At 71.7% G+C, this 57,671-nt stretch carries 50 protein-coding genes and 2 pseudogenes (1 of these 52 only partly in view); 36 read left to right on the plus strand and 16 right to left on the minus strand.

What is annotated here, in order from left to right; all coding sequences use genetic code 11:
* Window positions 1-9: 9 nt before the first annotated feature.
* From J1M64_RS11595 to benA, 4 genes are all read right to left on the minus strand, one after another.
* Window positions 10-843 carry a 1,6-dihydroxycyclohexa-2,4-diene-1-carboxylate dehydrogenase gene (locus tag J1M64_RS11595; protein WP_206474236.1) on the minus strand — a complete coding sequence of 278 codons (834 nt, stop codon included), beginning with the start codon at window positions 841-843 and terminating at the stop codon, window positions 10-12.
* Window positions 840-2,834: a benzoate 1,2-dioxygenase electron transfer component BenC gene (gene benC / locus J1M64_RS11600; RefSeq protein ID WP_206474237.1), complete on the minus strand. Its 1,995-nt coding sequence runs from the start codon at window positions 2,832-2,834 to the stop codon at window positions 840-842. Before benC ends, J1M64_RS11595 begins: the two co-directional genes overlap by 4 nt.
* A 91-nt stretch (window positions 2,835-2,925) precedes the next feature.
* Window positions 2,926-3,435, minus strand: a complete 510-nt coding sequence (gene benB, locus J1M64_RS11605; RefSeq protein ID WP_173674771.1) for a benzoate 1,2-dioxygenase small subunit — start codon at window positions 3,433-3,435, stop codon at window positions 2,926-2,928.
* A 52-nt stretch (window positions 3,436-3,487) separates the two neighbouring features.
* On the minus strand, window positions 3,488-4,921 hold the full coding sequence (gene benA / locus J1M64_RS11610) for a benzoate 1,2-dioxygenase large subunit (protein WP_206474238.1): 1,434 nt from the start codon (window positions 4,919-4,921) through the stop codon (window positions 3,488-3,490).
* A 330-nt stretch (window positions 4,922-5,251) separates the two neighbouring features.
* Here benA and catA point away from each other — a divergent pair, with 330 nt between their 5' ends.
* The 3 genes from catA to catC all read left to right on the plus strand — a co-directional run bounded on the left by catA (window position 5,252) and on the right by catC (window position 7,657).
* A complete protein-coding gene (gene catA / locus J1M64_RS11615) occupies window positions 5,252-6,118 on the plus strand; it encodes a catechol 1,2-dioxygenase (RefSeq protein WP_159148429.1) in 867 nt (288 codons plus the stop codon).
* A 103-nt stretch (window positions 6,119-6,221) separates the two neighbouring features.
* Window positions 6,222-7,343 (plus strand): muconate/chloromuconate family cycloisomerase, encoded by a 1,122-nt coding sequence (locus J1M64_RS11620; protein WP_206474239.1) that lies wholly within the window; start codon window positions 6,222-6,224, stop codon window positions 7,341-7,343.
* Window positions 7,344-7,375: 32 nt separating this feature from the next.
* Window positions 7,376-7,657 carry a muconolactone Delta-isomerase gene (gene catC, locus J1M64_RS11625; RefSeq protein ID WP_119193192.1) on the plus strand — a complete coding sequence of 94 codons (282 nt, stop codon included), beginning with the start codon at window positions 7,376-7,378 and terminating at the stop codon, window positions 7,655-7,657.
* A 101-nt stretch (window positions 7,658-7,758) separates the two neighbouring features.
* Here the strand turns inward: catC and J1M64_RS11630 are convergent, their stop codons facing one another.
* From J1M64_RS11630 to pcaD, 3 genes are read right to left on the minus strand one after another with little or no spacing between them, the layout of a single operon-like run.
* The gene (locus J1M64_RS11630; protein WP_206474240.1) at window positions 7,759-8,970 is read right to left on the minus strand and encodes an acetyl-CoA C-acetyltransferase; all 1,212 of its coding nucleotides are present in this window, start codon (window positions 8,968-8,970) and stop codon (window positions 7,759-7,761) included.
* Between the two features lie 20 nt (window positions 8,971-8,990).
* A complete protein-coding gene (locus J1M64_RS11635) occupies window positions 8,991-9,779 on the minus strand; it encodes an IclR family transcriptional regulator (RefSeq protein WP_096907296.1) in 789 nt (262 codons plus the stop codon).
* A gap of 35 nt (window positions 9,780-9,814) precedes the next feature.
* Complete coding sequence (gene pcaD / locus J1M64_RS11640) at window positions 9,815-10,606, minus strand: 3-oxoadipate enol-lactonase (RefSeq protein ID WP_206474241.1); 792 nt, start codon at window positions 10,604-10,606, stop codon at window positions 9,815-9,817.
* 110 nt (window positions 10,607-10,716) lie between these two features.
* Here pcaD and J1M64_RS11645 point away from each other — a divergent pair, with 110 nt between their 5' ends.
* The 12 genes from J1M64_RS11645 (at window position 10,717) to proB (ending at window position 26,251) form a co-directional block, all read left to right on the plus strand.
* Window positions 10,717-11,469 (plus strand): CoA transferase subunit A, encoded by a 753-nt coding sequence (locus J1M64_RS11645; RefSeq protein WP_120286322.1) that lies wholly within the window; start codon window positions 10,717-10,719, stop codon window positions 11,467-11,469.
* Between the two features lie 3 nt (window positions 11,470-11,472).
* Complete coding sequence (locus J1M64_RS11650) at window positions 11,473-12,102, plus strand: 3-oxoacid CoA-transferase subunit B (protein ID WP_067719746.1); 630 nt, start codon at window positions 11,473-11,475, stop codon at window positions 12,100-12,102.
* 114 nt (window positions 12,103-12,216) lie between these two features.
* The gene (locus J1M64_RS11655; protein WP_206474242.1) at window positions 12,217-13,224 is read left to right on the plus strand and encodes a malate dehydrogenase; all 1,008 of its coding nucleotides are present in this window, start codon (window positions 12,217-12,219) and stop codon (window positions 13,222-13,224) included.
* Window positions 13,225-13,288: 64 nt separating this feature from the next.
* Complete coding sequence (locus tag J1M64_RS11660; RefSeq protein ID WP_206474243.1) at window positions 13,289-16,000, plus strand: valine--tRNA ligase; 2,712 nt, start codon at window positions 13,289-13,291, stop codon at window positions 15,998-16,000.
* The gene (locus J1M64_RS11665; RefSeq protein WP_206474244.1) at window positions 15,997-17,595 is read left to right on the plus strand and encodes a folylpolyglutamate synthase/dihydrofolate synthase family protein; all 1,599 of its coding nucleotides are present in this window, start codon (window positions 15,997-15,999) and stop codon (window positions 17,593-17,595) included. The genes J1M64_RS11660 and J1M64_RS11665 overlap by 4 nt, the downstream gene beginning before the upstream one ends.
* Window positions 17,592-18,005, plus strand: coding sequence for a DUF4233 domain-containing protein (locus J1M64_RS11670; RefSeq protein WP_067719739.1), 414 nt, complete (start codon window positions 17,592-17,594; stop codon window positions 18,003-18,005). The genes J1M64_RS11665 and J1M64_RS11670 overlap by 4 nt, the downstream gene beginning before the upstream one ends.
* 47 nt (window positions 18,006-18,052) lie before the next feature.
* Window positions 18,053-18,463, plus strand: a complete 411-nt coding sequence (ndk, locus tag J1M64_RS11675) for a nucleoside-diphosphate kinase (RefSeq protein ID WP_067719736.1) — start codon at window positions 18,053-18,055, stop codon at window positions 18,461-18,463.
* Between the two features lie 327 nt (window positions 18,464-18,790).
* Window positions 18,791-22,666 (plus strand): ribonuclease E/G, encoded by a 3,876-nt coding sequence (locus J1M64_RS11680; RefSeq protein WP_206474245.1) that lies wholly within the window; start codon window positions 18,791-18,793, stop codon window positions 22,664-22,666.
* Window positions 22,667-22,908: 242 nt separating this feature from the next.
* Window positions 22,909-23,214 (plus strand): 50S ribosomal protein L21, encoded by a 306-nt coding sequence (gene rplU / locus J1M64_RS11685; protein ID WP_067719729.1) that lies wholly within the window; start codon window positions 22,909-22,911, stop codon window positions 23,212-23,214.
* A gap of 69 nt (window positions 23,215-23,283) precedes the next feature.
* Window positions 23,284-23,547, plus strand: a complete 264-nt coding sequence (gene rpmA, locus J1M64_RS11690; protein ID WP_007626965.1) for a 50S ribosomal protein L27 — start codon at window positions 23,284-23,286, stop codon at window positions 23,545-23,547.
* A gap of 131 nt (window positions 23,548-23,678) precedes the next feature.
* Window positions 23,679-25,139 carry a GTPase ObgE gene (obgE, locus tag J1M64_RS11695; protein ID WP_067719726.1) on the plus strand — a complete coding sequence of 487 codons (1,461 nt, stop codon included), beginning with the start codon at window positions 23,679-23,681 and terminating at the stop codon, window positions 25,137-25,139.
* Complete coding sequence (proB, locus tag J1M64_RS11700; protein ID WP_096905781.1) at window positions 25,136-26,251, plus strand: glutamate 5-kinase; 1,116 nt, start codon at window positions 25,136-25,138, stop codon at window positions 26,249-26,251. Before obgE ends, proB begins: the two co-directional genes overlap by 4 nt.
* Window positions 26,252-26,290: 39 nt before the next feature.
* On the opposite strand, the gene J1M64_RS11705 is transcribed toward proB, so the two are convergent.
* The 3 genes from J1M64_RS11705 to J1M64_RS11715 are packed head-to-tail and all read right to left on the minus strand — an operon-like array spanning window position 26,291 to window position 28,617.
* A complete protein-coding gene (locus tag J1M64_RS11705) occupies window positions 26,291-26,914 on the minus strand; it encodes a carbonic anhydrase (protein ID WP_185951448.1) in 624 nt (207 codons plus the stop codon).
* Between the two features lie 23 nt (window positions 26,915-26,937).
* A complete protein-coding gene (locus J1M64_RS11710; RefSeq protein ID WP_206474246.1) occupies window positions 26,938-27,831 on the minus strand; it encodes a Sir2 family NAD-dependent protein deacetylase in 894 nt (297 codons plus the stop codon).
* A complete protein-coding gene (locus J1M64_RS11715) occupies window positions 27,832-28,617 on the minus strand; it encodes an MBL fold metallo-hydrolase (protein WP_206474247.1) in 786 nt (261 codons plus the stop codon). It lies immediately after the preceding gene.
* 37 nt (window positions 28,618-28,654) lie between these two features.
* On the opposite strand from J1M64_RS11715, the gene J1M64_RS11720 reads away from it, so the two are divergent.
* The 4 genes and pseudogenes from J1M64_RS11720 to J1M64_RS20400 all read left to right on the plus strand — a co-directional run bounded on the left by J1M64_RS11720 (window position 28,655) and on the right by J1M64_RS20400 (window position 32,629).
* Window positions 28,655-29,413 (plus strand): AAA family ATPase, encoded by a 759-nt coding sequence (locus J1M64_RS11720; protein ID WP_241261443.1) that lies wholly within the window; start codon window positions 28,655-28,657, stop codon window positions 29,411-29,413.
* An 18-nt stretch (window positions 29,414-29,431) separates the two neighbouring features.
* Entirely contained in the window at window positions 29,432-31,252 is a 1,821-nt protein-coding gene (locus tag J1M64_RS11725) for an FAD-binding dehydrogenase (protein WP_241261444.1), read from the plus strand.
* 104 nt (window positions 31,253-31,356) lie between these two features.
* A pseudogene (locus J1M64_RS20395) lies at window positions 31,357-31,734 on the plus strand (MFS transporter); the annotation flags it as partial.
* 103 nt (window positions 31,735-31,837) lie between these two features.
* Window positions 31,838-32,629, plus strand: a complete 792-nt coding sequence (locus tag J1M64_RS20400) for a cytochrome P450 (RefSeq protein WP_307872427.1) — start codon at window positions 31,838-31,840, stop codon at window positions 32,627-32,629.
* Between the two features lie 37 nt (window positions 32,630-32,666).
* Here J1M64_RS20400 and J1M64_RS11740 read toward each other — a convergent pair whose 3' ends face one another.
* Together J1M64_RS11740 and J1M64_RS11745 are read right to left on the minus strand one after the other, a co-directional pair.
* Window positions 32,667-33,917, minus strand: a complete 1,251-nt coding sequence (locus J1M64_RS11740; protein ID WP_206474249.1) for a calcium/sodium antiporter — start codon at window positions 33,915-33,917, stop codon at window positions 32,667-32,669.
* A 153-nt stretch (window positions 33,918-34,070) separates the two neighbouring features.
* Entirely contained in the window at window positions 34,071-36,212 is a 2,142-nt protein-coding gene (locus J1M64_RS11745; RefSeq protein WP_206474250.1) for an ATP-dependent DNA helicase RecQ, read from the minus strand.
* Between the two features lie 70 nt (window positions 36,213-36,282).
* Between J1M64_RS11745 and J1M64_RS11750 the strand changes: the two genes are divergently transcribed.
* The 12 genes from J1M64_RS11750 (at window position 36,283) to J1M64_RS11805 (ending at window position 47,865) form a co-directional block, all read left to right on the plus strand.
* Entirely contained in the window at window positions 36,283-37,305 is a 1,023-nt protein-coding gene (locus tag J1M64_RS11750; RefSeq protein WP_206474251.1) for a serine hydrolase, read from the plus strand.
* A gap of 89 nt (window positions 37,306-37,394) precedes the next feature.
* Complete coding sequence (locus J1M64_RS11755) at window positions 37,395-38,021, plus strand: class I SAM-dependent methyltransferase (protein ID WP_206474252.1); 627 nt, start codon at window positions 37,395-37,397, stop codon at window positions 38,019-38,021.
* Window positions 38,018-38,902, plus strand: a complete 885-nt coding sequence (locus J1M64_RS11760) for an SDR family NAD(P)-dependent oxidoreductase (protein ID WP_119192816.1) — start codon at window positions 38,018-38,020, stop codon at window positions 38,900-38,902. Before J1M64_RS11755 ends, J1M64_RS11760 begins: the two co-directional genes overlap by 4 nt.
* A gap of 45 nt (window positions 38,903-38,947) precedes the next feature.
* Window positions 38,948-40,249, plus strand: a complete 1,302-nt coding sequence (locus tag J1M64_RS11765; protein WP_206474253.1) for a glutamate-5-semialdehyde dehydrogenase — start codon at window positions 38,948-38,950, stop codon at window positions 40,247-40,249.
* Between the two features lie 67 nt (window positions 40,250-40,316).
* Window positions 40,317-41,198 (plus strand): MoxR family ATPase, encoded by an 882-nt coding sequence (locus J1M64_RS11770; protein ID WP_206474254.1) that lies wholly within the window; start codon window positions 40,317-40,319, stop codon window positions 41,196-41,198.
* Window positions 41,199-41,226: 28 nt separating this feature from the next.
* Entirely contained in the window at window positions 41,227-42,657 is a 1,431-nt protein-coding gene (locus J1M64_RS11775) for a VWA domain-containing protein (RefSeq protein WP_120286303.1), read from the plus strand.
* Between the two features lie 65 nt (window positions 42,658-42,722).
* Window positions 42,723-43,439: a nicotinate-nucleotide adenylyltransferase gene (gene nadD, locus J1M64_RS11780; protein WP_069389021.1), complete on the plus strand. Its 717-nt coding sequence runs from the start codon at window positions 42,723-42,725 to the stop codon at window positions 43,437-43,439.
* On the plus strand, window positions 43,436-43,879 hold the full coding sequence (gene rsfS, locus J1M64_RS11785) for a ribosome silencing factor (RefSeq protein ID WP_067719684.1): 444 nt from the start codon (window positions 43,436-43,438) through the stop codon (window positions 43,877-43,879). Before nadD ends, rsfS begins: the two co-directional genes overlap by 4 nt.
* An 8-nt stretch (window positions 43,880-43,887) precedes the next feature.
* Window positions 43,888-44,586 carry a histidine phosphatase family protein gene (locus J1M64_RS11790; RefSeq protein ID WP_206474255.1) on the plus strand — a complete coding sequence of 233 codons (699 nt, stop codon included), beginning with the start codon at window positions 43,888-43,890 and terminating at the stop codon, window positions 44,584-44,586.
* A complete protein-coding gene (locus J1M64_RS11795; protein ID WP_206474256.1) occupies window positions 44,583-45,413 on the plus strand; it encodes a DegV family protein in 831 nt (276 codons plus the stop codon). The genes J1M64_RS11790 and J1M64_RS11795 overlap by 4 nt, the downstream gene beginning before the upstream one ends.
* Before the next feature lie 50 nt (window positions 45,414-45,463).
* Window positions 45,464-46,423, plus strand: coding sequence for a ComEA family DNA-binding protein (locus tag J1M64_RS11800; RefSeq protein ID WP_206474257.1), 960 nt, complete (start codon window positions 45,464-45,466; stop codon window positions 46,421-46,423).
* On the plus strand, window positions 46,420-47,865 hold the full coding sequence (locus tag J1M64_RS11805; RefSeq protein WP_206474258.1) for a ComEC/Rec2 family competence protein: 1,446 nt from the start codon (window positions 46,420-46,422) through the stop codon (window positions 47,863-47,865). Before J1M64_RS11800 ends, J1M64_RS11805 begins: the two co-directional genes overlap by 4 nt.
* Here the strand turns inward: J1M64_RS11805 and J1M64_RS11810 are convergent.
* Window positions 47,852-49,507, minus strand: coding sequence for an ATP-dependent DNA helicase RecQ (locus tag J1M64_RS11810; protein ID WP_206474259.1), 1,656 nt, complete (start codon window positions 49,505-49,507; stop codon window positions 47,852-47,854). The genes J1M64_RS11805 and J1M64_RS11810 overlap by 14 nt on opposite strands.
* Window positions 49,508-49,652: 145 nt before the next feature.
* Between J1M64_RS11810 and J1M64_RS11815 the strand changes: the two genes are divergently transcribed.
* Genes J1M64_RS11815 through J1M64_RS11825 form a run of 3 tightly spaced genes read left to right on the plus strand, consistent with a single transcriptional unit; the run spans window position 49,653 to window position 53,310 of the window.
* Complete coding sequence (locus J1M64_RS11815) at window positions 49,653-50,186, plus strand: (2Fe-2S)-binding protein (RefSeq protein ID WP_069389686.1); 534 nt, start codon at window positions 49,653-49,655, stop codon at window positions 50,184-50,186.
* Window positions 50,183-51,211 (plus strand): xanthine dehydrogenase family protein subunit M, encoded by a 1,029-nt coding sequence (locus J1M64_RS11820; protein WP_069389687.1) that lies wholly within the window; start codon window positions 50,183-50,185, stop codon window positions 51,209-51,211. Before J1M64_RS11815 ends, J1M64_RS11820 begins: the two co-directional genes overlap by 4 nt.
* Window positions 51,208-53,310, plus strand: a complete 2,103-nt coding sequence (locus tag J1M64_RS11825) for a xanthine dehydrogenase family protein molybdopterin-binding subunit (RefSeq protein WP_206474260.1) — start codon at window positions 51,208-51,210, stop codon at window positions 53,308-53,310. The genes J1M64_RS11820 and J1M64_RS11825 overlap by 4 nt, the downstream gene beginning before the upstream one ends.
* On the opposite strand, the gene J1M64_RS11830 is transcribed toward J1M64_RS11825, so the two are convergent.
* Both J1M64_RS11830 and J1M64_RS11835 read right to left on the minus strand, forming a co-directional pair.
* On the minus strand, window positions 53,304-53,861 hold the full coding sequence (locus J1M64_RS11830) for an NTP transferase domain-containing protein (protein ID WP_069389689.1): 558 nt from the start codon (window positions 53,859-53,861) through the stop codon (window positions 53,304-53,306). The genes J1M64_RS11825 and J1M64_RS11830 overlap by 7 nt on opposite strands.
* Window positions 53,858-54,946, minus strand: coding sequence for an XdhC family protein (locus J1M64_RS11835; RefSeq protein WP_307872428.1), 1,089 nt, complete (start codon window positions 54,944-54,946; stop codon window positions 53,858-53,860). The genes J1M64_RS11830 and J1M64_RS11835 overlap by 4 nt, the downstream gene beginning before the upstream one ends.
* Window positions 54,947-55,079: 133 nt before the next feature.
* Here J1M64_RS11835 and J1M64_RS11840 point away from each other — a divergent pair, with 133 nt between their 5' ends.
* On the plus strand, window positions 55,080-56,009 hold the full coding sequence (locus J1M64_RS11840; RefSeq protein WP_069389690.1) for an SDR family oxidoreductase: 930 nt from the start codon (window positions 55,080-55,082) through the stop codon (window positions 56,007-56,009).
* Between the two features lie 18 nt (window positions 56,010-56,027).
* On the opposite strand, the pseudogene J1M64_RS11845 reads toward J1M64_RS11840, so the two are convergent.
* Window positions 56,028-56,952: pseudogene (locus J1M64_RS11845) on the minus strand (SDR family oxidoreductase).
* A 215-nt stretch (window positions 56,953-57,167) separates the two neighbouring features.
* Here J1M64_RS11845 and holA point away from each other — a divergent pair.
* Window positions 57,168-57,671 carry the 5' portion of a DNA polymerase III subunit delta gene (holA, locus tag J1M64_RS11850; RefSeq protein WP_163376835.1) on the plus strand. Its footprint extends 474 nt past the window's final position, so the window shows 504 of its 978 coding nt (coding positions 1-504); its start codon is at window positions 57,168-57,170; the stop codon falls past the right edge of the window.

Below are 57,671 nucleotides of genomic sequence, written 5' to 3' on the forward strand. Positions count from 1 at the left end.
GCAGGCGGTTCAGCCCTGGTCGCCGCCGGCGACGGGGAGGACGGATCCGGTGATGTAGGAGGCCTCGTCGGAGGCGAGGAAGCAGATCGGCGCGGCCTGCTCGTGGAGGGTGCCGTAGCGGCCCATCACGGTCGAGTCGACGGTCTGCTCGACGATCTCTGAGTACCAGGTCTTCTCCTGGTCGGTGCGGGCGTCGCCGCCACGGGAGATCCGTCGTTCGGGGGCGAGGGTGCCGCCGGGGGCGGTGGCCACCACCCGCACCCCGTGCGGCGCGGCTTCCAGCGCCAACGCCGAGGTGAGGCCGTTGACGCCGCCCTTGGAGGCGGCGTAGGGGACACGGTTGACCCCGCGGGTGGCGACGGACGAGACGTTGACGATCGTGCCCGCGCCCGCCGAGACCATGGACGGCAGGACCGCCCGGCACATCCACAGCGTGGGGAACAGGGAGCGGCGGACCTCGGCCTCGATCTGCTCGGCCGAGTACTCGTGGTACGGCCGGGCCCAGATGGTGCCACCGACGTTGTTGATGAGCACGTCGATCCGGCCGTGGGCGTCCAACGCCGCACGGGCCGACGACTCGGCACCCTCGAACGTCTCCAGGTCGGCCTCCACGGGCACGACCCGGTGGCCGTCCGGGGACACCGCGGTCAGCTCCCCGGCGACCGTGGTGATGAGGTCGGCCCGGTCCACCACGGTGACCAGCCCGCCCTCGCGGACCACCCGGTCGGCGACGGTGCGGCCGATCCCCTGGACAGCGCCGGTGATGAGCACCGACCGGCCGGCGAAGCGACCGGGGGAGACGACGGGCGGGACGGGGTCGTACTCGCCGACGGGCGCGCTCACGACGCCGCCTCCACGGCCTTCTGGTCCAGTGCGGTACGCATGGTGGCCTTGGCGTGTTCGCTGTGCCGACGGATGAGGTACCGGGCGGCGTCGCGGTCGCCCGTCTCGAAGGCCGCGACGATCTCCAGGTGCTCGGGGACGATGTCCTTGGACACCCAGCGGGCGTCGGGCAGGACGCTGTTCATCACCTGGGTCACCTCCAGCATGCGGTAGGCCTGCAGCAGCGAGTCGTTGCCGGTGCAGCGGAACAGGAACTCGTGGAACTGGGCGTTCGCGGCGGTGAACCGTCCGGGGTCGAGGAACCGATCGCCCTCGATGTACTGGTTGGCGGACTCGGCGAGCATCCGGAACTCGGCGAGGCGGGCGCCGTCGAGACGTCCCATGGTCAGCTCGATCACGCCGAGCTCGAGCGCCATGCGGGCGTCGAACTGGGCGTCGGAGTGCCGGATCGCGGGGTGCACCTCGCCACTGACGACGCCGGGGGCCGACGTGATGGTCTCGGAGCGGTTCCCGCCGGCCAGGGACACCGTGGTCGTGGTGCCCGCGGGGGGTGCGGGTGACCTGGGCGCGAGCGTGACCTGCGGCGGGACGTAGCCGACCGGGCGTGCGGCGATGGGCGCGGGGGATTCGGTCGCGCGGTCGGCGGGCGCGGCGTGCCCGCCCGGGGTCGGCGGGGTGAAACCGACCGGGCGCGCGGCGATGTTCGCCACCGGCTCGGCGGTCCGGGTGCCGGGCGCGGTGTGACCGCCGGGGGCGGGCGGGGTGTAGCCGACCGGTCGGGCCTCGATGGCCGGAACGGGGTCCCCGGGGCCGCGCGAGATGATCCGGGCCGGCCTGTGTGGTGCGGCCGGAGCCGTGGTGGCCGCGGCGGGTGCCGCGGGCTCCGTCTCCGGGGTGGAGGGGGAGGTGTCGACGACGAGGGCGGTCTCCTCCCTCGGCTCCGCCGATTCCGCGGTGGACTCGGCGGACTGGTCGGGCACCGCGGTCGCGGGAGTGAACTTCTCGTAGTAGAAATGCGTCACCTGCAGGCCCTCGTCGTCGAGGAATCCACGCACGGCCTCGACCATCGGGGGAGGCCCACACAGGTAGATGTCGGTCGTCCCGTCATGCAGGTGCTCCGGGCGGATCAGCCCCGTGACGTACCCGCTGTTCGGGTGGGTCGTGGCCGGGTCGGCGACGACCAGATCCCAGGTCATGCCCGGGATCCGGGTGGTGAACTCGTCCAGCAGGTCCGTGTAGACCACGTCGGTGTCGAACGAGGTGCCGTAGATGAGGTGGACCGGCCGGTCGGCGGTGCGGGCGGCGGCGAGGGTCTCCAGGATCGACAGCACGGGCGCCAGGCCGGTGCCGCCCGCCAGCAGGAGCAGGGGGCGGCTGGACTCGCGGAGGAAGAAGCTGCCCATCGGACCGGTCAGCTCGAGGCGGTCGCCCACGGCGCAGCGCTGGGCCAGGTACTCCGACATCGCCCCGCCGGAGGCGTACTTGATGAGGAACGACAGGTGCCGCGAGTCCGCTCCGGTGGAGAACGAGTACGACCGCGTCTGGTCGGTACCCGGAACCGAGATGTTGACGTACTGGCCAGGCAGGAACGCCAGGGCGTCGCGGTCGTCCAACTCGACCGACAGTGCGAAAGCACCCTCGGCCAGGCGCTCGACGGCGGTGACCGTCGCCGGGTGCGCCGCAGCGGCCGTCTTGGCCACGTCGGAGGTGGTGGGGATCTGCACGACCAGGTCGGATCGCGGGACCATCTGGCAGGGCAGGCAGTATCCGGCCGCGGCCTCGTCCTCGGTGAGGGCGTCGTCGATGTAGTCGCCGCCGTCGAACTCACCGGACTCGCACAGGGACTTGCACGTCCCGCACGCTCCGTCGCGGCAGTCGAGGGGGATGTTGATCCGGGCCTTGTACGAGGCGTCGGCGACGGTCTCCATCGGACCGCAGTTGACGAAGCGCGTCACGCCGTCCTCGAAGGCCAGGGCCACTGAATAGCTCATGGGGTCTCACTCCAGGTCGCTGGCGATGTCGGCCGCGCACGCGACCGGGTGGGTGCCGGCGCCCTGGGCGGGCGCCGGCGCGGGTGTGGGATCACACCATGTAGACGTCCACGATGTGGTGGATGTAGTCGTTCTTCAGGACCACCTTCTTGTAGGTGATCAGCGGGGACTCACCGGTGACGTCGAGGGTGTAGAAGGACGTGCCGAAGTACTGGTCGGTGGTGTTGTACCGGAAGTACGACGACAACCAGTTGAAGCGGATGTCGACCTCTCCGGGCCGGCGGTCGAGCACCTCGATGTTGCTGATGAGGTGGTTCGTCCGCGGTTCCGGCAGTGACGTCGAGGAGGAGCGCTCGGTCCGGATGCGGAACACCCGGTCCTCGATACCGGCCCGGTTCGGGTAGAAGATCAACGAGATCTCCGAGTACGGGTCGGTCGTGAGCTCACCGTCGTCGTCCCAGGCGGGCATCCAGTACATCGCGTCCTCGCGGTAGCACTCGATCCACTGCTCGAACTGGCGGTCGTCGAGCAGTCGTGCCTCGCGGAACAGGAAGGCGGAGATCTCGTCGACGGAGATCGACGCCACGGCGGGTGCGGTCATGGTCAGGCCTTTCGTGGGGCGGGGGTGGGGCGTGCGGTCGACTCGGGCCGGGTCAGGCGTCTGCCGGGACGGTCGTGCGCTGCCGGGCCCGACGCTCGTCGTCCTCGCGGGCGCGGGCCTCGGCGGCATCACGGGCGGCGGTCTCGGCCTCGAGCGCGCGCTGCATGGTCTCGAGCCAGTAGGCGTGCTGGATCGGGTATAGTCCCTCGTCCTCGGTCTTGGCCCCGGAGGACAGCACGTTCTCCATGCCCAGGCCGCGGGCGGTCTCGTCCGGGCCCGTGATCTGGTGGGTGCTGCCGCGGGTCATGTCGTTCCACGGCGCGACGTCCGCCAGGTAGGTCTTCTGGCAGGACCGGAACTCCTCCAGGTCATCCGGGGTCGCCATCCCGGTGGCGTTGAAGAAGTCCTCGTACTGACGGATCCGGGCCGCGCGGTTCTCGGCGCTCTCACCCTTGGGGGCGATGCAGTAGATCGTCACCTCGGTCTTGTCCACCGAGACGGGCTTGAAGTGCCGGATCTGACTCGAGAACTGGTCCATCAGGTACACGTTCGGGTACAGGCACAGGTTGCGGGAGGCTCCCACCATGAACTCGGCTTTCTTGGTGCCGATCTGGTCGGCGAGCTCCTGGCGGCGGTCCCACAGCGGCCGGTCCTCGGGGTTGCCCCACCACATCCACAGGAGCAGGTGGCCGTGCTCGAACGACCAGTAGCCGCCGCCCTGCTTGCCCCAGGTGCCGGCGTCCATCGCCTTGGTCTCGTTCTTGGACTCACCCGACGAGCGGCGCGCGGTGGTCGCCGCGTAGTTCCAGTGGGTGGCCGACACGTGGTAACCGTCGGCCCCGTTCTCGGCCTGGAGCTTCCAGTTGCCGTCGAAGGTGTAGGTGGACGAGCCGCGCAGGACCTCCAGTCCCTCGGGGGACTGGTCGACCAGCATGTCGATGATGGTGCGACTGTCACCGAGGTGCTCCTCCAGCGGGAGCACGTCCGGGTTGAGGCTGCCGAACAGGAACCCGCGGTAGCTCTCGAAGCGTGCCACGCGACGCAGGTCGTGCGAGCCGTCGGTGTTGAACTGCTCGGGGTACCCGGCGTCCCGCGGGTCCTTGACCTTCAGCAGCTCCCCGGAGTTGGAGAACGTCCAGCCGTGGAACGGGCAGGTCAGGGTGGTGCGGTTGTCGGTCTTGCGCCGGCAGAGCATCGCGCCGCGGTGGGAGCAGGCGTTGATGAGGCAGTTGAGCTGCCCGTCCTTGCCGCGGGTGATCACGACGGGCTGGCGGCCGATGTCGGTGGTGAAGTAGTCGCCGACCTCCGGAATCTGGCTCTCGTGCGCCAGATAGACCCAGTTGCCCTCGAAGATGTGCTTCATCTCGAGTTCGAAGATCTCCTCGTCGGTGAAGATGCGACGGTTGGCGCGGATGATGCCGTCCGCGGGCCGGTCCTCGAGTGCGGTCTCGAGGGTGGCCTGGACGTGGTCGAGTCGATCTGACATCGAGGGCTCCTAGCGTGGGGTCGGTTCCGGCCGCGACGATGCGGCCTGCTGCCGGTGTTCCTCCACGGTGCCCTACTGTGGGTTCGATCACACTAGGGCACCTCCTAGTCATACCTAGGTGTGCCGCGTTCGCAATGCGAACACTGTGGAGGCTCCAGGCACGAGACCTGCACCATTGCCCGAAAAACGTTCGCTCCGCGCACGATATGCCCTCTACATGTGTAGTGGGCGGTGATTGACGACACATCGAATCCGGCGCACAGTAGGGACATCGACCGGGCCCCACCGGTCCGATCCGACCCCCACCCCGACCCCACCAGAGGGAGCGTCATGACCAGCACCGCAGTGCCCACCGCCGCCGGCTCCGGCTCCGCCGCGACGGACAAGTTCAAGGGCAGCCGCTTCACGTCCGACACGAGCACCGAGCGTGCGGCCGCCATCTACAAGGACGTGCTCACCAAGCTGTCCGAGGTGATCTTCGAGCACGAGGTCACCTACGACGAGTACCGCGTCCTCAAGCAGTGGCTCATCGAGGTCGGCGAGGGTGGCGAGTGGCCGCTCTGGCTGGACGTCTTCCTGGAGCACTTCATCGAGGACTCCAACAGCCGCATCTTCAACGGGACCAAGGGTTCCATCGAGGGCCCCTACTACGTGCCGAACGCCCCGGAGCTCGGAGCCAAGGGCGTCATGCCGATGCGCGAGGACGAGAAGGGCACGCAGTTCGTGTTCAAGGGCCAGGTCCGCGACCTGGACGGCACGGGCATCGAGGGCGCGTCCGTCGAGCTGTGGCACGCCGACGCCGACGGTTACTACTCGCAGTTCGACGACGGCATGGGTATCCCGGAGTGGAACCTGCGCGGCACCTTCACCACGGACGCCGAGGGCAGCTTCCACATCACCACGGTCCAGCCGGCCCCGTACCAGATCCCGCACGACGGCCCGACCGGCGAGTTCATCGCCAGCTACGGCGGCCACCCGTGGCGTCCGGCGCACCTGCACCTGAAGGTCACCGCCCCGGGCAAGCGCCTCATCACCACCCAGCTGTACTTCCAGGGTGGAAAGTGGGTCGAGGACGACGTGGCCGGGGCCGTCAAGCCCGAGCTGATCCTGGACCCGAAGCCCAACGCCGACGGGATCGACGAGGTCACCTACGACTTCGTCCTGGACCCCGTCTCCGAGAAGCGTTTCGTGGCCTGACCGGCGACGACCTCGTCTGCAATCCCCGCCCGCCCCGGCCGCCACGAGCGGCCGGGGCGTCGGCGGTCGATCCGGCCGGACCACCAACACGAAGGGCTCGACGATGTCTGACCTGACCATCCGTTCCGTGGAGACACGGATCCTCGACGTGCCGCTCATCAGGCCGCACAAGTTCGCCACCACCACCGCCACCGCCCAGTCGATCCTCCTCGTGGCGGTGACCACCGAGTCCGGGGTCGTGGGCTACGGCGAAGGCGTCACACCGGGCGGCCCCTGGTGGGGAGGCGAGTCCGCCGAGACCATGCAGGTCCTGGTGGAGAAGTACCTGGCCCCCGTGGCCGTCGGTAGGCGGGTCGACGAGATCCCCGCCGTCCTCGAGGCGATGGAGGGCGTGGTGGCCCGCGGCCGTTTCGCCAAGGCCTCCCTCGAGATCGCCATGTTCGACGCGTGGGCCCGGTCGCTGGACGTACCCGTGCGCTCGCTGCTCGGCGGAGCGGTCCGCGACTCGATCGAGTGCACGTGGGCCCTGGGCGCGATGCCGCTCGAGGAGATGGTCGAGGAGATCGACGAACTCCTCGCCGCGGACCGTCACCGCACGTTCAAGCTGAAGATGGGCGCCCTGGACCCGGCCGAGGACGTCGCCCGCATCGCGGCGCTGGCCGAGCGCCTCGACGGCCGGGCGGGCCTTCGGGTGGACATCAACGCACGCTGGGACCGGTTCACCGCCAACGTGCACCTGCCCGCGCTGGTGGAGGCCGGTATCGAGCTGATCGAGCAGCCGACCCCCACCGAGCAGATCGAGGTGCTGGCCGAGCTCAACCGCTCCCTGCCGGTGCAGATCATGGCCGACGAGTCGGTCCAGTCCCCGCACGACGCCCTCGAGGTGGCGCGCCGCGATGCCGCCGGCGTGATCGCCGTCAAGACCACCAAGCTCGGTGGACTGACCCGGGGCAAGGAGGTCGTGGCGATCGCGCGCACCGCCGGTATCGCCTGCCACGCCGCCACGTCGCTCGAGGGGCCGATCGGGACCGTCGCCTCACTGCATCTCGCGTGCGCCGAGCCCGGCTTCAACTACGGCTCGGAGCTCTTCGGGCCGCTGCTGCTCGCCGAGACCTACGTGACCACCCCGATCCGTTACGAGGCCGGCCGGGTCCACCTGCCGTCCGGGCCCGGGCTGGGCGTCGAGCTCGACCACGACGCCGTCGACAAGTTCACCCGCCGCTGACCGCGGCACCACACGAGAAGGAGCGCCCGACGATGGCACTGTTCCACGTCCGCATGGACGTCAACATCCCCAATGACCTGGACCCCGAGGTCCGCGCCGACACCCTGGCCCGTGAGAAGGCCTACAGCCAGGAGCTGCAGCGCTCCGGCACGTGGCGGGAGCTGTGGCGCATCGTGGGCCGGTACTCGAACATCAGCATCTTCGATGTCGAGTCCGGCGACGAACTGCACGAGATCCTCCAGGGGCTGCCGCTGTTCCCGTACATGGACATCGAGGTCATGGCCCTGACACGGCACCCGTCGCGAATCGAGTGATCGCGTCGGGCTGACCTCCCGGGCACTCCCGTCCCGCGGGAGACCACGAGACCGCCCGCCCCGAAAGGGGCGGGCGGTCTCGTGGCGCGGCTGGTGGCCGGTCAGACGCGCTCGAACACCGCCGCGAGCCCCTGGCCGCCTCCGATGCACATGGTCTCCAGGCCCCAGTGCGCATCGCGGCGCACCATCTCGCGCGACAGGGTGGCGAGCATGCGCGCCCCGGTGGCGCCGACGGGGTGGCCCAGGGAGATGCCGGAGCCGTGCGGGTTGAGGTGCTCGGAGGTGGGGTCGATGTCCCACTCGCGCATCACGGACAGGGCCTGCGCGGCGAACGCCTCGTTGAGCTCGATGACATCCATGTCGGCGAGCGTGAGGCCGAGTCGGTCGAGCGCCTTGGCGGTGGCGGGGACCGGCCCGATGCCCATCGTCTCCGGTGCCACGCCCGCGACGGCCCACGAGGCGAGGCGGACCAGCGGGGTCAGTCCGAGGGCGGCGGCCCTGTCCGCGGTGGTGACGACGCACATCGCGGCACCGTCGTTCTGGCCGGAGGCGTTCCCGGCGGTCACGGTGGCCTCCGGGTCGGTGCGGCCCATGATGGGCCGCAGGCGTGCCAGCGCCTCGACGGAACTGTCGGCACGGGGATGCTCGTCGGTGTCGACGACGAGGTCCTCACCCTTGCGCTGCGGAACGGTCACCGGGACGATCTCCTCGGCGAACGCCCCGGACTCCTGCGCCGCCACGGCCCGCTGGTGGGACTGCACGGCCAACCGGTCCTGCTCGTCCCGGCTGATGCCGTACTCACGACGGAGGTTCTCGGCGGTCTCGATCATCCCGCCGTCGATGATGTGCGAGCGTCCGCCGACGGTGGTGCGGGCCCGGCCGAGACGGTCGACCAGCGAGATCCCGTCCCCGCGGATGCCCCAGCGGGGGCTCGGGGAGGCGTAGAACTCCACCTGGCTCATCGACTCGACGCCGCCGGCGACCACGAGGTCCATGCCGCCGGAGGCGACCTGGAGTGCGCCGGTGATGATCGCCTGGAGTCCGGAGCCGCAACGCCGGTCGAGTTGCAGGCCCGGCACGTCGATCCCCAGGGGGGAGTCGAGTGCGGCGATGCGGCCGATGGCGGGTCCCTCGCCGTTCGGGGAGCCCTGTCCCAGCACCACGTCGTCGACGTCGGCTCCGGTCAGGCCGGTGCGTTCGACGAGGGCGGTGAGCAGGCCGGTGGCCAGGGTGTTCGCGTCCAGGTCGCGGAACACCCCGCCGAAGCGTCCCACGGGGGTGCGCAGGGGTTGGCAGATGACGACGTCACGCATGGATTTTCCTCAGTTCGGGTTCAGCGGTTGACGATGGCGAGGTCGGCCGACAGTGCGCGGGCGGTGGCCAGCAGTTCGGGGATGACCTCGCCTGTGAGCTGGTCGGGGGAGTAGCGGGCGGCGTGGGTGGAGACGTTGAGGGCCGCGCTGACCGCGCCGTGGCGGTCGTGGACCGGTGCGGCCACCGAGCGCAGGCCGGGCTCGAGTTCCTGGTCGACGACGCACCACCCGCGCTCGGCCACCCGCGCCAGCTCCGCGCGGAGCGCTGACTCGTCGGCGAGGCCGTGGGGGGTGAGCGCCCGCAGGTCCGTCGCGGCGAGGTAGGCGTCGAGGTCCTCGGCGGGGAGCGAGGCGAGCAGGACCCGCCCCATCGACGTGGCGTAGGCGGGGAACCGGGTTCCGATGGTGATGCCGATGGTCATGATGCGACGCACCTGGACGCGCCCCACGTAGACGATGTCGGGGCCGTCGAGCACCGCCACGGACGAGGATTCGCCGAGTCGCGAGCTGAGCTTCTCCAGGTGCGGTTGGGCGAGATCGGTCAGCGGGAGCGCCGACAGGTAGCTGTACCCGAGGTCGAGGACCCGGGGGGTGAGCCAGAAGACCGAGTCGGCCGTGTCCACGTAGCCCAGTTCGACGAGGGTGTGGAGGAAGCGGCGGGCGGTCGCCCGGGTCAGTCCGGTGTTGCGCGCGACGTCACTGAGGGTCTGGCGTGGCTGGCGGGCGTCGAATGCCCGGATGACCGCCAGGCCGCGCGCGAGCGACTGGACGAAGTCGGGGGAGGCCGGGCGGTCGCCGCCGTCGTCCACGGACCCGGCCGGGGTCGACACCACGTCGGGGCGGGTCACGCCGCGCCCGTGTTTCGTGCGGCGTCGAGGTGTCGGCGGAGCACGTCGGTGATGCGGTCAGGGATCTCGACGGTGGGCACGTGGGCCGCCGGGGAGACGACGACGAAGTCCGCTCCGGGCACCCCGTCGGCGATCTCGCGCAGTACCTCCGGGGGAGTGGAGGGGTCCTCGTCCCCCGCGAGCACGAGGGTGGGGCAGGAGATCCGACCCAGCTCGGCGCGGATGTCCCAGCCGGCCAGCGCGTCGCAGCAGGAGGCGTATCCCTCGGCCGGGGTGCCCAGGACCATCTCGCGGAGCCCGGCGACCAGCTCGGGCTCGGCCTCGGCCCGCGCGGCGGTGATCCACCGTGCGACGACGGCGTCGGCGACCGCGGCCGTCCCGCCCTCGCGGACCGCGGTGGCGCGATCGGCCCAGCCGGACGGTTCACCGAACTTCGCGGCGGTGCACAGGAGGGCGGTGGAGAGCACGCGGGTGGGCTCGTGGACGGCGAGCCACTGGGCCACCGCGCCACCGAGCGAGAGTCCGGCCACGTGGAACCGGTCCACGTCGATCGAGTCGAGCAGGGCCAGAACGTCGGCGGCCAGGTCGGCGATCGTGCAGGGGCCGGGGACGACCTCGGACGTGCCGTGGCCCCGGTGGTCCACCGCGACCACGGTGTGGTCGCGGGACAGGTCCCGGACCTGCGCGTCCCACATCGAACGGTCGGACCCGAGTGATCCGAGGAGGACGAGGACGGGGGTGTCGGCGGACCGGGGTCCGCTGACCTCGTGGGACAGGGTGGCGGGCATGGTGTCGGTCCTCTCGTGCGTCTGGTTTCCGGTTCGGGACCACGATACGCGGAGATCGTGCGAAGGGCGAACAGTTGTACAAGATGCGAACACGGGCTATGGTGTGTGACATGACCAACAAGATCTTCTCGTCGGCCGCGGACGCGGTCGCGGACATCCCCGACGGTGCCTCCCTGGCCGTGGGCGGGTTCGGTCTGGTCGGCATCCCCGCCGTCCTCATCGACGCGCTCCTCGAGCAGGGCGCCACCGACCTGAGCACGGTGAGCAACAACTGCGGCACCGACGGTTTCGGCCTGGGCAAGCTTCTGGAATCGCACCGGATCACCCGGACCACGGCCTCGTATGTCGGCGCCAACAAGGAGTTCGCCCGCCAGTACCTCTCCGGCGAGCTCGAGGTGGAGCTCACGCCGCAGGGCACGCTCGCCGAGCGCATGCGGGCCGGAGGCGCCGGCATCCCCGCCTTCTACACCCCGGCCGGCGTCGGCACGATGGTCGCCGACGGGGGCCTGCCGCTGCGCTACGACGGCGAGGGGGGCGTCGCCAAGGCGTCCGAGCCCAAGGAGGTCCGGGTCTTCGACGGCGAACAGTACGTCCTCGAGCGCGGGATCGTCACCGACTTCGCCCTGGTCCACGCCCACAGGGCCGACACCATGGGCAACCTGCAGTTCCGTGGGACGGCCCGCAACTTCAACCCGGACGTGGCCATGGCCGGTCGGATCACGATCGTGCAGGCCGAGGAGGTCGTCGAGCCGGGCGGGATCGACCCGGCCAACGTCCACATCCCCGGCATCTTCGTCCAACGGATCGTCGAGGTCGGCCGCCAGGAGACCGGCGTCGAGATCCGCACCACCAGGGAGGCCTGAGCCATGAGCTGGACCCACGAGCAGATGGCGGCCCGCATCGCCGCGGATTTCACCGACGGCCAGTACGTCAACCTCGGTATCGGTATGCCCACCCTCATCCCCGGCTATCTTCCCGAGAGTGTGCAGGTGACCCTCCACTCGGAGAACGGCATCCTCGGCGTCGGGCCGTACCCGACGGACGACGAGCTCGACCCCGAGATGATCAACGCCGGCAAGGAGACCATCACCGCCGAGGCGGGGGCGGCGTTCTTCTCGTCGTCGGAGTCCTTCGCCATGATCCGCGGCGGCCACGTCGACGTCGCCGTCCTCGGCGCTATGCAGGTCTCGCAGTCCGGCGACCTGTCCAACTGGATGGTCCCCGGCGCCATGGTCAAGGGCATGGGCGGTGCGATGGACCTCGTCCACGGCGCCGACCGCGTGATCGTGATGATGGACCACGTCACCCGCAAGGGCGACCTCAAGCTCATGCAGGAGAACACGCTCCCGTACACGGGCAAGGGCTGCGTCCAGCGGGTCGTCACCGACCTCTGCGTCCTCGACATCGCGCCGGAGGGGTTCCGGCTCGTCGAACTGGCGCCGGACGTGACGATCGACGAGGTCCGCCGGAAGACGGGCGCCGAGATCCACGCCTGAGTCGACCCTCGGGTGGACGTCAGGTGTACACCGCCCGCGGAGGCGGGAGGCGGGGTCGGTTTCTCACTACTGTGGGAACCGACCCCGTCGTCGTCCCCGGAAGGTCCGCCCCACATGAGCACCTCCACCCCGGTCACCGCCACCCCGGCCACCGTGACCGTCACCGGCGCCGCCGGAAAGATCGCCTACTCGTTGCTGTTCCGTCTCGCCTCCGGGTTGGTGTTCGGGCCCGGGACCCCGGTCCGCCTGCGTCTGCTCGACATCCCGTCGGCCGTGGTCGCGGCGGAGGGCGTCGCGATGGAGATCGAGGACTGCGCGCTCCCGCTGGTCGAGTCGATCGAGATCACCGACGACGTGGACACCGCGTTCGACGGCGCCAACGCGGCATTCCTGGTGGGCGCCAGGCCGCGCGGCAAGGGGATGGAGCGCGCCGACCTGCTCACCGCCAACGGGGCGATCTTCCGGGAACAGGGCCGCGCCATCAACGCCCACGCCGCCGACGACGTGCGGGTGGTGGTGGTGGGCAACCCCGCCAACACCAACGCCTACATCGCCCACCGACACGCGCACGACGTCCCCGCCGGTCGCTTCACCGCCCTGATGCGGCTCGACCACAACCGCGCGCTCAGCCAACTCGCCACCCGGCTGGGAGCGCCGGTCGCCGACCTGGACGGGGTGGTGGTATGGGGCAACCACTCGGCCACCCAATTCCCCGACGTGTCGTACCTGACGCGACGAGGCGAGCTGGTCACCTCCGGGCTCGACGAGGAGTGGTTGGCCGACACGTTCATCCCACGGGTCGCGAACCGGGGAGCCGAGATCATCTCGGTGCGCGGATCGTCGTCGGCCGCCTCGGCCGCCGGCGCGGCGGTCGACCAGATGCGCGACTGGGTGCACGGCACCAGTGGGGAGAGCTGGACCACGGTCGCACTGCCGTCGGAGGGGCAGTACGGCACCGTGCCGGGTGTGGTGACGGGGTTGCCCTGCCGCAGCCGCGGCGCGGAGTGGGAGGTCGTCGAAGGACTGGCGATCGGGGACTTCCAACGAGCCCGCATCGACGCGTCGGTGGCGGAGCTGGTCTCGGAGCGTGACGCCGTTCACGGACTGGGACTGGCCGACTGACCTCGGGTGCACCGGGGCTGACGGCGTGTGCCGGGCCCCGGCGTCCACGGCCTAGGATGGTCGGGTGACGACTCCAGCTTCTGCCTCCCCGAACACCGACCGCGCGGACGCCCTGCCCGCCTCCTGGAACCCAGGTGAGGTGGAAGGCGGGCTGTACCAGCGCTGGGTGGAGGCCGGCTACTTCGAGGCCGATCCGTCCAGCGACAAGCCCGCCTACTCGGTGGTGTTGCCGCCGCCCAACGTCACGGGCAGCCTGCACATGGGCCACGCGCTCGACCACACCCTCATGGACGTGCTCACGCGGCGCAAGCGCATGCAGGGCTTCGAGGTCCTGTGGCTGCCCGGCATGGACCATGCCGGGATCGCCACGCAGACCCTCGTGGACCGCAAGCTCCGCGACGAGGGGATCGACCGCCACGAGATCGGCCGCGACGCGTTCATCGAGAAGGTCTGGGAATGGAAGCGCGAGTCCGGTGGGACCATCGGGGAGCAGATGCGTCGCCTCGGCGACGGTGTCGACTGGTCGCGTGAGCGGTTCACCCTCGACGACGGACTGTCGCGCGCGGTGCAGACCATCTTCAAGGAGCTCTACGACAGCGGTCTGATCTACCGCGCCGAGCGACTGGTCAACTGGTCGCCCACCCTGCAGACCGCGATCTCGGACATCGAGGTCAAGTACGCGGACGTCGAGGGCGAGCTGGTGAGCTTCCGCTACGGCTCGATGGACGATTCCGAGCCGCACCTGGTCGTGGCCACGACCCGGCTCGAGACGATGCTCGGTGACACCGCGATCGCCGTCCATCCCTCCGACGAGCGCTACGCGCACCTGGTGGGCACCGAGATCCCGCACCCGTTCCGGGACGGGTGGACCATGCGAGTGGTCGCGGACGACTATGTCGATCCCGAGTTCGGGACCGGCGCGGTGAAGGTCACGCCCGCGCACGACCCCAACGACTTCGCGATCGGCCAGCGTCACGGCCTCGAGATGCCCACGATCATGGACGCCACCGGCCACATCACCGGGACCGGGACCCGCTACGACGGCATGGACCGTTTCGACGCCCGCAAGGCCGTCCGGGAGGACCTCGCCGAGCAGGGGCGCATCGTCAAGGAGGTGCGTCCGTACCTGCACTCGGTGGGCCACTCCGAACGGTCCGGCGAGCCGATCGAGCCGCGGCTGTCGCTCCAGTGGTGGGTGCGGGTCGAGGAACTGGCGAGGATGGCCGGGGACGCCGTGCGCGACGGTGACACGGTGATCCACCCGACGAGCCAGGAACCGCGCTGGTTCGACTGGGTCGACGACATGCACGACTGGTGCATCTCCCGCCAACTGTGGTGGGGGCACCGCATCCCGATCTGGTACGGCCCCGACGGCGACGTGGTCTGCGTGGGACCCGGCGAGGAGCCGCCCGCCGGATACACCCAGGACACCGACGTGCTCGACACGTGGTTCTCCTCCGGACTGTGGCCGTTCTCCACCATGGGCTGGCCCGATCGCACCGCCGACCTCGAGCGGTTCTACCCCACGTCCGTCCTGGTCACCGGGTACGACATCCTCTTCTTCTGGGTGGCACGGATGATGATGTTCGGCACCTTCGTGGGCCGGACACTCACCGGCGACAAGGCCGCTCCGGGGAAGGTTCCGTTCACCGACGTCTTCCTCCACGGCCTCGTGCGCGACGAGCACGGCCAGAAGATGTCCAAGTCCAAGGGCAACGGCATCGACCCGCTCGACTGGGTGGACCGCTTCGGCGCCGACGCCCTGCGCTTCACCCTGGCCCGCGGGGCCAACCCGGGCGGCGACCTGTCGGTCGGGGACGACGCCGCCCAGGCGTCCCGCAATTTCGCCACCAAGCTGTTCAACGCCACCCGCTTCGCGCTGATGAACGGGGCGAAGGTGGGCGAACTGCCCGCCGCGTCCGCGCTCACCGACGCCGACCGGTGGATCCTGCACCGCCTCGGGGAGGTGCGGGTGGGCGTCGACGACGCGCTGGACCGCTACGAGTTCTCCAAGGCGTGCGAGGCCCTCTACCACTTCGCCTGGGACGAGGTGTGCGACTGGTACCTCGAGCTCGCGAAGGTCCAGTTCGGTTCGGACGACGCCGCGCGCGCCTCCGAGCGGGCGGAGAACACGAGACTCGTCCTCGGACACGTGTTGGACGTCCTCATGCGGATGCTGCACCCGGTCATCCCGTTCGTCACGGAGACGCTGTGGACGGCACTGACCGGGCGGGAGTCCGTGGTGGTCGCGGACTGGCCCACCGACGTGGCGCCGGCCGATGACGCCACGGAGCCGGTCCGCCGCGTGGCCGACGCCCAGACCCTCGTCACGGAGATCCGGCGGTTCCGCTCCGACCAGGGCCTCAAGCCCGGTCAGCGGGTGCCGGCACGGATCTCCGGCGTCGACGCCGCCGACCTGCCGGCGGACCTGCTCGCCCAGGTGTGCGCACTCGCCCGGCTGACCCCGGCCGCCGAGGACTTCACCGCGACGGCCTCGCTCGAGGTCCGGCTCGGGTTGTCGACGGTGGACGTGGAGATCGACACCTCCGGGACGATCGACCTCGCCGCCGAGCGACGCAGGTTGGAGAAGGATCTCGCCGCCGCACGCAAGGAACTCGAGACCACCGGTGCCAAACTCGGCAACGAGGCGTTCCTGGGCAAGGCGCCCGACCACGTCGTCGACAAGATCCGCGGTCGCCGCGACCTCGCCGAGGCCGAGGTCTCCCGGATCACCGCCCGGCTCGAGTCGATGTCGGCAGGAAGTGACCCCGCGTGAGCGATCGACAGTGGCTCCCACCGCACGACCCGAGCGAGGGGTGGGACACCCCGACCGAGGAGGACGTCGCCGAGATGCTCGGCGAGGACGGCCTCGTCTCGGGCGTCCCGCTCGGTGGTCCGATCCCGGGTGACGAGGACGGTGACGGCGACGATCACCTGCCGCCGCGCCCGGTCCCCGAGGTCGGCAGCCCCGAATGGCAGGCCGACGCGGCCGACCTGGCCGCGGTCGAGGAGGAACTGACGACCCGCTGGCCGGAGTCCCGCCTCGAGCCGAGCCTGGACCGGATCGCCGAGCTGATGTCCGTGCTCGGCGATCCGCAGCACGCGTACCCCGTGGTCCACGTGGCGGGCACCAACGGCAAGACATCGGTCACGCGGATGGTCGACGCGCTGCTGCGGGCCCTGCACCAGCGCACCGGACGCAACTCCAGCCCCCACCTGCAGAGCGTCACCGAGCGCATCGCGCTCGACGGGGAGCCGGTCACCGCCCGCACCTTCGTGGACACCTACCGCGAACTCCAGCCCTATCTCGAGCTCGTCGACCAACGGTCCGAGGAGGCCGGCGGCCCACGGATGAGCTACTTCGAGGTGCTGACCGCGATGGCGTTCGCCGCGTTCGCCGACGCACCGGTCGAGGTGGCGGTCGTGGAGACGGGGATGGGCGGGACGTGGGACGCCACGAACATGGTCCGGCCCGCCGTCGCCGTGATCACCCCCGTCGGCCTGGACCACACCGACTACCTGGGCGAGGACCTCGCGACGATCGCGGGGGAGAAGGCCGGGATCATCCAGCCGGGCCCGGAGGACGATCTGCTGCCGCGGGACCCGATCGCCGTGATCGGGCGCCAGGAGCCCGAGGCCATGGACGTCCTGTTGCGTCGCGCCGTGGAGGTGGGCGCGGTCGTCGCCCGCCTCGGTTCGGAGTTCGACGTGGTCGAGCGGCGGGTCGCCGTCGGTGGGCAGCAGCTCACCCTGCGAGGCCTCGGGGGCGAGTACCCCGAGGTGTTCCTCCCGCTGTTCGGGGAGCACCAGGCCGAGAACGCCGCGACCGCGCTCGCGGCCGTCGAGGCGTTCTTCGGCGCGGGCCCGGACAGGGCCCTGGACCCGGAACTCATCCGTGCCGGCTTCGCGGCGGTCGACAATCCCGGGCGCCTCGAGCGGCTCAGCTCCAGCCCCACCGTCCTGGTGGACGCCGCCCACAACGGACACGGCGGACGCGCACTCGCCGAGGCTGTCACCTCGGAGTTCGACTTCAAGCGGCTGGTCGCCGTGGTCGCGATGCTCGACGGCAAAGATGCCGACGCGTTTCTCGCCGCACTCGAGCCGGTGGTGGAGGAGGTCGTCGTCACCCGGGCCGCCTCATCGCGCGCGATGGACCCGGGCGACCTCGCACGCATCGCCGAGGAACGGTTCACCGCCCAGCGCGTCCACGTGGTGGACACCCTGCCCGACGCGGTCAGCGCGGCCCTCGACCTGGTCGGGGTCCCGGATCCGACCGCGGACGACGACGTCTCGGGCGTCGGCGTGCTCATCACGGGTTCCGTGGTGACCGCCGGGGCCGCCCGCAGCCTGTTCGGAAAGGACGCACAGTGACCGACCCGACCCCCGGCCCCCGGGGCGCCGCGCACGAGCCCTCGGTGGACCCGTGGAAGGGGCTGCGGGGCATCATGGCCGGCACCCTCGTGCTCGAGGCGATCGTGATCGGTCTGGTGCTGACGGTCATCGCCCGGCTCGACGGCGGCGCCCACTTCCAGCCGTGGAAGGTGTGGTTCGTCAGCCTCCTCGCGGTCGCGATGCTCGTGGCCAGTGGACTCCAGCGCAAGCCCTGGGCGATCCCGCTGAACCTCACGCTCGCGGGTCTGGCCGTCGCCGGCTGGGCCGTGCACTGGTCGATGGGGGTCTGCGGCCTGATGTTCGCCGCGGTCTGGGCGTACATCCTGTACCTGCGCCGGGACCTGACCCGCCGGATGGCCGGTGGCTATCTGCCCAGCCAGCACGACTGACGGCTCCGGACGGTCGGCGTGGACACCGGGCTTGTAGGATCGCCCTCGTGACCGAGAGAACTTTCTTCCTCATCAAGCCCGACGGTGTCGAGCGCGCGCTGACCGGGACCATCCTGGCCCGTATCGAGGCCAAGGGCCTCAAGATCGTCGCCATGGACATGCGTCAGGTGTCCCGGGAGACGGCGGCCGAGCACTACGCCGAGCACTCCGAGCGTCCGTTCTACGGGGACCTGCTCGAGTTCATCACCTCCGGTCCGGTCGTCGCCGGCGTGCTCGAGGGCCCCCGGGCGATCGCCGCGTGGCGTCAGCTCGCCGGGGGCACCGACCCTGTGGAGAAGGCCGCGCCCGGCTCCATCCGTGGCGACTTCGGTCTCGAGACCCAGTTCAACCTCGTCCACGGCTCGGACTCCGAGGAGTCCGCCGCCAGTGAGATCGCGCTCTGGTTCCCCGGTCTGTAGATCCCCGTCCTCCCGCAGTGATCGAGCTGCGCGCGCCCGTCGGCCCCGAGGCCCGGCGGGCGCGTTTGCGTTCGGTGGTGCCGGGCGACGACGTTTCGGCGGCGGGTGTGGGAGAATGGTCGAAGCCCATCCTGGCGAGTGGACCACCAGTCCGCCCCGGAACGGGCGCCCGCCACCCGTGGCCCGGTTCGTCCCGGTGCCGCGGACCACAAGACGTCGTCCCACCCAGGTGGGGCCCAGACAAGAAGACGCCCGACCCCGTGCGGCGGCGTGGGTCACCGGTATCCGGTGACGTGATCGCGCCCGGAGTCCGGCCGGAGGAGACACGTGTCGGATCCGAACCTGACAATCGACGACATCAACGCGCTTCCCGAGAGGATGCGCGCGCACGCGGCCGCCAGGGCCGTGGGCATGAGCAGCAGGGAATTCTTGACCGCCATGGCCGGGATCGGCGTGGAGATCAAGAGCGCCCAGTCCGGGGTGACCAGGCAGGTGCTGCTCGACTGGTTCACCAGCCGCGGGCAGGACACGGGGACGGCGCCCGGTGCCGCGCCGGCAGGGGACACCGGTGCCCAGGCGCCGGCGGCCGAGGCGTCCGCGAACGACGCCCCCGCACGGAAGGCCCCGGCGGACAAGGCGCCTGTGGAAAAGGCCCCCGCGAAGAAGGCTGCCGCCAAGAGGGCGGCCAAGGCTCCCGCCGGTAAGACCGCCGAGAAGACCCCCACCGCAGAGATGCCCGCCGACCCGGCGTCGGCTGAGGCGACCGACGCTGAGACGACGCCGGCCGAGACTCCGGCCGAGACGCCTGCTGCAGAGTCGGCGACGGGCGGGACGGCGGCGACGGAGACCGCTCCCGCGAAGAAGGCGTCCGGCAGGAAGAGCCCGGCGCGCAAGACCACAGCCGAGAAGACCGCCGAGAAGGCCACGGATGCGGAGAAGTCCGCCTCCAGGTCCGCGGAGAAGTCCGGCACGAGGACCGGCAAGAAGTCCGTGCAGGGCTCCGCGGACGACTCCGCAGGGACCGGGGGAGCCGGGACGAGCGGCCGGAACCGCCCGGCGCTGCCCGAGATCGCGATCGTCACCGGCGAGGTGGGGTCGGAGGAGTCGGGCAACCGTCGGCGTCGGTCCACCGCGACCCCGTCGTTCTCTCCGCTGTTCCTCTCACCCGACGAGGCTCCCGCGCAGACGCAGGCGGACACCCGCTCGGGCGACGAGCCCCGCGGCCGCCGGGGCCAGGGCCAGACCCAGGGCCGGGCTCGCACCGAGACCGCTCCCGACGCCGCCCCCACCCCTCCCGCCGAGGACGCGCGGGTCGAGCAGGACGGGGTCGAGCAGGACGGGCAGGAGCAGGGATCCGACGACGGCCGCGCCACGGACCAGTCCGACTCCGGTGACGGCGGGACCCGTCGTCGCCGTCGGGGCCGTCGCGGACGTGGGCGCGGGCGCGGCGAGGCCGGCGACGACCAGAACGGTGAGAACACCGGGACCGAGTCGTCGGACGACGGAGACCAGCGCGGCGACGACCAGCGCGACAGCGACCCGCGCGGCGACGACCAGCGCGGCGACGACCAGCGCGGCAGCGACCCGCGCGACAGCGACCCGGACGAGACCTCCGGCAGCGATGACGGGAGCTCCGACGCTCGTTCCGATTCCGCCGGCGAGACCGACGACCGGTCCGCCGACGACTCCGACGGGCAGTCCGGTCCGGGTGACGCCGACGGTGATGATTCGGACGACTCAGGGAACGGTCCGTCGGGTTCGAGGCGCCGTCGCCGTCGTCGTCGTCGCAGTGGGGGCTCCGGCTCCGACGACACCCAGACGTCCAACGATGACCCGCCCCAGACCGAGGTCCACGAACGCGAGGCCCGCCGTCGCTCCGGACGCGGGGGACAGGGCTCGGGTACGTCGTCCGACGAGGTCCAGGGCATCACCGGCTCCACGCGGCTCGAGGCCAAGCGCCAGCGCCGCCGCGACGGCCGCGAGGCCGGTCGTCGTCGCCAGCCGATCCTCTCCGAGTCCGAGTTCCTCGCCCGCCGCGAGGCCGTGGACCGCGTCATGGTGGTCCGCGAGAAGCAGCGCGGCGACGGCAAGGGCGTCATGACCCAGGTCGGCGTGCTCGAGGACAAGGTCCTCGTGGAGCACTTCGTCACCACCGAATCGGCGCGTTCGATGGTCGGTAACGTCTACCTCGGCCGTGTGCAGAACGTGCTGCCCAGCATGGAGGCGGCGTTCGTCGACATCGGGCGCGGCCGCAACGGCGTCCTGTACGCCGGCGAGGTCAACTGGGAGGCCGCCGGGCTCGGCGGCAAGGCCCGGCGGATCGAGCAGGCACTCAAGTCCGGCGACATGGTGCTGGTGCAGGTCACCAAGGACCCGATCGGGCAGAAGGGTGCCCGCCTGTCCACGCAGATCTCGCTGGCCGGGCGCTTTCTCGTGTACGTACCGGACGGCAACTCCACCGGCATCTCGCGCAAGTTGCCCGACACCGAGCGTCGCCGCCTCAAGGCGATCCTCAAGGAGGTCGTGCCGGAGGGCTCCGGCGTCATCATCCGCACCGCCGCCGAGGGCGTCAGCGCGGAGGAGATCGGCCGCGACGTCGAGCGCCTGGCCGCCCAGTGGACCGAGATCTCGGAGGCGGCCGCCAAGCGCACCGACTCCGGGGCCGGCACGCCCGTGTCCCTGTACGAGGAGCCGGACCTGCTGGTCAAGGTCGTCCGCGACCTGTTCAACGAGGACTTCTCCAAGCTCGTCATCCAGGGCGAGACCTCCTGGGACACGGTGCACGACTACGTCTCGCGGGTCGCGCCCGAGATGACGGAGCGCGTGGAGCGGTACGACAACCCGGATGTGGACGTGTTCGCCACCTATCGCGTGGACGAGCAGCTGGCCAAGGCGCTCGACCGCAAGGTGTGGCTGCCCTCCGGCGGCTCCCTGGTGATCGACCGCACCGAGGCGATGACCGTCATCGACGTCAACACCGGCAAGTACACCGGCTCCGGCGGCAACCTCGAGGAGACCGTCACCAAGAACAACCTCGAGGCCGCCGAGGAGATCGTCCGCCAGCTGCGCCTGCGCGACGTCGGCGGGATGGTGATCATCGACTTCATCGACATGGTGCTCGAGTCCAACCGCGACCTCGTGCTGCGGCGCCTCACCGAGGCGCTGGGGCGCGATCGCACCCGCCACCAGGTCTCCGAGGTCACGTCACTGGGGCTGGTGCAGCTCACCCGCAAGAAGCTCGGTACCGGTCTGGTCGAGGCGTTCTCCACCCCGTGCGAGCACTGCCAGGGCCGCGGGCTGATCGTGCACGCGGACCCGCTGCACACCGAGTCGCACAACGCCGATGAGCCCGGTGGCCGCCGCGGCCGTCGCAAGGGTGGCAACGGCAAGGGCTCAGGGGAGTCCGAGGCGCCCGCGCCCAAGCAGGCCCCGCGCAAGGACGGCCCCGCGCCGGCCGCGCACCCGGCCGCGCTCGCGATCTCACGGCAGAACGGCGAGGCCGACGCCGACGCGGACAGCGCGGCCGGGTCGCACGCCGAGGGTGGCACCCGCACCGACGGGGGCCGTGACACCGACCAGGGCCGTGACGCGGCGCCCGAGACCCGGGCAGCCGGGAGAGCGGACGCCGGCGCCCGGGGGGCCACCGCCCCCGAGGTCGTGACCGCGCCCGCGGCGGAGGCACCGGCCGCTCCCGCCGCGGAGCAGACCGCCGAGCCGACGCCGGGGACCGCCGAGCCCGACTCGGCGGACGCCGCCGGGACCACGCGGCCGGCGCGTCGCCGCCGGGCAGCGAGGCGGGCCACGAGCAGTGCTCCGGCGCCGACGACCGCGGCCGAGGACGCAGCCGCGGCCGAGGTGACCGACTCCCCGCAGTCCGAGGCCGCCGTGGTCGCCGAGGCGGAGACCGTCGTGGAGCAGGTCTCCACCCCGGATCCCGACACTGCGGGTCCGGACACGGCGGGTCCGGATACCGGGCCCACGGGTCAGGCCCCGGGCGGGCGCCGCCCCCGCCGGCGGTCCACCCGCCGCGAGGCTGGCGCCGCCGGGACCGACACCGCGCCGCAGGCCGCACCGGCCGATCCGGTGGCGAAGGTCGAGGCCGCGCCCCTGGCGGAAGCGCCCACCTCGGTGGTCGCCGAGCCGCGCACGCGGCCCGCGAGGCGACGTGCCACCAGGACGACGACCGCCCCCGCGGGCGACTGACGCACCCGGCCGCGGGCCGGCGGCACGGTCGGTTTGACCTGCTGTGCCGCCGGACCGTAACCTTGACAGGTCGCTCGTCGCGGCGCTATGTCGTGGCGCGAGGAGTCGCGCGACGGGACCGGGAACGGTTCCGGGGCCCGCGACCCTCGACCGACGCGAGTCGGCGAGCAAGAGAGAACACCGCACACCAGGTGTGGTCGCCCCAGGCGGCCGCACACCCGAGAAGCAAGGGGAAGCCCTCGATGTACGCGATCGTCAAGACCGGCGGCAAGCAGTACAAGGTCGCCGAAGGGGACCATGTCAAGGTCGAGAAGATCGAGGGCGAGGCCGGAACCTCCGTGTCGCTGTCCCCGATCCTCGTGGTCGACGGTTCGGCCGTCACCTCCGACGCCGACGCCCTGGCCAAGGTCACCGTCTCCGGCGAGATCGTCGAGCAGACCAAGGGACCGAAGATCCGGATCCACAAGTTCAAGAACAAGACCGGGTACCACAAGCGTCAGGGCCACCGTCAGAAGCTGACGGTCGTCAAGATCACCGGTATCAAGTAATCCATCTCCGGCCGCTCAGGCCACCAGCTCAGCGCCCTCGGGCGTGCTCCCTGAAGGAGGGACTCGGACATGGCAAGTAAGAAGGGCGCATCCAGCACCCGTAACGGTCGTGACTCCAACGCACAGCGCCTCGGCGTCAAGCGGTTCGGCGGCCAGGAGGTCAACGCCGGTGAGATCCTGGTGCGCCAGCGCGGCACCAAGTTCCACCCGGGCGTCAACGTCGGCCGTGGTGGCGACGACACCCTGTTCGCCCTCTCCGCCGGTGCGGTGGAGTTCGGCACCAAGCGCGGTCGCAAGACCGTGAACATCGTGCCGGCCGGCGCCGAGGCCTGAGCCTCCCAGCCGACCACTTTCATGAACAGCCCTCGGGGGCCGGGCGGGGTCGTCAAGACCTCACACCCGGCCCCCGAGAGTATTTGCACCACCCCGCCCGTCACCACCCGTCACCCGGAGGAGTCCCCACCATGTCGAGATTCATCGACCGCGTAGTGCTCCACCTCGCAGCGGGGGACGGCGGCCGCGGCTGCACCTCGGTGCACCGCGAGAAGTTCAAGCCCCTCGGCGGCCCCGACGGCGGCAACGGCGGGCACGGCGGCGACGTCGTCCTCGTCGTGGACCCCCAGGTCCACACCCTGCTCGACTTCCACTTCCGGCCCCACGCCCGCGCGGGCCGGGGCCAGCCGGGTATGGGCGCCAACCGCAACGGTGCCCAGGGCGCCGACCTCGTGTTGTCGGTGCCGCCCGGCACCGTCGTGCTCGACGAGGACGGCGAGGTGCTGGCCGACCTCACCGGCGTCGGCACCCGCTTCGTCGCCGCCGAGGGTGGCAAGGGCGGTCTGGGCAACGCCGCCCTGGCCTCCCGGGCCCGCAAGGCCCCCGGCTTCGCGCTGCTCGGCGAGCCCGGCGAGGTCCGCGATCTCACGCTCGAGCTCAAGTCCATGGCCGACGTCGGACTGGTGGGCTTCCCGTCCGCCGGGAAGTCCTCCCTGGTCTCGGTTCTGTCGGCGGCCAAGCCCAAGATCGCCGACTACCCCTTCACCACCCTGGCACCCAACCTCGGCGTGGTCTCGGTCGGCGACGACACCTTCACCATCGCCGACGTCCCCGGCCTCATCCCCGGGGCCAGCGAGGGCCGGGGCCTGGGTCTGGACTTCCTGCGTCACATCGAGCGCACCGCCGTGCTGGCCCACGTGGTGGACTGCGCGAACCTCGAGTCCGACCGGGACCCGATCTCCGACGTGGACGCCCTCGAGGCCGAGCTCGCCGCCTACCGGTCCGAACTCACCGACGCCGGGATCGGCGACCTGGCAGACCGCCCCCGCGTGGTCGTGCTCAACAAGATCGACGTGCCGGACGCCGCCGACATGGCGGAGATGGTGCGCGAGCACTTCGAGGCCAAGGGGTGGCCGGTCTATGCGATCTCCGCGGTGGCCCACAAGGGGTTGGACGAGCTGCGGTACGGCCTGTACGAGTTGATCAAGGCGCACCGTAAGGCCAACCCGCCCGCCGCGCCCGAGCGGATCGTCATCCGCCCCAAGGCGGTGGACGTCGAGGAGTTCCGCGTCCGCCCGGATCCCGCCGACCGCGGCGCGTTCATCGTCACCGGGGCCAAGCCCGAGCGGTGGATCCGTCAGACCGAGTTCGACAACGACGAGGCCGTGGGCTTCCTCGCCGACCGGCTGGCCCGGATCGGGGTCGAGGAGGCGCTCATCAAGGCCGGCGCCACGGAGGGCTGCACCGTCACCATCGGTGACGTCTCGTTCGAGTGGGAGCCGCAGACCCCGGCCGGCGTCGACCTCATGCGCACCGGGCGTGGCACCGACATCCGGCTCGAGTCCGACGAGCGGATCGGCGCCACCGAGCGCAAGTACCGCAAGCGGGTGCGCCGCGGCCTGATCGACCCGGACGAGGAGATCCTGGAGTGACCACGGAGCGGGAGTTGCGCCGTCGTATCGGCGCGGCCCGCCGCGTGGTGGTCAAGATCGGCTCGTCGGCCATCACCAGTTTCCACGGCGGGATCCGGCGGGCCGAACTCGACGCACTCGCCGACGTCTGCCAGTCGCGGATGGCCGCGGGGTCGGACGTCTTCGTCGTCTCCTCCGGTGCAATCGGCGCCGGCATGGCGCCACTGGGGATGACCACCCGCCCCGGCACCCTGTCCGCGAAGCAGGCCGCGGCCAGCGTCGGACAGCTCGAGCTGGCGCGCGCGTGGGGCGACTCGTTCGCCCGCTTCGACCGGGTGGTGGGCCAGGTGCTGCTCACGGCCGCCGACATCGGGCGGCGGGACAGCGCCGCCAACGCCCAGCGGACCCTCGACCGCCTGCGCACCCTGCACGCGGTGCCGGTGATCAACGAGAACGACACCGTGGCCACCAACGAGATCCGGTTCGGTGACAACGACCGGCTCGCCGCGTTGGTCGCGCACCTCATCAGCGCCGACGCCCTCATCCTGCTCTCGGACGTCGACGCCCTGTACGACTCCGACCCGCGCAAGGGCGGGGCCAGCGCGGTGACCATGGTCGGCGGCGAGGGCGACCTCGACGGCGTGATCGCCGGTGCCGGCGGTGCCCTGGGGACCGGCGGCATGGCCTCCAAGCTCGCCGCCGCCCGTCTGGCCGCGGACGCGGGCATCCCGGTCCTGCTCACGGCCGCGGAGCTGGCGCCGCAGGCCCTCGCCGCCGACCCGACGGTGGGCACGGTCTTCGCGGCCCGGCCCGAGCGGATGACCGCCCGGCGCTTCTGGGTCCGGCACGCCGCGGACGCCCGCGGGGCGGTCCTGCTGGACGACGGAGCGGTCCGAGCGGTGACCGGCTCGCGACGCTCCCTGCTACTGGCCGGGGTGACCGGGGTGGACGGGCTGTTCCACTTCGGCGACGTCATCGAGATGCACGACGTCGACGGCCGGGTGGTCGCCCGCGGGATCGCGCAGTACGACTCAGTCGAGGTCCGCGCCCGGCTGGTCGACCGGGCGGCGGGCGGCACCGGCTCCGGTCAGGGGCGCCCGTTGGTGCACGCCGACGACCTCGTCCCGGTCTGACCAGCGCTGGTCCGACCACCGACCCCGGTCGGCCCGCGCTCAGCCTTCCGTGACGGTCCCCTCGGTGTGGACCGGGGTGACGGTCCCCTCCTCGAGGTTGTAGATCGCGCCGACGATCGCGGTGCGGCCCTCGGTGATCGCGCGGTCGACGACGGCCGACTTCTGCCGGATCGCGGTGACGGTGTGGCGGACGTTCTCCACCACCACGTCGTCGTACCCGGCGTCCGGGTCGCGCCGCGCCTCGAACACGGCCGGCGAGATCCGCTCGACCACGTCGCGCAGGTACCCGGACGGGGTGGAGTGCGTGTCGATGGCGGTGATCGTGGCGCCCACCGCGCCGCACGAGGTGTGTCCCAGGACCAGGGTCAGCGGGATGTTCAGGGCCTCGATCCCGAACTCGATCGACCCGAGCACCGACGAGTCCACGATGTGGCCGGCGTTGCGGATCACGAACAGGTCGCCGAGCCCCTGGTCGAAGACGACCTCGGCGGGGACGCGGGAGTCCGCGCAGCCGAACACCTGCGCGAACGGATTCTGCTGGCCGGCGAGCTCGGTGCGCCGAGAGGGGTCTTTGTGCTCGTTGAGGTTCTCCCCGGCCACGTAGCGGGCGTTGCCGCGGAGTAGTCGGGCCAGTGCGGTCTCCGGTGTCTTTGCGATCTGCATGGCCCTATTTTGCTCCTCGACGCTCACCCGTGGTGCGGCAGGGCCGCATCTGTCAGCTCGAGGACCTCCACGCAGTCGCCGTCGATCGTCAGGGTGGCCTCGTCGTGCGCGCGGGTGCGGCCGCGGTTGACCACCGCGACGGGCGTGCCGGTGGTCACCGCACGCCGTACGAACCGGTATCCGGAGCGGACGGTCAGGGAGGAGCCGACGACGACGACGAGGTCCGACCCGTCGACGAGCGCGTTGGCCTCCTGCACGCGATGCGCGGGGACGTTCTCGCCGAAGTAGACGATGTCCGGTTTGAGGACTCCCGAACAGGCCCGACAGTCGACCATGCGGAAGTCCGAGGTCTCGGCCAGGACGGCGTCGGCATCCGGCGCCACCTCGATCGCGCCGCGGGAGGTCACGCGTTCGATGAAGCCGGGGTTGAGGCGTTCGAGCTGTTCGTGCAGCGCCCACCGGCTCTGCCGCAGGCCGCAGCCCAGGCAGATGACCACGGCGTAGGTCCCGTGCAGGTCCACGAGCCGGCGGTTGCCCGCCTTGAGGTGCAACAGGTCCACGTTCTGGGTGATCACCCCGGTGACCAGGCCGCGACGCTCCCAGTCGGCGAGCAGGAGGTGCGCGGCGTTGGGTCGTGCGGCCTCCATGTGCCGCCAACCGAGGTGGTTGCGCGCCCAGTAGTGCCGACGGAACGCGGGGTCGCCCACGAACTGTTGGAACGTCATCGGGGTCCGGCCGGGCGAATCGGGGCCGCGATAGTCGGGGATGCCCGACGGGGTCGAGATGCCGGCGCCGGTGAGCACCACCGCCCGCCGGCCCCGGAGGAGTTCGGCGAGTGCGGCCGCGCGGTCGGGCAGGTCCGGGTCCGCCTCCGTGCGCTCGGCCGGCGTCCAGGCGGTTTCGCGGATCCTGACCATCTAGAGGCCCCCGGGCCCCGAGGGGTCGTGCGCGCACACCACGTCGAGGGTGTCGTGGCGACGCCGGGCCAACCCGGCGAGCCTGGCGTGCGTCAGGGACACCGCGCCCGGTTCCAGGGCCAGGGCGCGTTCCAGGACGGGGATCGGCCGGGGTACCCGACCCGTCGGACTGATCTGCCCCCGGTGGTAGAAGGCGTCCCCGGCGTGGAGGAGGTCCTTGTCGTCGTCGTCGTCGTCGTCGTCACCGCCACCGGGCACGAACACCCCGGCGTGACCCACCGCGTGGCCCGGCAGGTCCACCAGCATCATCCCCTCGGCGACGTGGTCCAGGGGGTGCGCCCGGAAGCCCTCCCACCGGTCGGTCCCGTAGGAGTACTCGACGAACCGCGGCCCGTGCGACCACTGGGGGCGGCGGTACCGGCGGCGCTCGACGAACCGCGGCGTGCGCACCGCCCACGTCAGCGCCTGGGCGGCGACGTGCACCTGCGCGTCCGGGAAGTCGGCGAGCCCACCGATGTGGTCGGCGTCCATGTGGGTCAGCACGATGTGCCGCACGTCCCGCGGATCCAGGCCCAGCGTCTCGATGCGGCGGACCGCGGTCTCGCCGGTGCGCAGCGCCGGGCGCAGCGCGTGACGCATCGCACCGAGGCGGCCGGCCGGATCGGCGATGTCCTGCAACCCGATCCCGGAATCCACCAGCACGAGCCCGTCCGGGGCCTCCACGAGCAGCACGCGCGTCGGAACGAGGCCCCCCATCGTGCCGCAGTTGAGCTGGTGGATCCGCATGGGAGAAACGGTACCGACCGACGGTAGGGTGCGTGGCATGGCCGCAGGTGGAGTGCTCGATCCACGACCGGTGGTACGCGTCGAGCGGCAGCGCGACGGGGGCGTGGACGAGCGGGTCGATCCCGTGTCGGCCGGGGCGGGGCGGTGGCCGTACTCGATCCCGGCGGTGGCCCAGCTGTTGCGCGAGGGACTCGAACTCGACGACCTCACCGTGCTCGTGGGGGAGAACGGCGCCGGCAAGTCGACGATCGTCGAGGCCGTCGCCATGGCGTACGGGCTCGGCGCCGAGGGCGGGTCGGTCAACGGCCGTGACGTCACCTGGGAGTCGGAGTCCCCGCTGCACGACTCACTGCGGCTGGTCCGGGGCGGGGGCGCGCCGAAGTGGGGCTACTTCCTGCGCGCCGAGACCATGCACGGCATGTTCACCTACCTGCAGTCCTCCGGCCCGGAGCAGGACTTCCACTCCCGCAGCCACGGTGAGGCGTTCTGGGACATCGTCACCACCTCGCGGTTCTCCGGCGGCGGGTTGTTCGTGCTGGACGAGCCCGAGGCCGGACTGTCCTTCGACGCCCAACTCCGACTGGTCGCCCTGCTGCTCGAGCTGGCCGACCGGCGCGGGGCGCAGGTGCTCATGGCCACCCACTCGCCGATCCTCGCTTCGGTGCCCGGCGCCGCGGTGTACGAGCTCTCCGACGCCGGGATGCACCGCACCCGGTGGGAGGATCTGGCGATGGTCGACCACCACCGGCGCTATCTCGACGCGCCGGAACGGTATCTGCGCCACCTGCTGGAGTGACCGGGCACACTGGGGCGCATGAGCCGCTCTGAGTCCCGATCGCACCGCACCACCGGCGAGGCCCGGCCCGTCCACCCCGTCTACCCGGAGTGGCAGCCGCCGTCGGCGTCACGGGCGGCCAACACCGGACCGCTTCCCGCGCCGGAGCCGGGCTTCACCCCGGACGTGATCGTCGTGGGGCACGGTCTGTCCGGACTGGTCGCCACCCACGAGGCGACCCGCGCGGGCAAGAAGGTGCTCGTGGTGGACCAGGAGAACGAGAAGAACCTCGGCGGTCAGGCGTTCTGGTCGCTGGGCGGCCTCTTCCTGGTCGACACACCCGAGCAGAAGCGGATCGGGATTTCCGATTCGCTCGAGTTGGCGTGGCGGGACTGGCTCGGCTCCGCCGGCTTCGACCGGCCGGAGGACCACTGGCCGCGGCAGTGGGCGCGTGCCTATGTCGAGTTCGCCGCGGGGGAGAAGCGGCGGTACCTCCACGACCTGGGCCTGCGGATCATCCCCACCGTCGGCTGGGCCGAGCGCGGCGGCGGCGATGTGGCCGGGCACGGCAACTCCGTCCCGCGCTTCCACGTGACCTGGGGGACCGGGCCCGAGGTGGTGCGGGTGTTCGAGGAACCCGTCCTGGAGGCCGCCCGGGCCGGGCTCGTGCGCTTCGCCGTACGTCACCGGGTCGACGAGATCGTGGTCGAGGACGGTCGCGCCGTCGGCGTGCGAGGAGCGACCCTCGTGCCCTGCGACCACGACCGGGGTGTGGCCTCCCCGCGCGAGGAGACCGGCGCGTTCGAGTTCCGGGCCGGGGCGGTGCTCCTCGCCTCCGGCGGTATCGGCGGCAACCCCGACCTCGTTCGTCGGTACTGGCCCGCGGACCGGCTCGGCGACGCTCCCGAGCGCCTGATCCTGGGGGTGCCCGAGCATGTGGACGGCCGGATCCTGGAGATCTCCGCGGTGGCCGGGGCCAACCTCATCAACCGGGACAGGATGTGGCACTACACCGAGGGCGTCGAGCACTACGCGCCCGTGTGGCCCTCGCACGCGATCCGCATCATCCCCGGGCCGTCCACCCTGTGGCTGGACGCGAACGGCGACCGGATGCCGGTACCGCTGTTCCCGGGGTTCCACACCACGGCGTCCATCGAGGCCATCCGCCGCACCGGCCGGGACTACTCCTGGTTCATCCTCGACTCCGCCATCGCCGGCAAGGAGTTCATCCTCTCCGGGTCCGAGCAGAACCCGGAGCTCACGGACAAGAGCATCAAGAAGTTCGCCTCCAAGGCCGGAAGCGGACTGCCGCCGTCGATCGCCGAGTTCGCCGAGAAGGGCGTCGACTGGGTGGTCGCGGACACCCTCGAGGAGATGGTCGCCGGCATGAACTCGCTGCTGCGTGACGGGGAGCCGGAGCTCGACGTGGAGCGGGTGCGCGAGTTCGTCCTGGCGATGGACGGGCAGATGGACAACCCGTTCGCCAAGGACGCCCAGGTGCAGGCCATCCACAACGCCCGGCGCGTCCTCACCGACAAGCTCACCCGGATGGCCAAGCCACACCGGCTGCTCAGGGACTCGGGGCAGGGCACGGGCTCGGCGGCCGGCTCCGGCGGCCCGCTCATCGCGGTCAAGGTGCACCTCATGACCCGCAAGACGCTCGGCGGCATCGAGACGACCCTCGACTCCCAGTGCCTGACCCCCGGCGGCGAGCCCTTCCCGGGCCTGTACGCGGCGGGCGAGGTCGCCGGCTTCGGCGGCGGCGGCGTGCACGGGTACAACTCGCTGGAGGGGACGTTCCTCGGCGGGTGCATCTTCTCGGGGCTCAAGGCGGGCCGGGCGATGGCGCGGGAGGCCTGATCGGCGCGGGAGGCCTGATCGGCGCGGGCGGCCGCGAGGAGCGCACGCTCTCCGCGGCGAGGATCGGTATCGCCGGCGCGGCGGTCGTCGGCGTCGCCTTCGGCATGGCGCGGTACGTCTACGGGCTCACCCTGCCCGACATCCGCCGGGACCTCGGTCTGCCGGAGCTGGTGCTCGGGCTCGTCGCCAGCGCCACGTTCGTCGGCTACCTGGCCGGCCTGCTGCTCGCGGGCCCCCTGGCGGCCCGGCGTGGACCGCGCGCACCGACCACCGTGGGCGGGGTCTGCGGCGCGCTCGGTGCCGCCATCGTGGTGACCGCGCAGTCGCCGTGGCTGCTCGCGGTGGGCGCGGTGCTGGCCGGCAGCGCGGGTGGCTGGGTCTGGGCGCCGTACTCGGACATCGTCACCCGGACGGTGACCGCCCGCCACCAGCCCAGGGCCCTGGCGATGATCACCACCGGCACGGGCGTCGGGCTGATCGCCCTGGGCGGGCTGGCCGTCCTCGCCGTCCAGGGATCCTGGCGTCTGGTGTGGGCGATTGCGAGAACTGTGGGCGGACGGCTGGCGAGACGGCGGGATCGACTGGGTGAGGGACATCGCCGAGCGTCTCCCGCCCGCCGTCGTCGCGAAGCTCATGGGGCTGCCGCCACAGGATGCCGACCGACTGTGGGAATGGGCGTTCGCCAGTACCAGGATGTTGGACGGGATGGTCACGGCCGACGAGTTCGACGACTCGCTCCGGTCGGCCGGGGAGCTGGTCGACTACCTCTCGGCCGCGGTGACCGGGGCGGAGGCCGGACAGGGCGCCTCGGTGCTGGGGGCACTCGCCCGTGAGCTGGAGCGTGGCGAGATCTCCCACGACGCCGCGGTGCAGGTCCTGGTCCAGCTCGTGGCGGCGGGTATCGAATCCACCGTGGGCCACCTGGGCACGCTGGTGTGGCGCCTGGGGCAGCACCCCGAGCACCTCGACACACTCCGGTCGGACCCGGGGCGCCGCTCGCCGTTCATCGAGGAGACACTGAGAACGGATGCGCCCTTCCGGGGGCATTACCGCCACGTCACCACGGACACCGAACTCGGCGGGACCGCTCTCCCCGCGGGCACCCACCTCTTCCTCCTGTGGGGTAGCTCCAACCGGGACCCCCACCGGTTCGGGGATCCGGACCGGTTCGGACCGGACCGCGATGAGGGCTCGCACCTGTCGTTCGGGCGCGGCATCCACTTCTGCCTGGGTGCGGCCCTGGCGCGCATGGAATCCCGCGCCGCACTCGACTTCCTCCTCGATCTCGGAGGGGACCTCGAGATCGACGTCTCGCAGACACAATGGCACCAGAGTCTTCTGGTCCGTCGCCTCCGAAGCCTCCGACTCACCGTCTGAACCGGCGGTCCTCGGCGAACGGGCCACGCGAGGGCGCTCAGCCGTCGCGGGCCACCCCTTCCGTGGAGCCAACCTCGTCCGCCCCGCGCGCCCCCGCCTCGACTCGCCGCTCCCGCGCCTGTCTGCGCCCCCGCAGCACACCGAGTTCATAGGTGGCCAGGACGATCAGCCACAGGGCCGTGATGGGGATGACGAACCAGAGCATGGCGGCGCTGAACGGATCCAACGCGTCGTGGTCGGCCGCCTGCAGCACCACGTAGACGACATACGCGGCGTAGAAGCCGGTGAAGAGCAGTCCCTCCCACCGCTTGATCGCCATACCGGTGAAGGCGATCGGGAGCAGGGCCAGCGAGACGGCGAGCATGATCGGCAGGTCGAAGCGGACGGCCCCGGGGGCGACGTCGATGGGCGTGATGAGCGAGGTCATCCCGAGAACGGCACCGATGTTGAACATGTTGCTACCGACGATGTTGCCGATGGCCAGGTCCCGTTCACCGCGGATCGCCGCCACCACGCTCGTGGCGAGCTCCGGCAGCGACGTCCCGACCGCCACCACCGTGAGACCGATGACCAGGTCACTCATTCCCCATGCCGACGCGAGATCACTCGCCGCCGCGACGAGTAGTCGCGCGCCGACCACCAGCAGAGCCACACCGACGACCACGAAGACGCTGCTGACCAGAACCGGGTGTGACGACGCGACGCCGGACGACCGCGTCTCGCCCGCGCTGGCGCCACCCGCGTCGCCATCACCCGCGCCGTCGACGGCGGCGTCGCCACCACCGGGGCCGTCAGCGACCGGGTCCTCCGGTGCCGCGGCGACCCGGCCTCCATCCTGCTTGCGCGAGATGACGATCGTCGCCACCACATACGCCACGAGGCCGGCGAACAACAGCAGACCGTCGAGGAAGCTGATCGTGCCGTCGAGTGCCACCAGCAGCGCGACCACCGAGAACAGCACCATGATGGGGATGTCGACCCGCACGATGCGGGACGTCGCCACCAGCGGGGCAACGATCGCTGTCAGACCCAGGATGAGCAGGATGTTCGCGATGTTGCTGCCCACCACGTTGCCGACGGCCAACCCCGGGTATCCGCTCAGCGCGGCGTCGACGCTCACCGCGAACTCCGGCGCGGAGGTGGCGAAGGCGACGACGGTGAGTCCCACCACCAGCGGGGAGATCCCGAGGGTCGTGGCCAGACCGCCGGCGCCTCGCACCAGCACTTCGCCGCCGCCGATGAGCAGGACGAATCCCACCGCGAGGGCGAGTACCGTGAGGGCGCTCATGACGGGTCCGACCGGATCGTGGTGAACCCCGGCCCGGCCGACGGTGACGGTCTCGTTGCGTTACCCATGGGTCGATGATCCCGTGCCGGACTCCGGTATGTCGATGCGCGGGCGGCGACCTCCCTGGACATCACACCCAGCCGCACATCACACCTAGCCGGCTGCGGCCACGGCCAGGGGCAGGACGGCGGGGACCCCGGAGGAGCGGAGATGCCTGGCCGCCTCGGTGATCGTCCACCCCGTCCCGAGCAGGTCGGTGACCAGGAGGACGGGGCCCTCGGACGGCGTCGACGGGCCGGAGAACGTGCCCCACAACTGAGCCACGCGGTACGCGGAGTTCTGGGCCGTCACCGCGGGCAGGGCCGGATCGCGGGAGATCTCCCCGAGGTGTTCCATGCGACCCATCTGAGCCAGGGCATGCGCGAGGGTGGTGACCAGCTGCGGGTGCTCGCCGGTGAGGAGGGCGGCGACGCCGGTGGGCCGGTCCGCCCAGCCCCACTCGCGGAGGACGGGAATACACGCGCGGGCGAGCCATTCCGGGGCGTCCTGATCGGGCTCGGCGAGCAGGGCGCGCAGCTTCTGGCCCAGGCCGAGATCGGTCAGGCGGGCCAGAGCCCGGCCCTCGGCGGGGCCGTCGGCGATCTTGCCCTTGAGCGGGACGTCGAGCTTGGCGAGGCCGGTGGGCCACTGGCGGCGGGGCGGCAGGACCACGCCGGGCCGTTCGAGGGCGTCGCGGGCGCGGGTCAGGGAGCCGGAGTCGACGTCCGTGGTGCGGCGCTGGCCCGTGCAGTTGTCGCAGCGACCGCAACCGCCGGAGGCCGGGTCGAGGGTGGGGTCGTCGAGCTGGCCGCGGAGGAACTCCATGCGGCAGGACACGGTGCGCTGGTATTCCAACATCGCCTGCTGCTCGGACTGCCGTGCCTCCGCCAGCCCCGCGTACCGCTCGGCGTCGTAGTGCCACGGCCGCCCGGTGGCCACCCAGCCACCCCGGACGCGCTGGACCGCGCCGTCGACGTCGAGGACCTTGAGCACCATCTCGAGCCGATTGCGGCCGAGGTCGACGGCGGGTTCGAGCGCCTGCGTGCTCTGCGGTCGATCGGGCTCCAGCGCGTCGAGGACCCGCCGCACCACGTCCTCGGGCGGGAACGCCAGGGAGGCGAAGTGGTTCCAGATCGCGCGGTCCTCGGGCCCGGGAAGCAGGACCACCTCGGCGCGGTCGGCGGCACGTCCGGCGCGGCCGATCTGCTGGTAGTACGAGATGGGGGAGGGCGGGGCACCCAGGTGGACCACGAAGCCCAGGTCCGGCTTGTCGAAGCCCATGCCCAGCGCGGAGGTGGCGACCAGGGCCTTGACCTCGTTGTCGAGCAGCGCGCGCTCCAGCTCCTCCCGTTCACCCCCGTCGGTGCGGCCGGTGTAGGAGCTGACCCGGTGCCCGGCCGAGGTGAGTAGTTCGGCCATGTCCTCGGCCGCCGCGACGGTGAGGCTGTAGATGATGCCGCTGCCCGGCAGCGACTCGAGGTTCTCGACGAGCCAGGCGGCGCGCTTCTCCGAGTCGTCGATAGCCACCACCGACAGCCGCAGCGACTCGCGGTCCAGTCCGCCTCGCAGGACGAGGGTGTCCTCCGAGGCGGACTCACCGACCCCGAGCTGCTGCGCGACATCGCGGACCACCCGGTCGTTGGCCGTGGCCGTGGTGGCCAGGACCGGCACGCCGTGGGGCAGATCGGCGAGCAGGGTGCGGATACGCCGGTAGTCCGGCCGGAAGTCGTGACCCCAGTCCGAGACGCAGTGGGCCTCGTCCACCACCACGAGGCCGGCTTCCGCAGCGAGCGCGGGCAGGACCGTGTCCCGGAAATCGGGGTTGTTGAGACGCTCCGGGCTCACCAGCAGCACGTCGACCTCACCGGCCCGGACCGCCGAGCGGACCTCGTCCCACTCGGTCATGTTGGCCGAGTTGATGGTGGCCGCCCGCACCCCGGCCCGGGCGGCGGCCTCGACCTGGTTCCGCATGAGCGCGAGCAACGGCGAGACGATCACGGTGGGGCCCGACCCCAGCTCGCGGAGCAACCGGGCGGCGATGAAGTACACCGCCGACTTGCCCCAGCCGGTGCGCTGGACCACCAGCGCGCGTCGCCGGTCCGCCACCAGGGCCTCGATGGCGACCCACTGGTCCTCGCGCAGGACGGCGCCCGGGCCGGCGAGGGCGCTGAGCAGTTCGTCGGCGCGGGCCCGGAGGGCGGCCCGGTCCCCGGTGGCCAGGTCGTCGGATGTGGGACGGTCCGCTGTCGAGGTCATGGGCCCATCGTGCCCCACCGCTCCGACAGCTCACCTGCGGAGCGGAGCCCGGGAGCGTTTACTCGGTCCCGTGACCAGTGGTGGGCAGGGAATCGCGGGGCAGGTCGAGCGGGCGACGGACCGACTGTCGCGGCGGCGGGTCGGGGTCGTGATGGCTGCCGGGCCACCGGGCGGTGTCCACACCGCCACCCGCGGGGACACCGGTCGGGGCGCCACCCCGGACGCCCACACGCTCTTCGAGATCGGCTCCATCACGAAGGTGTTCACCGCCCTTCTGCTGGCCGACGGTGTCGTCCGGGGGCAGTGGCGGCTGGACACCCCGGTCCGGGACCTGCTCCCCACCGGCACGGACCTGCCGGGTGGTGACGACGACCCGATCACGCTGCAGCACCTCGCGACCCACACCTCCGGGCTCCCCAGGACGCCCGGCCGGCTGGGGCTCCGGGAGAACCTCGCCTACGTGCGCACGGGTGCGGATCCCTATGCGGACCTCACGGAATCGGACGTCCTCGCCGGACTCCGTGGCCTCCGCCCGCGTCGGCACCCGGGGCAGGGCACGCCGAAGTACTCGAATCTCGGCTTCGGCCTTCTCGGCATCGCGATGACCAGCGCGACCGGGGCCGACTTCGGAGCGCTCGTCCGCGACCGGATCTGCGGACCACTGGGCATTCCCGACACCGTGACCGAGGATGAGATGACCGACGAGCAGCGGCGCCGAACGGCCCTCGGGCACCGCAGCCGCCACCGCGGCGCCGAACCGTGGCCGCTGCACGGAATGCCGGGCGCGGGAGCGCTGCGCTCCACGGCGACCGACATGACGCGATTCCTCGCCGCGCACCTCGACCCGTCGACCACCGACCTCGAGGCCGCCGTCCGACTCACGCAGGCCACGCCGCCGTCGGGTCCGGGACGGATGGGGCTCGGGTGGCATCGCGCCGGCCCGGGCACCCTGTGGCACAACGGCGGCACCGGCGGGTTCCGGTCGATCGCCGTCGTCGACACCGTCGGCGGGACCCTCGCGGTCACCCTCGTCAACCAGACCAGGGGAGCCGATCTGCCCACCTTCCGACTCCTCCGCGCCATCGGCCCGTGACCACCGCGTTCCGCCGGCCCGGCGGCGGCCGACCTCGTCGTCGTCGTCCTCCGCGACGCATGTCGCTCCCTGCGGCCATACTGGGCCGCATGGCTCAGACATGGAAGCAGATCGTGGAGGCCGACCCCGAGCACTCCCGGCGGTACGCCCGGCGGTGGGACGACATGGTGGCCGAGGGAGTGGACATCGACGGCGAGGCGCGGCTGATCGACGCGATGGTCCCGCGCGGTGCCCGGATCCTCGACGTGGGCTGTGGTCAGGGGCGCACCGGCGCCTACCTGCACTCGCGTGGTCACCGTGTCACCGGCGTCGACCTCGACCCCCACCTGATCGAGCGGGCGCGAGAGCTGTGCCCGGAGGCGTCGTGGGAGGTCGCGGACCTGGCCGACGAGGGCTGGCCCCGCGGGCCGTTCGATCTCGCCGTGTCGGCGGGCAACGTCCTGGCCTTCGTCGACCCCGCCGACCGCGGCACCGTGCTGACCAACCTCGCCGCGCGCCTCGCCACGGCGGACGAGGGCACCGAGGGGAGGGCCGGCCGCCTGGTCGTGGGCTTCGGGCTCGACCGGGGCTGGACCCGGGAGGAGTTCGACCGCGACGCCGACCGCGCCGGGCTGCGGGTGCAGCAGCGCTGGTCGACGTGGGACCTGCTGCCGTTCGACGGCGACAGCGGCTTCATGGTCACCGTCCTCGTGCGCAGCGACGGGGCCGCCTCGTGAGCTCCGCGGCGTGGACCGTCGACGACCTGCCCGACCTGACCGGGAAGACCATCGTGGTCACGGGCGGCACCAGCGGCATCGGGAAGGAAGCCGCGCGTGAACTCGCGCGCCGGGGCGCCCACGTCGTGCTCCCGTCCATTACCCGCGCCGAGGGGGAGGCGGCGGCCGCGGAGATCGGCGGCTCCACCGAGGTCCACGAGCTGGACCTGAGTGACCTGCACGCCGTGCGGGAGTTCGCGAGCTCGTACACGGACCCCGTCGACATCTTGTTGGACAACGCCGGTCTGATGAGCAAGACCCGGCGGGAGACCGCCGACGGCTTCGAGCTGCACCTGGGGGTCAACGTCCTCGCGCCGTTCCTGCTCACCGAACTCCTGCTGCCCCGAATCCGGGAGCGGGTGGTGATCACGGCCTCCATGGCCCACGCCAAGGGGCGGATCGACTTCGCCGACCCCCACTTCCGACAACGCCCCTACTCGATGGCGGCGGCGTACGCCCAGTCGAAGCTGGCGTGCATGCTCTGGGGCCTCGACCTGCAGAACCGGCTCGCCGCCGCGGGCTCCGCGGTGGACGTGCAGCTCGCGCACCCCGGTTTCGCCGCCACCTCGATCCTCGACCCGACCCCGTTCCCACCGGTCAACGCCGTGCTCAATCTGCTCGGCCGGCGGATCGTGCCCACGGCCGCCGATGGGGCACGCCCGCTGCTGTACGCGGCGACGGAGGATCTGCCGCCGGCGTCGTACATCGGACCGACGGGTTTCCGACAGATCGCGGGCCCGCCCGGACCCGGCGAGCGATCGGGCCCGGCCGGGGATCCCGATCTGGCCCGCCGATTCCGGGAGTTCGCCGTGCGCGAGACCGGGGCCGTCCCGACGGTCTGACTCGTCGGAAGTGGCCCCGCCGGCCGCATCGGTAAGCTGGAACGCATGACAGCCAGCCACCTCGACGCTTCCGACCTCACTGGCCAGACGGACGCCGGGCCGACTGCGGACCCGACCCGCGACGCCGTTCACGACGCCGCCCGCCGGGCCCGGTCCGCCTCGCGCGAACTGGCCCTGCTCACCGCGGACCGCAAGAACGCACTGCTGCAGGCGGCCGCCGACGCCCTCGTGGTGGCGGAGTCGACGATCCTCGAGGCCAACGCCCGGGACCTCGCCGAGCAGTCCGAGGCCGGTATGGGCGAGGCCATGCTCGACCGGCTGAGGCTCACCGCCGAGCGGATCGAGGGCATCGCCGGCGGCCTGCGTCAGGTGGCCGGTCTGGCGGACCCCGTCGGCACTGTCACGCGTGGCTCGACCCGCCCCAACGGGCTGCAGTTGCGACAGGTCCGGGTCCCGCTCGGGGTGGTCGGGATGATCTACGAAGGTCGCCCCAACGTCACCGTCGACGCGTTCGGGCTCGCCTTCAAATCGGGCAACGCAGCACTGCTGCGGGGGTCGCGCTCGGCCCGCAACTCCAATGAGGCGTTGGTCGAGGTGCTGCGCGGTGTCCTCGCGGAGCACGGCCTGCCCGTGGACGCGGCCCAGCTCCTGCCGTCCGGTGACCGGTCGTCGGTCACCCACCTCATCCAGGCGCGCGGTCTGGTGGACGTCGTCATCCCCCGCGGCGGCGCTGGTCTGATCCAGACCGTGGTGGAGAACGCCAAGGTCCCGGCCATCGAGACCGGCACCGGCAACTGTCACCTCTACATCCATGGAGACGCGGACCTGGACGAGGCCATCAGCCTGCTGCTCAACGGGAAGACCCGTCGCTGCAGCGTCTGCAACGCCACCGAGACGGTGTTGCTCGATTCCGCCCTCGGCGACGCGGCCGTGGACCGCGTCGTGGGGGCGTTGAGGACGGCCGGCGTCACCGTCCACGGCGACCGCGAGGGCCTCGTCCCCGCCGACGACGTCGACTGGGGCGAGGAATACCTCAGCATGGACATCGCGCTCAAGGTGGTCGACGGGGTGGACGAGGCGATCGAGCACATCGACCGCTGGTCCTCCGGACACACCGAGGCCATCTCCACCCGCAGCATCGACGTGGCAGACCGGTTCTGCGCCCGCGTCGACGCGGCGGCGGTGATGGTCAACGCCTCCACCGCCTGGACCGACGGGGAGATGTTCGGCTTCGGCGCCGAGATCGGTATCTCCACCCAGAAACTCCACGCCCGCGGCCCGATGGGGCTCGAGGAACTGACCAGCACGAAGTGGATCGCCCACGGCAAGGGGCACGTGCGGCCGTAGAGGCACTTGCGCCCGCGCCGCCCGCCGGCCCGCCACCGACGACCCCGAACCGAAAAGGACCCACCCGATGGACCGAGCCCGCACCGCCCAGCGACCCGCATTCGAGAGCATCGACCACGTCATCGAGGCCCTCGGTGGACAGGGGTACCTGGCCGACCGATCGACCGCGGCGGTGGTCTACCTCGCCGACCGGCTGGGCAAGCCGCTGCTCATCGAGGGCCCGGCCGGTGTCGGCAAGACGGAGTTGTCGAAGGCCGTCGCCGCCGCCACGGAGGCCGAACTCATCCGCCTGCAGTGCTACGAGGGCGTGGACGAGGCCCGTGCGCTCTACGAGTGGAACCACGCCAAACAGATCCTGCGGATCCAGGCCGGGCAGGGCGAGGGGTGGGACTCCACGCGTGATGATGTGTTCGCCGAGGAGTTCCTGCTGTCCCGGCCGTTGCTCACCGCCATCCGGCGCAGTGAGCCCACCGTCCTGCTCGTCGACGAGGTGGACAAGGCCGACATCGAGATCGAGGGGCTGCTGCTGGAGGTCCTCAGCGACTTCGCGGTGACCATCCCCGAGCTCGGCACCATCGAGGCCTCCCGACGCCCGTTCGTGGTGCTGACCTCCAACGCGGCCCGCGAGCTGTCCGAGGCGCTCAAGCGGCGGTGTCTCTACCTGCACCTGGACTTCCCGACGCCCGAGCTGGAGCGCAAGATCCTGGCCTCGAGGGTGCCCGAGCTGGACGACCGGCTGGCCGAGCAGCTCGTGCGCGTGGTGGGCGTCCTGCGCGCGATGGCGCTGAAGAAGGTGCCGAGCGTGTCGGAGACGATCGACTGGGGTCGCACCCTCGTGGCGCTGGGCCTGGACACCATCGACGACGAGGTCGTCCTGCAGACGCTCGGCGTGGTGCTCAAGCACCAGTCCGACCAGCTGCGCGCGGCCGCCGAGCTCCGGCTCAACTAGGGCCGTGGGTGACAGGGAGGTGGGTGGAATGACCGACAGGGCCCCGGGCGGGATGTCCGGTCACCTCGTCGACTTCGTCGACGCACTGCGCCGCAAGGGCATCCCCGTCGGCCCGAGCGAGGCCGTGGACGCCGCCGCGGCGATGGTGCACGTCGACCTGCTCGACCGCGCCGCGCTGCGCGAGGCGCTGGCCTCGACGATCCTGCACAAGTCCACGCACCGTGGGGTGTTCGACCAGCTCTTCGACCTGTGGTTCCCGGCCGCCGTGGGGTCCCACACCGCGGGCGACGCGGTGACGCTCGAGGTGGAGATCCCGACCGACGACGACGGCAAGGTGGATCCGGACGCACTGAACGAGCTCATCGCGTCGCTCCTGCTCGAGGACACCGAGGAGTCGCGGGCCAAGGCCCGGGCGTTGGCGGAACTCCTGGTCGAGCAGCTCGGGTCATACGACTCGGTGAACGGACCGCGCTACTCCGCCTACCAGGCACTGAGCCCGCTCGACACCAACTCGATCATGCAGCGGATCCTGGACGGGCTGCTCGGCGCCGACCCCTTCGACCCGGACGGTTCCCAGCGGCACGCCGAGAAGACCGCGGCCGCCAACTCGGCCGCCGACCTGGTCCGCGGCTTCCTGCGGGAGGTCGCCGACGAGACCCGCCGCCGTACCGCCGAGACCGTGGGCCGCGACCGCGTCGCACAGTACGCGGTGGGACCCGCGGCCGAACAGGTCGACTTCCTGCGGGCCAACGACCAGGACCTGCAGGCACTGCGCCGCAGGGTGGGGCCACTGGCCAGGCAGCTGGGCAGCCGCCTGGCGGCCCGCCGGCGTCGTCACCGGCACGGTGCGATCGACATGCGCAAGACCATGCGTCGGTCCATGTCCACCGGCGGCGTGCCCGTCGAGTTGGTGCTGCGCAAGCCCCGCCCGGCCCGGCCGGAGCTGGTCGTGCTGTGCGACGTGTCCGGCTCGGTGGCCGGGTTCAGCCACTTCACCCTCCAGTTGGTGCACTCGCTCCGTGAGCAGTTCTCCCGGGTGCGGGTGTTCGCGTTCGTCGACACCACCGACGAGGTGACCTCGTTCTTCGAGACCGGGTCGGACCTCGGCTCCGCGATGAGCCGGATGGTCCGCGAGGCCGAGATCGTCACCTATGACGGTCACTCCGACTACGGTCACGCGCTGGCTGGCTTCGCGGACCGGTACGCCCACACCCTGACCAGGACGGGGTCGCTGCTCATCCTGGGGGACGGCCGCAACAACTACCGGGATCCGTCCGTCGAGGCACTCGAGTTCGTCAGCGAGCGGGTGGGACACACCCACTGGCTCAACCCGGAGCCCAAGCGGCAGTGGGGGACCGGCGATTCGGCGGCCAGGCTGTACTCCCAGTACGTGCCCATGCACGAGTGCCGCAACGTCGAACAGCTCACGACGGTCGTCGCGAGCCTGCTCCCCGTGTGAGTGATAGCGACGGCGGGGCGCGGCAGACGGCCGGGCGTCACCCCCGACCGATAGACTCACCGACCATGACCACGACGGGGACCACCGACGGCGCTCGGCGCCGCATCGGAGTGATGGGCGGGACCTTCGACCCCATCCATCACGGTCACCTCGTCGCGGCCAGCGAGGTCGCGCACCGGTTCGGTCTCGACGACGTGGTGTTCGTCCCCACGGGCGAGCCGTGGCAGAAGCGGGGCCGGGAGGTGTCCCCGGCCGAGGACCGCTATCTGATGACGGTCATCGCCACGGCCTCCAACCCGCGCTTCTCGGTCAGTCGCGTCGACATCGACCGCGACGGGCCGACCTACACGCTCGACACGCTCAAGGACCTGCTGCGCCAGCACCCGGACACCGATCTGTACTTCATCACGGGCGCCGACGCACTGGAGAAGATCCTCACGTGGCGCGGGTGGGAGGAGATGTTCGACTTCGCCACCTTCGTCGGGGTCTCCCGGCCCGGGTTCGAACTGTCCGACACGCACCTCACCGAGATCAGGGACGGGCGTGTCTACCTGCTCGAGATCCCCGCACTCGCCATCTCGTCCACGGAGTGCCGCCGCCGGGCGGCCGAGGACGCGCCCGTGTGGTACCTCGTGCCGGACGGTGTCGTGCAGTACATCGCCAAACGCAACCTCTACCGACCCGAGGGCTCGACCCGCCTGGACGGCACCCTCGCAGCGACGGCCCCGGTACACCGGGTGCCCGTCCCCACCGAACCCCACCCCGAGGAGAATCCCCAGTGACCGCAAGCCCCGAGGCCCTTGAGATGGCCGCCATCGCGGCCCGCGCCGCCGACGACAAGCTGGCGACCGACATCGTCGTCATCGACGTCTCCGGCCAACTCATCATCACCGACTGTTTCGTCCTGGCGTCCGCCGACACGGAGCGGCAGGTCAACTCCGTCGTCGACGAGATCGAGGACAAGCTGCGCGAGGCCGGTCACAAGCCGCTGCGTCGCGAGGGCACCCGCGAGGGCCGGTGGGCGCTGCTCGACTACAACGAGTTGGTCGTGCACGTCCAGCACGTCGACGAGCGTGACTACTACTCGCTCGACCGCCTGTGGAAGGACTGCCCGGTCGTCGAGATCGAGGGCGTCGAGACGTCGCGACGGCCCGCTGACGACGCCGGCAACGCCGACGACTCGCTCGCGCCGGAGGAGCCACAGCGGGATCAGGAGCTCTGAACCACCCGGTGACCCGACGTCTCATCCTCCTGCGTCACGGCCAGACGCACTACAACGCCTCGTTGCGGATGCAGGGACAGCTGGACACCGAGCTCAGTGAGCTGGGTATCCGGCAGGCCCATGCCGTCGGCCGCGTGCTGGCACCCCGTCGCCCGTGGACGATCCTGTCCTCGGACCTGCAGCGGGCGCACGAGACGGCGAAGGCGTTGGCCACCGAGGTGGGATTGGACGTCCGCACCGACCCCAGGCTGCGGGAGACGCACCTGGGGAGCTGGCAGGGCATGAGCCACTCCGAGGTCGACGGGCAGTGGCCCGACGCCCGGGTCCGGTGGCGCAGCAGCCCCCGGTGGTCGCCGCCGGAGGGGGAGAGCCGTCTGGACGTGGCGCGACGGACCCGAGAGGTCGTCGACGAGTTGGTCGAGTCGTCGCCCGACTGGAGCGAGCACCCCGCCGTGATCGTGGCCCACGGCGGCGCGATCGCGGCCCTCACCGCGTCGCTGCTCGAGTTGCCGGTGGAGCAGTACTCGGTGTTCAACGGGTTGGGCAACACGTGCTGGGTGCAGCTGTCGGCGCATGTCCGCCCCGAGGGCACGGCCGCGCAGCCTCCCGAGCCCGAGGTCGGCCCCACCACCGAGGCCGCCCGAGGTGTGCTGTGGCGCCTGGACCAGTGGAACGCCGGCATCACGCCCCCGGTGGGCTCGTCATGACGATCCGCCTGGTCACCGACTCGAGCGCCGACCTGCCGGCCGAGTGGGTCCGCGGGTTCGGCATCACGGTGGTGGGTCTGCACGTCGTGGAGGAGAACGACCGGGCGGTGTCCACGGCCGCGGTCACGCCCGACGAACTGGCGGAGATCTACGAGGAACTGCTCGCGGATCCCGACTGCACCGGCGTGGTGTCGGTGCACCTGTCCCGCGAGCTCTCGCGTACCTGGCAGTCGGCGGCCGATGCCGCGACCAGATTCGGGGGCCGGGTGCTGGTCTCGGACTCCCGCGGGGCGGGCATGGCGTTCGGGGCCGCCGTCGCCCAGTGCGCGTGGGCGGCGGGAAGCGGGCTCGGTCTGTCCGCGACCTACGAACTCGCCGAGCGGCTCTGCCGGGGCGCCTCGACGTACGCCGCCCTGGAGTCACTCGAGAGCCTGCGCAGAGGCGGCCGGATCAGTGCGCTCGCCGCGCTCTTCGGAAGCGCCCTGGCAATGCGCCCGGTGATCGTGTTGCGTAACGGATCGGTGGACCTGGCGGCCAAGGCCCGCACCACCACCAAGGCGCATGCGCGGCTGCGGTCCCTGCTGCGCGACGACGTGGCGCGCGGTGACGTGCTGGTGGTGGTCCACCACCACCAGGCGCGCGAGCGGGCCGAGGAAATGGCCACCGAGATCCGCAAGGAGACCCAGTTCCCGGAGCGGGTCATGATCGTCGAATTCGACGAGGTCCTCGCCTGGCACCTGGGGCCGGGAACAGTGGGTGTCTCTGTGACGGACCTGGTCGACACCGAATTCCCCATCCTTCCCCCCTCTCCACAGCCGGCGGACTAACGACCGCGATCAGGGCCGCCGCGGGGGTTCTGGCGGGCTAGCTTCGCGCCATGCGAACCGAGACCCCGGCACGATCCGGCGGCCCCGTCGACTCCCACCGGGACCCTGCGCGGGCGGCCGCCCTGCACCGACTCGCCAGCGCCCTCTCGCCGCCGGTTCCCGACCGGCCGACCTCGGTGCCGTGGGCCGACCTCGACCCCGCGGGTGACCGACCGGAGCGGATCCCGCCGCAGCATCCGGATGTGGACGCCTGGGCCGATCCGCCGTGGTGGGGTCGCATCCGGTGGGCGCCCGACCGGCTCGCCGGGATCGCCCTGGTGGTACTCGTGCTGGGTCTCGGCGCGTTCTCCGTGCACCGACTGATCTCCTCCGTCCCCGAAGGGCCTGCGGTGCCCGACCTCCCGTTGGCGGAGGTGGGGGAGACCGTTACCGAGGCCGCTGACGAGACCGGCGCCTCGCACCGGCCCGCCCCGCCGTCCCCGGGGTCGGTACCCGGGGAGGCGGTTCCCGCCGGGGAGCCGGTCGTCGTCTCCGTCGTCGGGCTGGTCGGCCGCAGTGGACTGGTCACCCTCGCGCCCGGCGCCCGGGTCGCCGACGCGCTCGACAGTGCGGGAGGTGTCCTGGAGGGCGGGGACCGGGACGGGCTCAACCTGGCGCGCAAGGTCACCGACGGCGAACAGATCCTCGTCGGGTCAGCCCCCGGCCCGGACGGGTCGGGAGGTCCGCGCAGCGACATCATCGGACCGGGCCCCGGCCCGGGGCAGGAAGGACCGGGGGCCGGCGCGCCCCCGCCTCCACCGGGTCCGGGTGGAGGCGGGGGGTTGATCGACCTCAACACCGCCGACGCCGCGGCGCTCGAGTCGTTGCCCGGTGTCGGGCCGGTGACCGCGTCGTCGATCCTGGCGTGGCGGGCCGCGAACGGGTCGTTCTCCGGCGTCGACCAGCTCGTAGAGGTCGACGGGATCGGGCCGGCGACCCTGGCACGGCTCCGGCCGCTGGTCACGGTGTGAGCGACCCGGTCGACACGTCACGGCGCCGGATTCCGGCGGCGCGCGATCTGCGGCTGGTCGTGCCGACGCTCGCGGTGTTCGCGGCCACGGCTGCGACGGGCGAGGCCCGACCGGCTCTCGCCGCCGCCGTCGCGGTGGTGTTGGCGGCGGCCGCGGTGGTCGCCGCACTGTGGTCCGTCGGCGGGTCGACCGGTTCCACGCAGGGGGTGCGCGAGCGTCTCGACCGCACCGCACTGGGCGTCCTCGCGCTGGCGTGCGCGACGGGTGCGGTCGCGGCGGGGGTGCAGGCCGCCCGGGTGCACGCCCTGGCCGCGCACCCGCTGAACGATCTGGTGGGAGCGCGCACAGGCGTACAGGCGGTGGTGACCGGGTTCGACCGGCCGATCCGCGGCGGTGGGGTGGTGGTGCCGGTCCGGGTGGAGTCCACCGGGTCGGGGAACTCGATGCGCGAGGCCGAACTCGACGTGGTGGTGCTCGCCCGCGACGGCTGGAGGGGGCTCCCGCCGGGGACCCGGGTGGAGACTTCGGTGGCGGTGGTGGAGCCGCGGTCGGCGGGGGAGCCGCCCGCGCTCCGCGCGCTGGTGCCGCCCCGCGTGACGGGCCCACCCGGATGGTCCGGACGGGTCCCGGCGGCGGTGAGGGAGCGGCTCCGGCAGGTGTCCGGCCGCGCGCTCGAGGGAGAGGCCGCAGGGCTGCTCCCGTCCTTCGTCCTGGGCGACGAGGGCGGGGTGTCCACCCGGACCCGGGAGGAGTTCCGGGCGGCCGGGCTGGCGCACCTCGCCGCGGTCTCGGGTGCTAACACCACCTACGTCGTGGGTGCGGTCCTGCTCGCCGCGGCGGCTCTCGGGGTCGGGCGGCGTGGGCGGATCCTGGCCGCGGGACTCGCGCTGGCCGGATTCGTGGCCGTGGTCGGCCCGGAACCGGCCGTCCTGCGCGCCGCCGGCACCGGGGCCATCGGTCTGGCGGCACTCGGCGCCCACCGCACCGGCCGCCCGCTGGCCGCGCTGGCGGCGGTGGTGCTCGTCGTCGCCCTGCTCGATCCCGCCACGGCCACCGGCACCGGCTTCGTCCTGTCCGTCACCGCGACCGCCGCCCTGGTCCTGGCGGCGAGGCCGGTGGCCCAGCGGATCCGTCGACCGTGGATGCCCGGGCCGGCCGCCGACATCCTGGCGGTGTGCGTCGTCGCCCACCTGGCGACGTTGCCGGTGCTCGTGGCCTCGGGCCTGGGTCAGGGGCCGTGGGCCCTGCCCGCGAACATCGCCGTCGCCCCGGCCGTCCCGCTGGTCACCGTGCTCGGCACCGCGGCGGCCGCGCTCGGCCCGGTGTGGGAGAGCGGTGCGGTCCTGCTGGCCGCGGCCTGCGCCCCCGCATTGTGGTGGCTCGAGACCGTCGCCGGCATCGCTGCCGGGCTGCCGGGCTCGCCACCCGTCATGCCCGGGTGAGCAGTTCCTGGTCGCGCACCAGGTCGAGTGACAGCGTCCGATAGCCCTGTTCCTCGAAGAACACGGTGAGCCGGTCGTCGTCGACGCTCATGACGATCCCCGAGCCCCACTCACGGTGCACGACCGCGGACTGCAGGGGGAAATCCGCCGCGTCGTGGGTGAGGTCGACCGCGGTGCCGGCGTCGCAGGTGTCGCAGTTCCCGCACGGGTCCGCGAGCTCCTCACCGAAATACCCCAGAAGGAACTGGCGACGGCACCCGTCGGTCTCGGCGTATCCGCGCATCATCTCGATCCGCGAGCGATCGATCCGCTCGAACGTCTCCGACGTCTCCTCGGCCCGCCGGACCGCCTCCTTGGGCCGCACGTCCTCCACGAGTCGCAGGCCCTCCCGCCCGGACTCGACGACCGCCGCCGCCTCGAGGAGATTGACCGCCCCCGTGACGCGCTTTCCGCCGAAGTCCAGCGACTTCCTCAACCGGGTCAGCCGCACCGGGCCGTCGGCCCGGCGGAGGTGCGTGATGACCACCCGGATGACCTCCTCGTCGGCGCTGTGCGACGAGAAGAAACTCCGCAGGCCCAGGTCCTCGCTGCGGTAGTGGAGTTCGATCGTCGCCGGCTCGCGGTCGCGGCCGGCCCGTCCCGCCTCCTGGTAGTACGTGTCGAGTGAGTCGGGGATGTCGGCGTGCAGGACGAACCGCACGTCCTCCTTGTCGATCCCCATCCCGAACGCACTCGTCGCCACCACCACGTCGAGGTCACCATCGAGGAAGGCGCCCAGCGTCTCCTCGCGGTCGGCCGACTTCTGGCCGGCGTGGTAGGCACGCACCCTCATCGGCCGATCCGAGTCGGCCGCTCGTGCGGCGATGCGCTCGGCGTACTCCTCGGTGGACCGGCGGGTGGCGGTGTAGACCAGTCCGGGGCCGCCGAGTTCGACGGCCCGCTCCACGACCGCGTCCTGTTTGCCGTCGTCCTCGACGTGCCGTCTCACCGCGAGGTGCAGTTCCGACCGGTCGAATCCTCCGGCCAGCACCAGGGCGTCGGACATGGCGAGCCTGTCGACGATCTCCTCGCGGACCGGGGTCGAGGCGGTGGCGGTGAGCGCGATGACGGTCGGCGACCCCATCCGGTGGCGGGCGGCGTCCAACCGCAGGTAGTCGGGGCGGAAGTCGTGGCCCCAGGCGGAGACGCAGTGCGCCTCGTCGACCACGAGGAAGCTCGGCTCGGCGGCACGGAGCCGGTCGAGCACCTCTCGTTTGGCCAGTTGCTCAGGGGTGAGGAACACGAAGTGGACGCGCCCCGCGACGACCTCGTCCCAGGCCTCCGCCTGCTGTCGCACGCCCATCGAGGAGTTGATCGCCAGCGACCGGGTGGGCGCGGAATCCGCGAGCGAGTTCAGACCCTCGCACTGGTCGCTCTGCAACGCGATGAGCGGTGAGACCACCACACACGGGCCGTCCGCCATGATCCCGGCGAGCTGGTAGATCGCCGATTTGCCGTAGCCGGTGGGCAGCACCGCCAGCACGTCGCGGCCTCCCACCGCCGCCTCGATCGCCTCGGCCTGCATCGGGCGCAGGTCGTCCCAGCCGAACACGCGGCGCGCCACCTCGTGGGGATCGGTGGCCTCGGCCTGGGTCGTCGTCACCAGTGCGTCCTCTCTATCCGCGGTCGGGCTGCCCGCGGTGGGATGGTCCCGGACCGTCGAGCGTATGCGCACTGGGCGGTGTGCTCCCACCGCACGCGCCCCCGACCGGTCGCGGGGCACCTGCCGCCGCGCCTACAGTCGGAATATGGAGATGGACATCACTCTCAGGGTTGATGGCGAGCAGCATGTCGTCACCGTGGACACACGCACGACCCTCCTCGACGCACTGCGCGACCGGCTCGGTAACTACTCGGCCAAGAAGGGCTGCGACCACGGACAGTGTGGGTCCTGCACCGTGTTGGTCGACGACCGCAGGGTCACCTCGTGCCTGTCGCTGGCGGTGGCGCAGGAGGGGAAGGACGTGGTCACCGCGGCGGGCCTGTCCGAGAACGGCCTCCATCCGCTCCAACAGGCGTTCATCGACACCGACGCGTTCCAGTGCGGCTACTGCACACCCGGTCAGGTGTGCAGCGCCGTCGGGATGATCGACGAGGCCCGGGCCGGCGCGCCGAGCCTCGTCACAGAGGATCCGGGTGCGGAGATCGCCCTGACCGACGAGGAGATCCGGGAACGGATGAGCGGCAACCTGTGCAGATGCGCCGCCTACCCCAACATCGTCGCCGCCATCCGACAGGTCGTCGATTCCGCGGGCGACGAGGCGGAAGGGGCCGAGCGATGAGACCGTTCCGGTACGAACGTCCCACGGACACCGACTCGGCCGTCGCCTTCCTGCAGGAGCACGCCGGTGCCAGACCACTGGCGGGCGGTACCAATCTCATCGATCTGATGAAGCTGGGAGTGGCCACCCCGGACGTCGTCGTGGACGTGTCCCGGCTCCCGCTGGACTCCGTCGACCGGTCGGGCGACGGCGGCGTGCGGATCGGCACCAACGTGCGCAACGCCGACCTGGCGGCCCACCCTCTCATCCGGGCCGACTACCCGGTGCTGAGCCGCGCACTGCTGTCCGCCGCGTCACCGCAACTGCGCAACCTCGCCACGACGGGGGGCAATCTGCTCCAACGGACCCGCTGTGTGTACTTCCAGGACGTCACCACCCCGTGCAACAAGCGCGAGCCCGGAACCGGCTGCTCCGCCATAGGTGGTTACACGCGCTATCACGCGGTCTTCGGCCACTCTTCCGACTGCATCGCCACCCATCCCTCCGACATGGCGGTCGCCCTGGCGGTACTCGACGCGACTGTGATCGTCGTGGGTCCCGGCGGGGAACGTCGGATCCCGGTCACACGGTTCCACCGTCTCCCAGGTGACCAACCCCAGCGGGACACTGTCCTGGAGAGTGACGAGCTGGTGGTGGCGGTCGAGTTGCCCCCTCCCGTGCGCGGCGCCGTCGCCACCTACCGCAAGGTCCGTGACCGGGCGTCCTTCGCATTCGCGATCGTCTCCGTGGCCGCGCATCTGAGCGTCGACGACGGAGTCGTCACCGACGCCCGGATCGCCTGCGGTGGAGTCGCCCACGCGCCGTGGCGCGCCACCCGGGCCGAGGAGACGCTCACGGGTCGGGCCGCCACCGCCGCGTCGTTCGCCGAGGCGGCCGACGCCGAGCTGGCCGCGGCCGAGCCCGTCGACGGCACCGAGTTCAAGGTGCCGTTGCTGCGGCGGACGATGATCGCCGTCTTGCGCGACCTGACGGCCGGGTCTACGAGCGGTCGCGCCGGTGCGGCCGGACAGGAGGATGCTCGATGAGCGCCATGGGCACGTCCGTCCCCCGTCTCGACGGCCCCGCCAAGGTGACCGGGACGGCACCGTACGCCTTCGAGCACACCGGGCCGGGCGAGACGGTGCATCTTCATCCGATCACCGCCACCATCGCGCGGGGCACCGTCACCGCGATGGACACCGCGGCGGCCGAGGCCGAGCCGGGGGTTCTCGCCGTGCTCACCCCGTGGAACGCGCCGCGGCTGGCCGACACCTCGGAGCGCGAGTACGCCATCTGTCAGGACGCGGAGGTGCTCTATCGCGGTCAGCCGATCGGACTGGTGTTGGCCGAGACCGCCGAGGTGGCGCGGTGGGCCCAGTCGCTGGTGCGGGTGGCGTACGACCAGGCGCCCCACGACGTCGCCTTTCGCCCCGACCATGCCGACGCCTACGAGCCCGAGGTCGTCAACGGCGGCTACGGGCCCACGTCCGCGACCGGTGAGATGGGCCCCGCCCTCGCACAGGCGGGCGTCGACGGCCACGTCGTGGACCACAGCTACTCCACTCCCGAGGAACACAACAATCCCATGGAGCCGCACGCCGTCTCCGCCCACTGGGACCCCGACGAGCCCCTGCTGACGATGTATGACTCCACCCAGTCCCCGCACGGCGTGGCCACGACGCTGGCACCGGTGTTGGGCCTGGAGGCCGGGCAGATCCGGGTCATCGCGCCACACGTCGGCGGCGGCTTCGGCTCCAAGGGCGCACCGCACGCCCACGACGTGCTGGCCGCCCTGGGCGCGATGCACCTGCCGCGCAGGCTGATCAAGTACGCGGTCACCCGGCAGCAGATGTTCGTCTTCGTCGGGTACCGCCCGCGGACGGTGTCCCGGATCCGGCTGGCCGCCGACGCTGACGGGCACCTGACCGCGATCGGCCACGAGGCCTGGTCGCAGAGTTCGCGGGTCAAGGAGTTCGTGGAGCAGTCCGCGGTCCCGTCCCGGTCGATGTACGCCGCGCCCAACCGCAGGACGACTCACCGTGCCGTGCCTCTGGATGTGCCCGCGCCGTACTGGATGCGTGCGCCGGGGGAGGCCCCGGGCGCGTTCGCGGCGGAGGTCGCGATGGACGAGCTGGCCGAGACGTGCGGGCTCGACCCCATCGACCTACGGGTGCGCAACGACCCGGAGACCGACCCGGAGTCGGGCAAACCCTGGACGTCGCGGCGCCTGGTCGACTGCCTGCGCGAGGGTGCGCAGCGATTCGGGTGGTCCCGGCGCCCGACCACTCCGGCCTCCCGTCGGGACGGCTGCTGGCTGGTCGGCTACGGCGTGGCGGGTGCGGCGTACCCGCACATGGTGCAACCCGGGTCGCGCGCTACGATCCGTGCCGAGGGCGACGGCCGATACCGCGTCCGGGTGGGGGCCGTGGACATCGGCACCGGCACGTGGACCGCGCTCACCGCGGTCGCCGCCGACGCGCTCGGCCGACCCGCCGAGTCGATCACCCTGGAGATCGGCGACTCGGCCCTGCCCTACGCCACGGTCGCCGGCGGTTCGTCCGGCATCTCATCCTGGGGTTCGGCCATCTTCGCCGCGGCCGGACGGTTCCGGACCAGGTACGGCGACGATCCGCCCCGCGGCGCGGAGACCACCGCCGCGGCCGGCGACTATCCCGAGCTCGAGCGCTACCGTGCGATCTCCTTCGGCGCCCACTTCGTCGAGGTCCGCGTGGACGCCGACACCGGGGAGATCCGGGTGCCCCGGATGTTGGGCGTGTTCTCCATCGGCCGGGTCGTCAATCCCCGCACCGTGCGGTCGCAGTTCATCGGCGGCATGACGTTCGGGCTGTCAATGGCGCTGCACGAACAGAGCGTGCGGGACACCCGTTTCGGCCACGTCGTCACGCAGAACCTCGCGGACTACCACGTCCCGACCCACGCCGACGCCACGGATATCGACGCGGTGTGGCTGGACGAGGTCGACGAGCACGCGACCCCGATGGGCACGCGCGGTGCGGGCGAGATCGGCAACGTCGGCAGCGCGGCGGCCGTCGCCAACGCCGTCTACAACGCGACCGGTGCCCGCATCCGCGACCTACCGGTCCACGCCGACGCGCTCCTGGAACACCTGCCCGTCGATCAGTGACCGCCGGTCGGACCGCCGTCGTCCCCGAGATCGGCGGGATGGTCGATGTCGCGCGGGGACCCCGTGCCGTCGCACGGCACTTCCCGCACCTCGTGCGAGTGCTCCCGTAGATGGTGGCGAGCTCCGGCGTCACCGACCGCCGAGGCGATGATCGCGGCATGGTGCGATGCGCCGAGGAGGACCGGGTGTGCACGGACCCCGCCGTAGGTCGCGACCGCCAGTGGCGCATCGGCGGCCATGACCCGGCGGACCGATTCCGCGCCCAGCCACGGCATGTCGACGGGGACGACCACCGCGTCCTCGGCCCCGACGGCCGTGAGCCCGGCGCGCAGCGAGGACCCCATCCCCGTCTGCCAGAGCGGATTGTGCACCACCTCGGCGCCGGGCACGTCCAGCTCGACCGCGCCACTGACCACCACGACCCGCTCACATCCGCCCGCGTGGAGCAGCGCCACGGCGTGGTCGACCAGCCGTGCTCCGCGGAAGTCGACCACGGCCTTGGGCCGGCCGAACCGGCGACCCGCGCCCGCGGCCAGCACCAGGCCGGTCATCGGTGGATGGCCACGTCGAGGCCCGTGAGCGGCGCGCCGGTGCCGCCGCGGCGATGGGCGACCAGTTCGGCGGCGACGGACACGGCGGTCTCCTCCGCTGTGCGCGCACCGAGGTCCAGTCCGAGGGGGGAACGCAGGCGGGCGAGTTCGGAGTCGGTGAGTCCCTCCGCTCTGAGCAGATCGAGTCGTTCGGCGTGGACGCGGCGGCTACCCATCGCGCCGACGTACCCCGCCGGACTGCGCAGGGCCGACCGCAGGAGCGGTATGTCGAACTTGTGGTCGTGGGTGAGCACGCAGATCGCGGTGGATTCGGCGACCGTCACGGAGTCCAGGTAGTCGTGCGGCCAGCAGGTGATCACCTCGTGTGCCTCCGGGAAGCGCTCTCGTCGGTTGAGGGCGGGGCGGGCGTCGCAGACCACCACCCGGTAGCCGAGCAGGGCGCCGGCCCGGCTGAGCGCCTCGCCGAACGCGCTCGCGCCGAAGATGAGAAGGGAGGGGGGAGCGAAGGAGTGCACCAGCACGCGGGTGGCCGGCTCGTCGACGCCCGTGGGGCCGGGGATGTCGACCGTCACCGCACCGGGGCGACCGACGTGTTCGGCCGCGACGCGGGTCGCGTGACGGTCCAGGTGCGTGTCACCGAGGGAACCCTCGGTGCCGTCGGTTGCCACCACCAGGTGGGCGCCGGGGCATCGGCCTGTCACGGTGGTCGCGAGGACCGCCGACCGACCTCCGCGCAGCGTCTGGCGCACCCGTTCCAGCGCATTGTGACCGGCGTCGTCGAGCGGGTGGACGAGGACCTCCGAGGTCCCGCCGCAGGTCGGCCCTTCGGCGAACGCGGTGAGCTCATCCCCGCCGAAACGGGCGAGCACGGGGGTGCCGTCGGCGATCACCTGCTCGCACAGGGAGAACACCGTCCCGTCCACGCAGCCACCCGAGACGCCGCCGACGACCTCGCCGTCGGCGGCGACCGCCATCGCCGCACCCGGCGGAAGGGGCGCCGACCCCCCGGTGTGCACGACCCTGGCCAACGCGCCGGGCACGTTCTCCAGGCGCCAGCGGCGTACGGCGTCGAGCAGCAGATCCACCTCCCCAGTATCCCGGCGACCACAGGCCGCCGCATCCGTTCGTCGGCGCTGCCTGACCGGATGCGTGGTCGGCGACCGCGGTGGACCATGGGCGTCACAGTCGGACCCTGGAAGACCACCCGGAGGAGGAATCATGGGCAAGCGGGAAGACCTAGCGGGACGTACGGTCGTCGTCACGGGTGCCTCGAGCGGATTCGGCCGCGGCACGGCACTGGCACTCGGTGAGCGGGGTGCCCACGTCGTCGTCGCCGCCCGGAGGGCCGCACCGCTGGAGGAGGTCGTCACGCAGATCACCGGGGCCGGCGGCAGCGCGGTGGCAGTGCCGACCGACGTCAGCGACGCGGACGCCGTCGAGCAGCTCGCCGCGGCGGCGGAGGAGCGTTTCGGTCACATCGACGTGTGGGTCAACAACGCTGCGGTCGGCGTCATGGGTCTGTTCTGGGAGGTGCCCGTCGCCGACCACGCGCGGCTCGTCGACGTGGACCTCAAGGGGATGATGTTCGGTGCCCATGCGGCGCTGCGCCGCTTCGCCGCTCGAGGGGAGGGCGTGTTGGTCAACGTCGGCTCGGTCGCCGGCGAGGTGCCGTTGGCGTACCAGGCCAGCTACGCCGCGGCGAAGGCGGGCATCAGCAGCCTGGGACGTTCACTCAACGAGGAGCTGCGGTTGGCCGGGTTGGGCGAACAGGTCACGGTGTCCACGATCCTGCCGTGGGCCGCCGACACGCCCTGGTGGGATCACGTCGGAAACTACACCGGACACGCGCCCAGGCTGTCGGCGATGGACGATCCCGACATCGTGGTGGAGGCGATCATCGACGCGTGCACCGATCCGCAGCAGGAGCGGCCGGTCGGCCCCAAGGCCCGCACCGCGAGGTCCTCGCACAGGCTGTTCCGCGAGCTGGGCGAGCGGTTCTCCGGGAAGCTCTCGGAGTCCGAGATCAGCAAGGGCACGCCCGTGCCGGACACCGCCGGCGCCCTCCACGAGCCGGTCGCGGAGGGCACCGCGGTCCACGGTGACACCCGGGAGCGGATGGTCATGGAGGACGCCGAGCGGCGGTCCTGAGGCCGACAGGTCCGGGGGTCACGGCGTGGGCATGCCTCCGGTCACCGCGAGTGTCTCGCCGATCACGTAGCTGGACTCGGGCGAGGCGAGGAACACGTAGGCGGGCGCCAACTCGGTGGGTTGCCCGGCGCGGCCGAGCGGGGTGGACGTGCCGAACTCGGGCAACTCCTCCTTGGGCTGCCCGTACGACACCTGTAGAGGAGTCCAGATGGGGCCGGGCGCCACGGCGTTGACCCGGATCCCCTTGGGGGGCGAGCTGTTGCGCCAGCCCCTTGGTGAAGTTGTTGATCGCGGCCTTGGTGGACGCGTAGTCCAGCAGGTTCGGCGGCGCCATGTAGGCCACCACGGACGTGGTGTTGATGATCGTGGACCCGGGTTCCAGATGGCGCAACGCGGCCCTGGTCACCCGGAACATCCCGACGATGTTGACCCCGAAGGTGTCGGTGAGCTGCTCGTCGGGCAGATCCTCGAGCGCGGGTGCGACGACCTGCTTGCCGGCGTTGTTGACGAGGATGTAGAGGCCTCCGAGCCGCTCGACGGCGGTGTCGGCGAGGCTCTCGCAGAACGCGCGGTCGGTGAGATCGCCGGGGATGAGCACGGCCGTGCGGCCCTCGCGCTCGATGATCTCGGCGACCGCGCGGGCGTCGGGTTCCTCCTCGGGCAGGTGGTGGATGGCCACGTCGGCGCCCTCGCGGGCGAAGGCGATCGCCACCGCGGCCCCGATGCCCGAGTCGCCGCCGGTGATGAGCGCCCTGCGGCCGGTGAGCCGGCCGGTGCCACGGTAGGAGTGCTCGCCGAGGTCCGCCTTCGGCTCCAGGTCGGCGTCGAGGCCCGGCTCGTCCTGGTGTTGGACCGGCGGCTCGATGGCGGGGTAGCGGGTCGCCGGGTTCTGGAACGTCAGCTGGTCCGTCGTCTCGGTGTTAACGTCCTGGTTCTCGCTCATGTCGTTCCTTTCGATGCTGGGACACCGCGCATCGTGGCGCTCCGCGTCGGCGTCGCTCGGTCGGACTGGCTCGTGGCCCCGAAATTACGTCGGGGAGCGGGCGGGGTCGACCGGTCGGGGCGCGGTGGTGGTGCGGGCCTGTCGGCGGGGCGTGGCACGATGACTGGGATAGACGACAACGACGACACCAACAACGACGACGACGAGGAGCGCAGATGGCATCGGGGTCGGCACCGGCTGTGTTGCACCTGGTGTTGGGCGAGGACGAGTTCCTCACCGAACGCGCCACCACGGGCGTCGTCTCGACGGTGCGTGCGGCGACCCCGGCCGGGCAGGACCCGCCGGTGGTCTCGAGGCTCGGTGGGCCGGAGGTCACCGCCCCGCAGTTGTTCGAACTGCTCTCGCCGTCCTTGTTCGGCGAGGCCCGCATCGTGGTGATCACCGGCGCGGCGGAGCTGGGCAAGGACGCCCAGTCCGCGGTGCTCGGCGCGGCCCGTGATCTGCCCCCCGAGACGGTTCTGGTCGTCCAGCACACCGGTGGCGGCCGCGCCAAGGCCCTGGTGGCGGACCTGCGCAAGGCGGGGGCCGAGGAACATGCGGCCGGCAAGCTCACCCGGCACATGGACGTGGTCGGCTTCGTCCGGTCCGAGTTCCGGACACTCGACGTGAGGGTCGCGCCCGAGGCCTGCGAGGCCCTGGTGGAGGCGGTGGGCACGGAC

Source organism: Dietzia sp. KRD202 (assembly GCF_017168155.1).
In the GTDB taxonomy this organism is placed as follows: domain Bacteria; phylum Actinomycetota; class Actinomycetes; order Mycobacteriales; family Mycobacteriaceae; genus Dietzia; species Dietzia kunjamensis.

Bases quoted from the DNA above. Each gene is read 5' to 3' on its own strand.
- benC (WP_206474237.1), bottom strand. From the start codon at position 2,834: ATGAGCTATTCAGTGGCCCTGGCCTTCGAGGACGGCGTGACGCGCTTC.
- benB (WP_173674771.1), bottom strand. From the start codon at position 3,435: ATGACCGCACCCGCCGTGGCGTCGATCTCCGTCGACGAGATCTCCGCC.
- benA (WP_206474238.1), bottom strand. From the start codon at position 4,921: ATGTCAGATCGACTCGACCACGTCCAGGCCACCCTCGAGACCGCACTC.
- catA (WP_159148429.1), top strand. From the start codon at position 5,252: ATGACCAGCACCGCAGTGCCCACCGCCGCCGGCTCCGGCTCCGCCGCG.
- J1M64_RS11620 (WP_206474239.1), top strand. From the start codon at position 6,222: ATGTCTGACCTGACCATCCGTTCCGTGGAGACACGGATCCTCGACGTG.
- catC (WP_119193192.1), top strand. From the start codon at position 7,376: ATGGCACTGTTCCACGTCCGCATGGACGTCAACATCCCCAATGACCTG.
- J1M64_RS11630 (WP_206474240.1), bottom strand. From the start codon at position 8,970: ATGCGTGACGTCGTCATCTGCCAACCCCTGCGCACCCCCGTGGGACGC.
- pcaD (WP_206474241.1), bottom strand. From the start codon at position 10,606: ATGCCCGCCACCCTGTCCCACGAGGTCAGCGGACCCCGGTCCGCCGAC.
- J1M64_RS11645 (WP_120286322.1), top strand. From the start codon at position 10,717: ATGACCAACAAGATCTTCTCGTCGGCCGCGGACGCGGTCGCGGACATC.
- J1M64_RS11650 (WP_067719746.1), top strand. From the start codon at position 11,473: ATGAGCTGGACCCACGAGCAGATGGCGGCCCGCATCGCCGCGGATTTC.
- J1M64_RS11655 (WP_206474242.1), top strand. From the start codon at position 12,217: ATGAGCACCTCCACCCCGGTCACCGCCACCCCGGCCACCGTGACCGTC.
- rplU (WP_067719729.1), top strand. From the start codon at position 22,909: ATGTACGCGATCGTCAAGACCGGCGGCAAGCAGTACAAGGTCGCCGAA.
- rpmA (WP_007626965.1), top strand. From the start codon at position 23,284: ATGGCAAGTAAGAAGGGCGCATCCAGCACCCGTAACGGTCGTGACTCC.
- obgE (WP_067719726.1), top strand. From the start codon at position 23,679: ATGTCGAGATTCATCGACCGCGTAGTGCTCCACCTCGCAGCGGGGGAC.
- J1M64_RS11705 (WP_185951448.1), bottom strand. From the start codon at position 26,914: ATGCAGATCGCAAAGACACCGGAGACCGCACTGGCCCGACTACTCCGC.
- J1M64_RS11710 (WP_206474246.1), bottom strand. From the start codon at position 27,831: ATGGTCAGGATCCGCGAAACCGCCTGGACGCCGGCCGAGCGCACGGAG.
- J1M64_RS11715 (WP_206474247.1), bottom strand. From the start codon at position 28,617: ATGCGGATCCACCAGCTCAACTGCGGCACGATGGGGGGCCTCGTTCCG.
- J1M64_RS11720 (WP_241261443.1), top strand. From the start codon at position 28,655: ATGGCCGCAGGTGGAGTGCTCGATCCACGACCGGTGGTACGCGTCGAG.
- J1M64_RS11725 (WP_241261444.1), top strand. From the start codon at position 29,432: ATGAGCCGCTCTGAGTCCCGATCGCACCGCACCACCGGCGAGGCCCGG.
- J1M64_RS11740 (WP_206474249.1), bottom strand. From the start codon at position 33,917: ATGAGCGCCCTCACGGTACTCGCCCTCGCGGTGGGATTCGTCCTGCTC.
- J1M64_RS11745 (WP_206474250.1), bottom strand. From the start codon at position 36,212: ATGACCTCGACAGCGGACCGTCCCACATCCGACGACCTGGCCACCGGG.
- J1M64_RS11755 (WP_206474252.1), top strand. From the start codon at position 37,395: ATGGCTCAGACATGGAAGCAGATCGTGGAGGCCGACCCCGAGCACTCC.
- J1M64_RS11765 (WP_206474253.1), top strand. From the start codon at position 38,948: ATGACAGCCAGCCACCTCGACGCTTCCGACCTCACTGGCCAGACGGAC.
- J1M64_RS11770 (WP_206474254.1), top strand. From the start codon at position 40,317: ATGGACCGAGCCCGCACCGCCCAGCGACCCGCATTCGAGAGCATCGAC.
- J1M64_RS11775 (WP_120286303.1), top strand. From the start codon at position 41,227: ATGACCGACAGGGCCCCGGGCGGGATGTCCGGTCACCTCGTCGACTTC.
- nadD (WP_069389021.1), top strand. From the start codon at position 42,723: ATGACCACGACGGGGACCACCGACGGCGCTCGGCGCCGCATCGGAGTG.
- J1M64_RS11795 (WP_206474256.1), top strand. From the start codon at position 44,583: ATGACGATCCGCCTGGTCACCGACTCGAGCGCCGACCTGCCGGCCGAG.
- J1M64_RS11800 (WP_206474257.1), top strand. From the start codon at position 45,464: ATGCGAACCGAGACCCCGGCACGATCCGGCGGCCCCGTCGACTCCCAC.
- J1M64_RS11815 (WP_069389686.1), top strand. From the start codon at position 49,653: ATGGAGATGGACATCACTCTCAGGGTTGATGGCGAGCAGCATGTCGTC.
- J1M64_RS11820 (WP_069389687.1), top strand. From the start codon at position 50,183: ATGAGACCGTTCCGGTACGAACGTCCCACGGACACCGACTCGGCCGTC.
- J1M64_RS11825 (WP_206474260.1), top strand. From the start codon at position 51,208: ATGAGCGCCATGGGCACGTCCGTCCCCCGTCTCGACGGCCCCGCCAAG.
- J1M64_RS11830 (WP_069389689.1), bottom strand. From the start codon at position 53,861: ATGACCGGCCTGGTGCTGGCCGCGGGCGCGGGTCGCCGGTTCGGCCGG.
- J1M64_RS11840 (WP_069389690.1), top strand. From the start codon at position 55,080: ATGGGCAAGCGGGAAGACCTAGCGGGACGTACGGTCGTCGTCACGGGT.